The organism is Klebsiella sp. ME-303, from assembly GCF_007910085.1.
Lineage (GTDB): Bacteria > Pseudomonadota > Gammaproteobacteria > Enterobacterales > Enterobacteriaceae > Klebsiella > Klebsiella michiganensis.
In genome coordinates this window covers 196,880-254,550 of record NZ_VOJB01000104.1, presented here as the reverse complement: position 1 = coordinate 254,550, position 57,671 = coordinate 196,880, and the positions used below count along the sequence as shown (strand labels likewise).

The window sequence follows — 57,671 nt, the reverse complement described above, 5'->3', positions numbered from 1 at the left end:
GGTAAGTCTGCAGGTACGTCAGCTGGAACAATTTCTCCAAACCAGACTGCTTGAGCGAACAGGACGAGGCATCAAAGCGACGGCGGCCGGCATCGCCCTGCTGGCGCACAGCGAGCGGATTGAACTGGCGGTGGGCGCGGCAGTGCAATCGGTTAGCGAATTCAATCGAGAAATCAGCGGCTCGATAACGTTGGGTACCGGGGCGACCGCCTGTATCCACCTGTTACCGCCGCTGCTGCAGAAGCTGCATCAGGATCACCCTCTGCTGACGGTGAGGGTCACGGTTGGCAATACCCTGGAAGTGGTTCGGGCTATCGAGGAGAACCGGCTTGATCTGGGCCTTTGTACGCTTCCGGCGAACGGACGCAGCCTGGCGGTGACGCCGGTTTTAGATGAAGAGTTTGTCGGTATTTTTAGCGATGCTCAGGACGACCTGCCCTCGCCGCTGACGCCAGAGGTTCTGCAATCATTGCCGCTAATTGCTTTTGAAGCGGGGAGCGGAACCCGGGATCTGATTGACGGCTGGTTTCGCCATAATGGACTGATGGTCGTGCCAGTCATGCAGTTAGGCAGCATTGAGGCGATTAAGCGGATGGTGCGAGCGGGACTGGGATACAGCATCGTGCCGCGTATGGCGGTAGAGGATCCGCAGGATCGCGTCGGCCTGAACGTGCAATCGTTGACTCCGCGCCTGTATCGGCAGTTAGGCATCGTCATGCGGCAGGATAAAATCATCAGCAAAGGCATCGCTGAAGTGCTGCGTTTGCTCTCTCAGGCCGGTTGCTGAACAGCGTACCGCGCTTATTTTTGTACCGGCGTTTTTAGCGGATCTGAAGGTTCAACGGTGATAGTGGATTGCTGCGATTGCTTTTTGTCCTGATGATGGTACCAGGCACCGATGGAGGAGTAGACAAAGCGTCCAAAGAAGAAGATAAAGCTGATAAGCAGTACGATACGGGTCATGCGACGGTTAAATCGATGTCGTTTACGCATACTGGGTGCCTGACTCACAAAAGGTTCCTTAAAGTATACCCAAAGGATGGGCGATGTGCGTATTAAGGCACAGTAACGCGGAAGGGTCAATTGATGAGGATGTAAAAATCCCAGGGGTAAAACATTAATTAATGTTATATAAGATAATCCTCGTATTTACATGCTTTCTGCTTATCGCAAATTGATGTTAAAAAAAAGACATTATTAATATTAGCGACGTGATTTTTTGATTTATATCAATCGTCTATTCTCACCGACAACTAAAATCACCAGCCAGTTCCGCGTTGTTATTCCTTGCGCGATTATGACGGTTGGTTGGATGCCTGCCTGAATATACCCTGCAGGATTTAGGGTTATCCGTAGAGCATCTATGAACATTATTAAACTTTACAGAAGATATCGGGATAAATGGTGGTCGCTGCCGCTCATCTTACCCATCCTTTTACTCCCCCTGGCAAGATGGGCGAACACCGTTGCTGTACTGAATGGTAATGAAGTTTATCTTTACTATTTACCTCTGGCGTTAGTGCTGAGCCTGATGCTGTTTTTCGGCTGGGCTGCTTTACCGGGGATCGTTGTCGGTTTGCTGCTTTCCATTACGCGCGGCATGGCGCTGGAAGATTCCATCGGCGTGATTTTCCACTTTCTTATTCCGACCGTCCTTTGCTGGGGCGGGTATCGCGTTTTTGTCCCGCGAAGGCAGCAAATCTCGCATGGCAATGTGCGACTGATGCCTCAACGATTGTTCTGGCAAATGTTGCTGCCATCGCTGATCTTTCTTATCCTTTCCCAGCTCGCCGAGTATTTGGGGATCCATCCTCGCGCGACCGGGTTGATTGGGGTCAACCCCTTAAGTTTGCGTTCGCTTATCACCTTTCAGGCCCTGATGGCCGGATGCCTGACCGGCGTGCCGCTATGCTACTTTCTGATTCGAATTATCCGCAACCCGCTCTATATTCGGGGTTTTGTTTCTCAGATTCGCCTGCAGATCGATCCGAAAATAAAGCCCTTAGAGTTTATTTTATGGGCGGTAGTGCTGTTAATTTTATTAGTTTTGCTATTAATGCCGCTAAGTAGTACGAGCACTATTTTTAGTACAAATTATACCTTGTCCTTGCTTATGCCGGTGATGCTGTGGGGGGCGATGCGTTTTGGCTATCGCTTCATTTCATTGGTCTGGTCCCCTATATTAATTGTTATTATCCACTTTCATTATCAATATCTCCCGCATTCACCGATTTACAGTAATCAGCTGGCTATTATCTCCTCAAGCTATCTGGTGTTTTCATTTATTATCGCCTATATGGCGATGCTGGCGACGCAGCAGAGAATTTTTTATGCGCGTATGCGGCGGATGGCCTTCATTGATCCGGTTGTACGCTTGCCCAATATCCGCGCGCTGAGCCGGGCGTTAAATAAATCCTCCTGGTCAGTACTGTGCTTCTTACGCATTCCCGAGCTGGAAATATTGGGCCGCCATTACGGCGTTCTGTTGCGCATTCAGTACAAGCAGCTGCTGGCCGAGTCGCTTGGCGATCTATTGCAGCCCGGGGAGGATATCTATCAGATGGCCGGGCACGAGCTGGTTATCCATCTGCACAGTGAAGACCATCAGCAGCGAGTCCCCCTGCTGTTTGACCATCTCAAAAAGTTTCGCTTTGTCTGGAACGGTATGCCGCTGCAGCCGCCCGTGGGATTCAGCTATTGCAACGTTCGCTCTCCGGTGATGCATCTGCATTTACTGCTTGGAGAACTCAGCGGCGCGGCTGACCTTTCCCTGGCGACCGGAAGTCCTGAAAATTTACAGCGTCGCGGCGCCATTAATACGCAGCAGGAGCTGAAAGACAAAGTCATGATAATGAATCAGCTGGTGAAGGCGCTGGAGCACGATCGCTTCGTTCTGATGGCACAACCGATCGTCGGCATCCGGGGGGATAGCTATCATGAAGTTCTGCTGAGAATGCTGAACGACAACGATGAAATCATCATGCCGGATGTCTTTTTACCAGTGGCGCACGAGTTTGGACTGTCGGCGCGTATCGATAGCTGGGTCCTCGAACATACGTTGATCTTTATGGACAAGCGGCGCAAAAAGCTTCCTGGAATGCGCCTGGCGATAAATATCTCGCCGTTTTCAGTGAGTAACAGTTATTTTCATCAGCAGGTAAAAACGCTGCTGGAGCATTATGACATTGAACCCTGGCAGATTATTTTTGAGCTGACGGAGAACCATTCACTGACCAATCCCGAGCAGGCGCGGAAAACCCTGGCGCAGCTTCAGGACCTGGGCTGTCGGGTAGCGATTGATGACTTTGGCACCGGCTATGCCAGCTACGCGCGGCTGAAAACGATGAATGCGGATCTGCTGAAAATCGACGGTAGTTTTATTCGTAATCTGGTGACCAGCAGTCTGGACTATCAGGCCGTTGCCTCTATTTGCCTTCTGGCGAGGATGAAAAATATGCAGGTGGTGGCCGAATATGTCGAAACGCCCGAGATTCGGCAGGCTGTGGTTTCGCTGGGGATTGATTATATGCAGGGCTATGATATCGGCAAACCGGCCCCGCTTGAGGCGCTGGTTGAGGATTGATAAGCGAATGGGCCGGACGTCCGGCCCATATGCGCGAAACTAGCTTGCCGCGTCAGGCTTCTCTTCTTCGCTGATTTTCAGCCACCAGTCAGGTACCCCTTCCCAGTATTCCTGCTCTTTTTCCAGATCGAGCAGCACCAGCGCATTCTGGCTAAACCAGTCGTGCGGGAAGGTCAGCGTCCAGTGGTTTGCCTCGGTTTTCAGCGTAAGGCTCGGCGGCGTTGTCGTTGCCTGACGCTGGTTATTCAGCAGCACGCCAAGGCGCAGCAGCTGAATTAACGGCAGAAACTGCTTCTTCTTAAACAGCGTGAAACGCGGTAAATCATCCAGCTTAATCGCTTTACGGTGATAGCGAACTAAGGTGGCCATCAGCATCTGCTGTTCCTGATTAAAGCCCGGCAGATCGCTGTTTTGCAGGATATAAGCCGAATGACGGTGCATGCCGCTGTGGTTAATATTCAAGCCGACTTCATGCAGCATGGTCGCCCATTTCAGCAGCGCCGCCAGATGGGGGTTCGCGAGCTTGGGATTCTGCTCCTGCCATTGCTCATAAATATGCGTGGTGGTCTCCAGCACCCGACGCGCCTGCTCGCGGTCGATATTGTACTGGTTCGCCAGGCTCTGCGCGGTGCGGCTACGGATATCCTGGTGACGGAAACGTCCTTCCATCTCGTACAGTACGCCTTCGCGCAGCGCGCCGTCGGACAAGCGCAGCTCTTTAATCGCCAGCGCGTCAAACACCCCGCACAGGATAGCCAGACCGGGCGCAAAAACGGCTTTCCGATCTTCAGACAGCCCGGGCAGGCTTAGCGAGTCGAAGTTTTTATACTTCAGCAGCTCTTCGACCAGCATCTCGAGGCGCTCGGGAGTGATGAACCCGTCTTTCTCGCCCATGGCCACCAGCACTTCGTGAGCGGCTTTAATGGTGCCCGATGCGCCCAGGGCGACGTTCCACCCCTGGATGCGGAACTGCCAGGCCAGAGTTTCCAGCTTCTGCACGGCGGAAAGACGCGCGCGCTGGAAATTCTCTTTGTTGATGACGCCGCCAGCAAAGTAGGCCTGAGAGAAGCTCACGCAGCCCATACGGCGGCTTTCCACCAGACGAGGCTCGAAATCCTCGCCGATAACCAGCTCGGTAGAGCCGCCGCCGATATCGATGACCAGCTTACGGCCTCGCTCCGGCTGCGTGTGCTCCACGCCCATAAAAATCAGACGCGCTTCTTCGTTGCCGGGAATGATTTCGATCGGGTAGGGGATGACCTGCTCCGCGCGCTTGAGGAACTCTGCGGCGTTTGTCGCCTGGCGCAGCGTGTGCGTGCCGACGATACAGACGCTTGATGGGTCAAAACCCTGCAGGCGCTCGGCGAACAGCGACAGGCAGTTCAGCCCGCGCGCAATAGCCTCTTCGCTCAGTACAGAGTTTTCATCCAGGCCGTCGGCCAGATGTACGCGCTGCTTCAGGCGACCGATGATCTGCATTGCCCCGTCAACGACACGGGCGATCACCATATGAAAACTGTTCGAACCGAGGTCGACCGCAGCGAACTCCTGCGGCCGAGGGGCATTTTCGTTTATTGGCATAGGTTAATCGGGCTGTTCAAGTGATTTGAGGTAGTCGTATATCGCCATCTGTGCGCGCACTTTGCGGCGATTGCCGCGCGGCACGTAGCGATTACTCAGTTCTTTATCAAGATAGCGTGCTTTCACCGTATCGTTGAAGAGGAGATCGAAAATATCCAGCACCCGCTGTTTCAGGCGCGGATCCAGCAGCGGCGCGGCCACTTCGATACGATAGTCAATATTGCGCGTCATCCAGTCCGCGGACGATAGCCAAACCTGCTTATCGCCGCCGTTTTCAAAGCAATAAACGCGGTCATGCTCAAGGAAACGGTCAACAATGCTGGTCACGCGAATATTTTCGCTGATTCCTTCCAGACCGGGGATCAGCGAGCACATACCGCGAATAAGCAAATTAACCGGCACGCCGGAGCTGGAAGCGGCGTAGAGACGGTCTACCAGCCCCTTATCGACCAGGTTGTTCAGCTTCAGCATGATGCCCGACGGCTGGCCATTTTGCGCGTTGGCGATTTCACGATCGATCATCTCATAAAGCAGGCGACGCGAGTTTTGCGGCGACACCAGCAGATAATCGAAGCTGACCGGGCGGTAGGGGTTTTCGATAAAGTTAAATACCCGGCGGACTTCATTGGTGATGCGCGCATCGGCGGTCAGCAGCGAGTAGTCGGTGTAAAGACGCGCGGTTTTTTCGTTGAAGTTGCCGGTGCCGATATGCGCATAGCGCACGACTTCATCGCCCTCTTTGCGCGAAACCAGGAACAGCTTGGCGTGGATCTTGAGGCCCGGCGCGGAGAAGATAACGTGCACGCCGGCTTCGGTCAGGCGTTTAGCCCAATGAATATTGGCTTCTTCATCGAAACGCGCCTGCAGCTCCACGACCACCGTCACTTTCTTACCGTTGTGGGCGGCGTGAATCATCGAGTCGATAATCCGTGAATCTTTCGCGACGCGGTAGATGTTGATTTTGATAGCCAGCACGCTTGGGTCGAAAGAGGCCTGGCGCAGCAGCTCAAGGACGTGTTCAAACGTATGGTACGGGTAGTAAAGCAGCACGTCGCGTTCGCGGATTGCGTCAAAGCCGTTGCGGAATTTATCAAACCACAGATGACGCAGACGCGGCATCGGTTTGTTAACCAGATTGGCTTTGCCGACGTTCGGGAAGCCGATAAAGTCTTTAAAGTTGTGGTAACGACCGCCCGGCAGCATTGAATCGTAGTTGGAGATGGAGAGCTTATCGCGCAGCATTTCGACCATCGCGTCGGGCATATCGCGCTGATAAACGAAGCGCACCGGCTCGGCGGTCAGGCGCTGTTTCAGGCTGGAGGACATCAGCTCCATCAGGCTCGATTCCATCTCGTGCACCAGATCGTATTCGGCGTCACGGGTCATTTTCATCGAGTAGGCGTTCAGCGCGTCGTAATCAAAAAAGCCCTTGAAGATATCATCCAGGCAGTAGCGCAGGATGTTATCTAACAGAATCATCGGCTTGCGGCGGCGAGGCGCTTCCGGCGGCAGGTTCACAAAACGCGGCACCTTGTCTGACGGAATTTCAAGCAGCGCGTAATTGATGGTATCCCCGCGAATAATCTCGACGGCCAGGTAGGTGTAATCATCCTTCAGGAACTGCACCAGATCCGTTTCGCGGTTAATCAGGATTGGCGTGATGTGCTGACGAAGATACAGCTTGAAGTAGTTACGCAGCCAGGACTGCTGGTTGACGGAGAGCTGGCGTTCGTTGATCAGGAAAATCTGGTTACGCGCCATTTCCAGCAGCAGCTCGTTGTATAAGCCGTCAAACTCCTGATCGGCCTTGAGCACGCGGGCCTGAATTTTGCCCAGCAGATGGCGAGAGTGTGCGGTACTGCCTTGTTCTTCGCTGATGATGATGCGGCGCTTCAGCTCGGCAAAGCGCACTTTATAAAATTCATCGAGGTTATTGGAGTAAATCCCTAAAAAGCGCATGCGCTCGATCAGCGGGTTGCTTTTGTCCGCCGCTTCCTGAAGTACGCGCTCGTTAAAGGATAACCAGCTGAGTTCTTTTTCGATGTATAGCTTTTCCTGGCCCATTACAGCTCACACTCCGGTAGATGTATGTTGCTATTTCATTATGGCGAGCTTTGCCACTGAATGTCCAATTATGTCAAAGAAGTATGACTGTTTTCTTTCAGTATATAGCGAAGAAAAACAGACGATTTTCGCGACTTACGTTATGTTCAAGGCAAGGTGAGATTCAGGAGCAAAACCATGTGGGAGACGCGAGCGTTAGAACTGAATAATCAGGATATATGGAACTGGTCATCGGTATGCAATCTGGTCAGGTATGCCTCTCAGCATGGCTTTAATGCTATCGTGGTGGGGCAGGCAGATCTCTTCGGTAAGCTGGTGTCCCCGAAGGGATATACGCCTTTCCACTATAACGATAGCGTTTCCAGCCAGCAGAGAGCGCGCTGTATCTACCTTAATCGTCTCGCCATGTATTGCCGCGAGCAGGGGCTGCGATTTTATTTACAGGCAAAAGAGCTGGATTTCCCAACGGAATTGCTGTTGTCGCATAAGTATCTACTGGATAACCAGCAAGGGATCCTTTTTGATGTGGATTTCTGGAGCCGCTGGCTGACAGACAAAATTCGCGGCGTTTGTCAGGGAATTCCAGCTTTAACAGGGCTAATTATTGCGCTTTCCAGCACCGATGGTTTATTGCCGATTACGCGCCCTAAATGGGATATAAACGCCAGGGATGAGCCTGAAAATACCCGGCAACCGTCGCAAAGCTTTGTGCTCTATCGCCGTTGTTTTCAAGCGCTCAGCCAGGTGGTTACCGCACAAAATAAACATCTGGTTTTGCGGGTTTTCCCTGCAAGTAATGATGATCTTGGTACCGTTCTCGATGCTATCGAGCCGCTTCCGCCAACCGTTTCGGTATCGATCAAGTTAACGCCAGAACGTTTCTGGCCAGCATTTCCAAATAATCCCGCACTGCTTCAGGTCACTATGCGAGACGTCTGGGTTGATATTGATTTAGCAGGCGAAGAGGTGGGCTGGGGCGTTATGCCTTTCTTGCGCATTGATGAGTTAAAAGGCCGACTGCTGTGGTGCCAAAGCGCGAATCCCAGAATCACCGGTGCGATATGCAAAACCAGTTGGGAGAGCGTTGATAACCACTGGATACCGGAAACGTTAAGCGAATGCAATCTGTTTGCCTGTAGCCAGCTGTTAGGTCATGGTGCGGGAAAGACCCAGGAGCAGCTGTTGGATCTCTGGCTGGCTGAGCGTTACGGCTGGTGCCCCGATGTTACAGTCACCCGCCGTTTTCAGCAGCTACTTGAGCAGGCAACGGAGGTGCTTTACCAGGCGATTTATGTTCGCGATCACGTTTTTCACCGCCATAGTCAGCTACCGGAAAGCTACGGTCAGGCAGTATGGAGTTTGTACAGCCAGCTGGCGCGTAATCACTGGCTGCCGGGGTCGGCCAAGGATATCCACTTCACGCGTGACGATCCGCAAATATCGATGGAAAACCTCACGCGAATTGCGCAAGAGAAGGATGAGGTAGCGGCAGATGCCCTGAAGCTATGCGCGCAGGCGCTGGAGTTTGCCGAGAATGCCGCGTTTCCCACGGCGCTCTATCGGCTCTGGCAGAATGAATGGCGGGGGCTCGCACTCTACTGTCAGCTGTTCACGCATGCACAGAAAGCTTTTTTTACGCTGCATTTTGCTCGTGAGGTGGAGAATAGCTGGAGTATGAGAGAAATCTGCCATATCAACGTGCAGGCGTTGTATCAGGGGGCATCCGAAATGGAGATGCTTTGCCAGCAGATGAACGAAGCATCGCCTGGGTTTTATATCATGTTCGATGCGGGTCGGGTTCGTAGCCTGGCTGATAGCCTGAGTAGCGAACTATCGGCACTCAGGCATTAGGTATTAACGCGTGCGGTATAAAGCCTCGACCAGGCTGAGTATCGCCAGCGCCTGGCCATATGGCATTGCAGTTAGGGGGATTCGTCGGTAATGGTCAAGGTCGTGTCCCATTGCCGTGCCAAATGAAACCTGGGTTAATTCTCCCTCCGGCGAGATATGCTCAATAATGCCTGCGATTGCTCGTTCGGCAACGGGTAGATAGCTGTCGTCGAGGTAGCCGAGACGTATCGCTTTCAGGATACCGGCTGCAAATCCCCCTGTTGCTGAGGCTTCAGCGTAGCTTGTTGCATCATCTAATAGCGTCGGCCATAGCCCGTTTTCACATTGACAGCGGGCGAGGGCGGATACCTGGCCCTGCAGGATGTTACAGAGCTGGCGATAGAAGGCGTCATGCTCATCAAGATTGAGCATTTCCAGTAGTTCAGGAATCGCCAGTGTTATCCAGCTATTGCCACGAGCCCATCGGGCACCGGCAAAATGATGCCTGCCGTCGAAATTCCAGCCGTGAAACCATAAACCACTTTTTCTATCCGTAAGGTAGTGAATGTGCTGTAGAAATTGAAATTTTGCTTCTTCTACCCAGTAAGGTTTTTGCAATAAAAGCCCAATCCTGGCCAGAGGCAGGACCGCCATCATCAAGGTGTCATCCCAGATTTGCTGATAATGCGCGTTTTCGTAGGTGACATGCTGCATGCAGCCTTCATCAGTGCGCGGAATCTGACGATAAAGCGCATCTCCCCACACTTCCAGATACGCGCGCCATTCGTGACGCGCGTCCTGCTGGTAGCGACTGGCAAGCGTCAAAAAAGGGATCGCGGTATTAATATTCTTCTCCGGCGTTCCTTCGGCGAAACGGGCGCTGAACCAGTCGTCAATAATCTGCCTGGCGCGAGATGAGCCGGTAAGTTCATGGTAGCGGTAGAGACCAAACAAGCCGATACCATGTGTCCATTCCCATCCAGCCCAGCCTTTTGTATCAATCACGCGCCCGTCAGGCAGGCGCTGCAGGAATTGACCATTGTCATCCTGAATTGCGGTGAGGCTATCGATCAGTTTTTCGATAAGACGGATGATTTCAGGATGGCTTATTTTCTGCGACATAGAGATTCCCTTGCGTTGTCGTTTCAGCTGTATGCTGCCAGTGGGTATTCATATGCGGATGCCCGGTAAGTAACTCTACGGTTTGTCGTACCTGCGTTGATGCATCTTCGGGTTTACCGCCAGACCGCAGACGCTCTAGCTCGAAGGTAAGCGTCTTATGACACTCCTGGCTTAGACGAAAGCGAAACGCGCCGTACATCGCCAGCAGAGTGAGTAAACCCGGTCCGATAAGGAATACCCACCAGATGCCGTTTAGCGCGGCGGCATCTTGCGACTCTGCACCTTTGGTAAAGCCAAACGCCTCCAGCGCCAGTCCAACAATAAACAGGGCCAGCGCCTGGGAAAATTTGCGCGTTAGCATCATGACGCCCGCGTAAATGCCTTCACGTCTGACGCCGGTATAAGCTTCATCCACATCAGGTAAAAAGTTGTAGACGTTCCATGGGATAAGATAGGTTCCGCCGCGTGCGATGCCCATCACGATGGCCCCGCCGAATAAGAATCCTGATAAATGGCTAATGGAGGCGGAAAGCTGGCTGAACCACAGTAGAGCGCACATAATCAGTGCAATTGCCAGTTTGTAGGCGTTGCCGTTGCCGATGCGAATACAAAGCCAGGTAAAGAAAGGGATGGCAAAAAATTGAAATAGCGTCATCAGGCTCATTGCCTGGGAAGCTAAGGATGCGCCGACCTGAAGTACATATGTAAGATAGTGCATAAACAGCGAGCCGAAAATATCCAGGGCGACGGCTCCGCCAACGTACATCATGATGTGAATGCGAAAAGTACGTAAACGGAAAGTTGAAGCCATTTCTCGATACAGCGAAATAATTGTTTTCCCCATCCCGCGCTGAGTCGAAGGCGGCGGGAGATTCTCCCGTTCCCAGGTTCCCCGCCAAACGAAGATCCACGGTAGGGCGAAGAGTACGGAAAAGACCAGGCCGATATATAAAAATGCCTGCGATTTATCGGCGACGTGCGCCAAAATTTGTCCTGGGATAAGTGCAGATAAAAACGCTGTCGCCTGGGCAAATAGCATCCGCGCGCCAGACATTTTTGAACGCAGATCGTAACGCGAGGTCATCTCCGCAGGCAGCGTATCGTAGGGCACCATCAAGAGGGTAAAAACGGTGCTGAATAACAAATAAGTACCAAGATACCAGGCATAGCCAAAACCGCTTACCCACATCAGGGCAAAGCAAAAGGAGAGCGGCGCGCCGATAATAAAGAATATTCGGCGTCGCCCCCAGCGCGTGCGAATATTGTCGGTGATATAACCCATGATCGGGTCGGTGATGCCATCCCAAATTTTGGCGATCGCAAAAATGGATGCTGCGGCGGCGGGAGAAAGGCCCGCCACTTCAATATAAAAATAAAGCAGCCAAAGCCCGGTGATCGTCATTGCCCCGCTGCCGAAGATATCGCCCATCCCCCAGCAGAGAATATTGCGTGTTTTTACTTCCCGTGGTGCCGTTACTGTCCTCGTCATTTTTCCTGTCTCTTCTGTCAGTAAAGAGGAAGTAGCACAGTAAAAGAGGTGAAAATTTTGCGGAATCGTCATTAAGGCGCTTTTGTTAAGAACTGAGAGCGGGGCGGAGAAAGCGGATTAAATGAAATAAATAGCGTGATATGGCCGGCAGTATTAGGACGGGCGAAAAAATGAAATGTGATAGCCATCGCTATTTCTGCGGAAGGAGCGAGAAGAAATGTGTCCGAAATCACAGATGAACTGCGGGAAAAAAGGACGTTGTGAGAACGGCGACAGATTACTTATGTCGATGCTGTTTTGCCCTACGGCGATCGATAATGACTGTGTTCAGATAGCATTCCCATTTCATCTCAGGAAATCCTATGAACATTTTTCTTTCAAACTGGCGCCCGCACGCAGATGGTATTACTCGCGACACTGAGATTTTTCAAAAAGCGCTGGATACCTTATCGCAAGCGGGCGGCGGTACGCTGGTGGTGGAAAGTGGAAAATATTACCTTGGCGGGTTACGCATGGGGTCAAACACCTGCCTGTGGTTGTCACCCGGTGCAGAACTCATCGTCAGCGATAATTATGCTGATTTCACCCAGGCGGTGGCCTTAAGCCGCGCAGAGTGCTCAGACCGGGCTTTCCTCTATGCCCTGGATGCCGAAAATATCTCGATTTGTGGGGGCGGTACTATTTACGGTAATGCCGATGGTTGGTTCTCCTCATCGGTTGATGATATGGGCTATCGCACGCCCGCCGAACAGCGGCCGCGCATGATTCTTCTGGAAAATTGCCAGCGGGTCAGGCTGGAAAATATCTGTATACACCATGCGCCGATGTGGACAATTCATCTTGTTTCATGTTCACAGGTGGTGATTGATGGCATTACCGTCGATAACGATCTGACAATGGCAAATACTGATGCGCTGGATATCGATAGCTGTCAGCAGGTACACGTTGCTAATAGTTTTTTTAGTGCGGCGGACGATGCAATTTGTCTGAAAACCACCGATAAACCGGCGGCTATCCAACGTCCTTTACGTCAGGTGACGATCGTCAATTGTACCCTGCGCTCAAAAAGCTGCGCTTTTAAAATCGGCACGGAAACCTGGCAAGATATTGAAGATATTGTGGTCAGCAACTGCACTATCTATGATTCGAATCGCGGTATCGGCCTGATTTCACGAGATGGCGGCCGGCTACGAAGAATGCTCTTTACCAGCATGACTTTTGAGTGTGTGGCGGCGCCAGCCTGTCACTGGGGGGAGGCGGACCCGATTTTCCTCTCCGCGCGTCGCAGGAATCCGCAGATCGAGCCCGGTGAGATTACGCAAATCCAGTTTCGTGGGCTTTGCGGAGAATGTGAAGGCGCCATCAATATGCACAGTGAAACCCCTTCCATGATCAACCGAATACGACTCGAGAGTATTCAGCTTACCCAGCGACTGCATTGCCACGGTTGGCAGGGGAATTATGATATTCGTCCGCCGTGTAATCCTCTTTCGCCAACAGGAATGGGTGTCGATAACGCCTGGTGCCTCAACCCAGAAACGGGAAAGGCCTGGGGAGTCGAACCCTATCCCGGAGGGCTACCCGTCCTGTTTGCGCAGGGGGTTTCCGATTTAGTCATCAGAGAACTTGATTGGCAGCGTCCAGTTCCCCTACCGGCAGGCTGGAATACGCAAGCGCTGTGTCTGGAAAAATGCGAGCGGTCATCCGTGCGGGAAACCTGAGCTAATGAAAAACGCCTCCAGCGGACGCCAGAGGCGGGAAAGTTTACTCTTCTGCCGCATATCCCTGCGGTGGAAGAGGAACATCATCAAGCCAGGCTTCGTTTCCTTCCGCGCGCAGGCGGCCATCGACAAACCAGCTGATAGCCAGGGGATAGATATCGTGTTCCTGCGCCTGTACGCGGGCGGTAATGTCGTCCTCGGTATCTTCAGCGAAAACCGGTACCTTTGCCTGCAGAACCACCGGACCTCCGTCCAGCTCATCGGTCACAAAATGCACCGACGTCCCGTGCTCCTCATCGCCATTTTCCAGCGCCTGACGATGGGTGTGCAGCCCCGGATATTTTGGCAGCAGGGAAGGGTGGATATTCAGCATGCGCCCCTGGTAGTGGGCGACAAAAGCCGGGCTAAGAATACGCATGTAGCCGGCGAGAACCACCAGATCCGGCGCGTAAGCATCGATCTCGTGCATCAGCTCGCGGTCGAAAGCTTCCCGGTTGGCAAACTGGCTGGCGGCGAGCGCGTGAGCCGGAATATTGGCCGCGCGCGCGCGCTCAAGGCCGAACGCGTCGGCCTTGTTGCTGAAGACTGCACGCAGGGTGCCGTTGATTTTTTTCCGGGCGCAGGCGTCAATAATCGCCTGCAGGTTGCTACCGTTACCGGAAATCAGCACCACGATGTTTTTCATTCAATGACCACACGCTGTTCGGAATCAGAGGCTTTGATATACCCTATTTTCCACGCGCTTTCACCTTTGTCGTTCAGGAAGGCAATGGCTTTATCCGCCGCTTCCGCCGGCAGCGCGATGACCATGCCGACGCCGCAGTTAAAGGTGCGATACATTTCGTGGCTGCTAACGTTACCCGCGGTTTGCAGCCAGTTGAACACGTCCGGCCACTGCCAGGAGGATTCATCAATGACCGCCTGGGTGTTGTCCGGCAGCACGCGCGGGATGTTTTCCCAGAAGCCGCCGCCGGTCAGGTGGGCGATGGCGTGCACGTCAACGTTGGCGATCAGGTCGAGTACGGATTTCACATAAATGCGGGTCGGCGCCAGCAGATGGTCGGCCAGCGGCTTACCGTTGAGATCGGTGGTTTGCGTGTCAACGCCGCTGACTTCGATAATTTTGCGCACCAGAGAGTAGCCGTTAGAGTGCGGGCCGCTGGAAGCCAGCGCCACCAGCACGTCGCCATCGGCCACTTTGCTGCCGTCGATAATTTCTGATTTTTCTACCACCCCAACGCAGAAACCGGCCACGTCATAATCTTCGCCGTGGTACATGCCCGGCATTTCCGCCGTCTCGCCGCCCACCAGCGCGCAGCCTGACTGCAGACAACCTTCGGCAATGCCGCTGATTACGCTCGACGCAGTATCGACATCCAGTTTGCCGGTCGCGTAGTAATCAAGGAAGAACAGCGGCTCTGCGCCCTGAACCACGAGGTCGTTTACGCACATAGCGACCAGGTCGATACCGATAGTGTCGTGACGCTTGAGGTCCATCGCCAGACGCAGCTTGGTGCCGACGCCGTCGGTGCCGGAGACCAGAACCGGTTCGCGATACTTCTGCGGCAGCGCGCACAGCGCGCCGAATCCGCCCAGTCCACCCATCACTTCCGGGCGGCGGGTTTTCTTCACCACGCCCTTAATACGGTCGACGAGAGCGTTGCCTGCATCAATATCCACGCCGGCATCTTTATAGCTGAGAGAGGTTTTATCGGTCACTGCGAAGTCTCCACGCGTTTGCGGTAGCAATAAAAAACGGCGCAATTCTAACAGGGATAGCAAACGTTTGCGAGCCTGCTTTGCAGCCGATGTAAAACGGCCGTTAAGTGCGCAAATTTGATACTGTTCACGAAAATGAAACCGGGTACATTCTTCTGCTTGCCAGCGTTGTCGGGAATAATCATCATGCCAGTGAAACCGGTTTCTTTTCTGATTTCTGGAGAGATAAACCGCGAATGTGATGGATTCTGGAGGAAAGCTGAGGATGAACATTGCCGCATTTGATATCGGTGGCACGGCGTTAAAAATGGGGGTAATGACGCGCGAAGGCACGCTGCTGGAGAAAGGAAAGCAGAACATCGTCGACAGCGACGGCGACCAGATCCTGCAGGCGATGCTGGCGTGGATCGCCGCTCACCCGGCGTGTGAAGGGGTGGCAATCAGCGCGCCCGGCTACGTTAACCCGCACACCGGCTTTATCGAAATGGGCGGCGCCATCCGTAAATTCGATAACTTCGCCATCAAGCGCTGGCTTGAGCAGCAGGTGCGGCTGCCCGTGGCCATTGAGAATGATGCTAACTGCGTGCTGCTGGCCGAGCGCTGGCGGGGTAAAGCCGCCGACATGAGCAACTTTCTGGTCCTGACCATCGGCACCGGCATCGGCGGGGCGATTTTTTGTAATAATCAGCTGGTCCACGGCGCGCGCTTCCGCGCCGGCGAGTTCGGCTATATGCAAACCGCGCGTCCGGGCACCCGCGATGTGCGGCGCTATTCGATGAACGAAAACTGCACGCTGCGCGTGCTGCGCCATCGCTACGCTGAACATATCGGCAAGGCGCTGGATGACGTCACTGGCGAAGAGATTTTTGACCGCTACGATGCGGGCGACGCCACCTGTCGACGTCTGGTCGCTGAATTCTTTAACGGCCTGGGTACCGGGCTTTACAACCTCGTCAACTTATTCGACCCGCAAACGATTTTGATCGGCGGCGGGATTGTGGAACGACCGGGCTTTCTGGCGCTGCTGCGCGAACATCTGGCCTGGTTTGGCATTGCGGAATATATCGACACCGTCAGCCACGGCAACGATGCCGGGCTGGTAGGCGCGGTTTACCATTTCAATCAGCAATACCGGTCGCAGAGCGGCGACTGCGCATAGGGAGAGAACATGTCCGGATTTAAAGAAGGTTTTCTGTGGGGCGGCGCGGTGGCGGCGCATCAGCTGGAAGGCGGCTGGAAAGAGGGCGGTAAAGGGGTGAGCGTCGCCGACGTGATGACCGCAGGCGCGCACGGCGTACCGCGCGAAATCACCGATGGCGTGCTGCCGGGGAAAAACTACCCCAACCACGAAGCGATCGATTTTTATCATCGCTATAAAGACGACATTCGCCTGTTTGCCGAAATGGGCTTCAAATGCTTCCGCACCTCCATTGCCTGGACGCGCATCTTTCCGCTGGGCGATGAGCAAGAACCTAACGAGGCCGGGCTGCAGTTTTACGACGACCTGTTCGATGAGTGCCTGAAGCACGGTATTGAGCCGGTGATTACGCTCTCCCACTTCGAAATGCCGTACCATCTGGTGACGGAGTACGGCGGCTGGCGTAACCGTAAACTGATTGATTTCTTCGTCCGCTTTGCCCGGGTGGTATTTACCCGCTACCAGCACAAAGTGAAGTACTGGATGACCTTCAATGAGATCAATAACCAGGCCAACTTCCACGAAGATTTTGCGCCGTTCACCAACTCCGGACTGAAATATCTGCCGGGGGAGGACCGCGAGCCGGTCATGTTTCAGGCGGCGCACTATGAGCTGGTCGCCAGCGCGCTGGCGGTTAAAGCCGCCCGCGAAATTAACCCGTCATTGCAGATTGGCTGCATGATCGCCATGTGTCCGATTTACCCGCTGAGCTGCGCGCCCAACGACATGATGATGGCGATGAACGCCATGCATCGCCGCTACTGGTTTACCGACGTTCACGTGCGCGGCCGCTATCCGCAGCACCTGCTGAACTACTTCGAGCGTCGCGGTTTTGCGCTGGACATCACCGAAGAAGACCGCGTGGCGCTGACTCAGGGCTGCGTCGACTATATCGGCTTTAGCTACTATATGTCGTTCGCCACGAAAGCAACGGATGATAATCCGCAGCTGGATTACGATGAAAGCAAGAGCCTGGTTTCCAACCCGTACGTGCAGAAGTCAGACTGGGGCTGGCAGATTGATCCGGTCGGGCTGCGCTACTCCCTGAACTGGTTCTGGGACCATTACCAGCTGCCGCTGTTTATTGTGGAGAACGGCTTTGGCGCCATCGACGTGCGCGAAGCGGACGGCTCGGTGGATGACCAGTATCGTATTGACTACCTTTCCGCCCATATCGCCGAAATGAAAAAAGCGGTTGTTGAGGATGGCGTCGACCTGATGGGCTATACCCCGTGGGGCTGTATCGACCTGGTTTCCGCGGGAACCGGTGAGATGAAAAAACGCTACGGCTTTATCTACGTGGATAAAGATAATGAGGGCAACGGCACGCTGGCGCGTAGCCGTAAGAAATCTTTTGCCTGGTATCAGCAGGTTATCGGCAGCAACGGCGAAAAGCTATAAACGGCCGTAAAGCCCCATTCAGCCCCGCCTTCGCGGGGTTTTTTTATTTTGTCTTATACTGGCTCAGGCAGCGTAAAGCATTTTGGTTGATCCCGGTCAAACATATCGGCTATGGCGTAAAAGGAAAAAGGCGGTATAATCCGGCGATTTTTTTTGTGGCTGCCCCTCAGAGGAGAAAGAGAATGAAGATCGTGGAAGTGAAACACCCACTCGTCAAACACAAGCTGGGCCTGATGCGTGAGCACGACATCAGCACCAAACGCTTCCGTGAACTCGCCTCAGAAGTTGGCAGCTTACTGACTTATGAAGCTACTTCCGATCTGGCGACCGAAAAAGTCACCATCGAAGGCTGGAACGGCCCGGTAGAAATTGAGCAGATCAAAGGCAAGAAAATTACCGTAGTGCCGATTCTGCGCGCGGGTCTGGGGATGATGGAAGGCGTGCTTGAGCACGTGCCGAGCGCGCGTATCAGCGTGGTGGGCATCTATCGTAACGAAGAGACCCTTGAGCCGGTGCCTTACTTCCAGAAGCTGGTATCCAACATCGACGAACGCATGGCGCTGGTGGTTGACCCGATGCTGGCGACCGGCGGCTCCATGATCGCCACCATCGACCTGCTGAAAAAAGCGGGCTGCTCCAGCATTAAGGTGCTGGTTCTGGTGGCGGCGCCGGAAGGCATCGCCGCGCTGGAGAAAGCGCATCCGGACGTTGAGCTGTACACCGCGTCCATCGACCAGGGCCTGAACGAGCACGGATACATTATTCCGGGGCTCGGCGACGCCGGCGATAAGATTTTTGGTACGAAATAAATGATGAAGTAGAAAAAGCCGACTTTGAGAGTCGGCTTTTTTTTGAATAAAACACACCAACAGCAATCAACAAACGACTCTCAGAGGAAAATGCCATGACGCGCCGTGCTATCGGGGTGAGTGAAAGACCGCCGCTTTTACAGACAATCCCGCTTAGTTTGCAACATCTGTTCGCCATGTTTGGCGCAACGGTACTGGTGCCCGTTCTGTTCCATATCAACCCGGCCACGGTACTGCTGTTTAACGGCATCGGAACGCTGTTATATCTTTTCATCTGCAAAGGCAAAATTCCGGCTTATCTTGGATCGAGCTTTGCGTTTATCTCCCCGGTGCTGCTTCTGCTGCCGCTGGGCTACGAAGTCGCTCTCGGCGGCTTTATCATGTGCGGCGTGCTGTTTTGTATCGTCTCCTTTATTGTCAAAAAAGCCGGAACCGGCTGGCTGGACGTGATGTTCCCACCGGCGGCGATGGGCGCGATTGTCGCGGTTATCGGCCTGGAGCTGGCGGGCGTGGCGGCGAATATGGCCGGTCTGCTGCCCGCTGACGGGCAATCGCCGGACAGCAAAACCATTATTATTTCGATGGTGACGCTGGCGGTGACGGTTTTCGGTTCGGTGCTGTTCCGCGGTTTCCTGGCGATTATCCCGATTTTAATCGGCGTCCTGGTCGGCTACGCGCTCTCCTTCGTGATGGGCGTCGTCGATACCACGCCCATCGCCGAGGCCCACTGGTTCGCGCTGCCGACCTTCTACACCCCGCGCTTTGAATGGTTTGCGATTTTCACCATTCTCCCCGCCGCGCTGGTGGTGATCGCCGAGCACGTTGGACATCTGGTAGTCACGGCCAATATCGTCAAAAAAGATCTGATCCGCGATCCGGGCCTGCATCGTTCAATGTTTGCCAACGGCCTGTCTACGGTGATCTCCGGCTTCTTTGGCTCCACGCCAAACACCACCTACGGCGAGAACATTGGCGTGATGGCGATCACCCGCGTCTACAGTACCTGGGTTATCGGCGGCGCGGCGATCATCGCGATTCTGCTCTCCTGCGTCGGCAAGCTGGCGGCGGCGATCCAGATTATCCCGCTGCCGGTAATGGGCGGCGTCTCACTGCTGCTGTACGGGGTTATCGGCGCTTCGGGTATTCGCGTGCTGATCGAATCTAAAGTCGATTACAACAAGGCGCAGAACCTGATTCTGACCTCCGTTATCCTGATCATCGGCGTCAGCGGGGCAAAAGTGCATATCGGCGCCGCCGAGCTGAAAGGCATGGCGCTGGCGACCATCGTTGGCGTCGGGCTGAGCCTGATCTTCAAACTGATTAGCGTGCTGCGTCCGGAAGAGGTGGTTCTCGACGCTGCGGATAGCGAAGAAGCAAAACATTGATCCTTATACCGGGCGGCGATCCTGCCCGGTTCTCTCCTTGCGTATTTCTGTGCTAAACTCTCCGCGTTTTTCTGCAAGCCTATGTTGAGGTCCATCTGAACGCACCGGCACAGCTCTCTTTGCCACTGTATCTTCCCGATGATGAAACTTTCGCGAGTTTCTGGCCGGGCGATAACCCTTCTCTTCTTGCCGCCCTTCAGAACGTGCTGCGGCAGGAACATAGCGGATACATCTACATCTGGTCACGCGAAGGGGCGGGGCGCAGCCATCTCCTGCACGCGGCCTGCGCGGAGCTCTCCCAGCGCGGCGATGCGGTGGGCTACGTACCTCTGGATAAACGGACGTGGTTTGTTCCTGAAGTGCTGGACGGGATGGAGCACCTGTCGCTGGTTTGTATCGATAATATTGAGTGCGTAGCGGGCGATGAACTGTGGGAAATGGCGATTTTCGACCTCTACAACCGCATTCTCGAGTCCGGTAAAACCCGGCTGTTGATTACCGGCGACCGACCGCCGCGCCAGCTCAAGCTTGGCCTGCCGGATCTGGCTTCGCGTCTTGACTGGGGGCAAATCTACAAGCTGCAGCCGCTGTCGGATGAAGACAAGCTCCAGGCGCTTCAGCTTCGCGCCAGACTGCGCGGTTTCGAAATGCCGGAAGACGTCTGTCGGTTCCTGCTTAAGCGGCTGGATCGCGAAATGCGTTCGCTGTTTATGACGCTCGATCAGCTCGATCGCGCTTCCATTACCGCCCAGCGCAAGCTGACCATTCCTTTCGTGAAAGAGATCCTCAAGCTTTAGCGGGCCGCGGCCTGAGGATCAACAACTTAGTTAACGATTTCCAGAACCTGCTCCGGCGGGCGACCGATACGGGCCTCGCCGTGGCTAACGACGATAGGCCGTTCAATCAGCTTTGGATTATCAACCATCGCCTGGATCAGCGCATCTTCGCTAAGCTGCGGGTTTGCGAGATCGAGGGATTTATAGAGATCTTCTTTCTGGCGCATTAAGTCGCGCGCGCTGGCCATCCCCAGCATCTTCAGCAGCTGGCGCAGCGTGGCGGCATCCGGCGGCGTCTCCAGATAGAGCACCACTTCGGGGTCGATGCCGTTAGCCTTCAGCAGGCTCAGCGTGTCGCGACTCTTGGAGCAGCGCGGGTTGTGATAGATTTTGACCGTATCGGACATGAGGTCTCCTTACATTTTCTGGTACGGTTTGAAGCGTTCCTGCAGCTGACGCAGCTGATCGATACGCGCATCGTAGCGGGCCTGCTGCAGGCTGCCTAATTTTACCTGTGAGCTGGCGCTGCTGAGCAGGGTAATGGCCTGATCGAGTCGGCCAACCAGCGCCATGCCTTCCGCTCGGGCTGCCAGCTCCTGATCGCGATTTCCCAGTTTAGCTTCCGCTTGCGCCAGCAAATCCCAACCATTGACGTCATCTTTATTATTGAAGGTATAGCGGTTAAGGATCGTCGCCGCTTCCCCCGGCTGCCCGCCTTCCAGCAGGGCGTTGGCGAGGTTGAGCTGCAGCACCGGATTAGTACGCAGCTCGCGGGCGCCCTTCAGGCGATTAATCGCGTCTGTGGCTCTCTTTTGCCCGAGATCGATATCGGTCGCCAGGTCAAGGTACCAGGCGTTCTGCGGTTCGGCGCTCAGCAGCGGCTGCAGCGTTTTGCGCGCCAGATCGTAATTGTTATTGCCCATGGCCAGCAGCGCGCGGCCGTACTGGGCGGCGTGCTGCTCGCGAATATTGCCTTTTTCCCAGCTGCTCAGCAGGTCGTTGCCCAGCTTATTGTCGCCGGAGGTGTACATGCCCAGCGTTCTGGCCTTCGCCAGGTAGAAGTCAGCGGAGGACTGCACCACAACCGGGCGCATCTGGTTCGCACGGTTGCGGGCGTCGGCGAGACGGCTTTCCGGTAAGGGGTGGGTCAGCAGCATTTCCGGCGGCCGGGTGGAGTAGCGCGACTCGTCGAGCAGCTTACCCATAAACGCCGGCATTGCCTGCGGGTCGAACCCGGAGCGCTGAAGGACCTGAATGCCAATGCGGTCGGCCTCTTCTTCATTTTGACGGGTAAAGCTGATCAGCCCCTGCTGGCTGCCCGCCAGGGTGCCGGTCAGCGCGGCCATCCCGGCCTGCGGGCTGGCCATCGCCAGCAGAATCGACCCCAGCGCGCCGACCCAGGTCAGCGGAGCGTTACGCTTTTGGTCTTCCATCGCGCGGGCGAGATGGCGCTGGGTGACGTGAGAAATTTCGTGCGCCATTACCGACGCCAGCTCGCTTTCATTATCCGAGTAGCGGAACAGGGCCGAGTGCAGTACGACGTTACCGCCGAAGAAAGCAAAGGCGTTTATTTGATCGTTATTAATCAGATAAAAGTGGAACGGGGTGCGAACGGAATTGGCGTGCGACACCAGGCGCATGCCTAAACCGTTAATATACTGCACCAGCAGCGGATCGTTGATTAACGGCGCGCTGCCGCGCAGCTGGCGCACGTAGTAATCTCCCATCTGCATTTCCTGGCCGATGGAGAGCGTGCTTCCTGCAGAGGTGCCCATGTCCGGCAGCGTGTCTGCGGTATCGGCAAAAGCAGGTAATATTGAACCCAGCGTCAGCGACGCTATGACGGTCGCCACCAGCGTTTTCTTCAACTGCCTGAACATAACCTCTGTCCTGTAATGTAGGTGTGCCAGTTTGACCGATTGTGCGGCGTAATGTTCCCTGACCGCAAGCAGGTCCAGCGAGTTTAGCCGTCGTTCGCGGCGTTGCAAATATGATATTCATCCGGCCAGTAATGTTTGTGGTTTTACCCATAAAAAGCGAAGTCTTTTTTGTGACATTTCGATACAATTCCTGAGATTGTTACAGTTCCGCTCTTCAGGGAAGGGTTTTATGCTCCAGATGTTAATGCAGTGGTACCGTCGTCGGTTCAGCGACCCGGAGGCGATAGCGCTGCTGGTCATTTTGCTGGCTGGGTTCGGCATTATGTTTTTCTTCAGCGGCCTGCTGGCACCTTTGTTAGTGTCGATTGTTCTGGCCTATCTGCTGGAGTGGCCCACCGTCAGACTGGAGCGTATCGGGTTTTCACGTACCTGGGCCACCTCGGTCGTTCTGATTCTGTTCGTCGGCATTCTGCTGCTGATGGCGTTTGTGGTGATGCCGGTTGCCTGGCAGCAGGGCATTTATCTGATTCGCGATATGCCCGGGATGCTGAATAAACTTTCCGATTTCGCCGCCACGGTGCCGCGCCGTTATCCGGCCCTCATGGATGCCGGCATTATCGACGCGATGGCGGAGAATATGCGCAGCCGGATGTTAACCGTCGGCGACTCGGTGGTGAAATATTCGCTGGCCTCCCTGGTCGGGCTGCTGACCCTGGCGGTCTATCTGGTGCTGGTGCCGCTGATGGTTTTCTTTCTGCTGAAAGATAAAGAGCAGATGCTTAACGCCGTACGCCGGGTGCTGCCGCGCAACCGCGGCCTGGCCGGGCAGGTATGGAAAGAGATGAACCAGCAAATTACCAACTATATTCGCGGTAAGGTGCTGGAGATGATCGTCGTCGGCGTGGCGACGTGGATTGGCTTTATCCTTTTTGGCCTCAACTATTCGCTGCTGCTGGCGGTGCTGGTGGGGTTCTCGGTATTAATCCCCTATATCGGCGCGTTTGTGGTCACCATTCCGGTGGTGGGCGTGGCGCTGTTCCAGTTTGGCGCGGGAACCGAGTTCTGGAGCCTGTTTGCGGTGTACCTGATTATTCAGGCGCTGGATGGCAACCTGCTGGTGCCGGTACTCTTCTCGGAAGCCGTTAACCTGCATCCGCTGGTGATTATTCTGTCGGTGGTGATTTTTGGCGGTCTGTGGGGATTCTGGGGCGTGTTCTTCGCTATCCCGCTGGCGACGCTCATCAAAGCGGTGGTGCACGCCTGGCCGGATGGCCTGATAGTGGAAGACGAGCATTAGCGCGAAGCCGCAAGGAATGCCCTAAAAAAAGACGCCGGGTGGTTGAGAACGACCCGGCGTCTTGCGTTTATCTTAGCGTCAGGCGTTTTCTTTCAGCCAGTTCAGCACCACGTCGTGGTGATTGCTGGTTTTGAAATCATCAAACACATGTTCGATTTTGCCGTTGGCGTCGATGAGGAAGCTAATACGATGGATACCGTCGTAGGTTTTCCCCATAAAGGTTTTTTCACCCCAGATACCAAACTGCTCGCATACCTGATGATCTTCATCAGACAGCAGAGTGAAGTTCAGCAGCTCTTTTTCGGCGAAACGGGAGAGTTTTTCTGGTTTATCCGTACTGATACCCAGTACTTCAACGCCTGCTTTTTTCAGGTCGTCCATATTATCGCGTAAACCGCACGCCTGTACGGTGCAGCCCGGGGTCATGGCTTTCGGATAAAAATAAACCAGAACACGCTGTCCCTGGAAGTCGGTCAAATTTACTTCCTCGCCGTCCTGGTCCGGTAAGCTAAATTTCGGTGCAATATCACCGGCTTTCAGTGGGTTCATCACTCAAACTCCATCCTGTTCATCATGCTGTGAATAATTAACAATGTTAATACTGCCTTGTGCATTCAGTTCTGTACATAGGGCTTTGAACGCTTGTTCGATATTTGATGCATTTTGCGTAGTCGGGCTGTGGGCGGTGATTTGAATAAAAAGCTGTGCTGACTCGTCGTTCGCTCCGGGCTGAGTGCGGGAAACCAGCTCGGCAATGTTCATTTTCCACGTATCGCACAGCGCCGTAAACCGCTCAATGATATGCGGCGAATCCGGCACCTCAACCTGTACCCAGACGGTGTTCTGCATCGCCTGAGGTGGTCTCGCGGTTGTACGCTTCATCACGATAAGCAGATCCAGCTCGGCGCCTTTCAGCGGCAGAGTGGATTCAATCAGGTTAATTGCATTCCACGAGCCGGAAAGCAGCATGATAAACGTAAACTCATCGCCAAGCATGGCCAGCCGACTGTCTTCAATATTACAGCCGCAGCTGCTGACGTGACGAGTGATCGTATTCACGATGCCTGGGCGGTCAGCACCCAACGCGGTAATAACCAGATAGTGTTGTAATGAGGCTGTCAAACCTGTTCTTCCTTTAAAAAGGTGAGGTAACGTTAGGAAAGCATAAAAAAAACCGGCATACAACATCCCTGATGGCATCGGGTCTCTTGCTTTTATTACGACTCCAAACGTAACATTGAGAATCTTGTCCCACTTATGCTCTGAGGATGGCCCATGTTTACGGGAAGTATTGTAGCGCTTGTCACGCCAATGGATGAAAACGGCAACGTCTGCCGGTCAAGCCTGAAAAAACTGATTGATTATCATGTCGCCAGCGGAACCTCGGCGATCGTTTCGGTAGGGACTACCGGAGAGTCCGCAACATTGAGCCATGAAGAGCATGGTGATGTGGTGATGCAGACGCTGGAGCTGGCCGACGGGCGTATCCCGGTCATTGCCGGTACCGGTGCAAATGCAACCGCAGAGGCGATTAGCCTGACCAAGCGATTTAACGATAGCGGCGTGGTTGGCTGCCTGACGGTAACGCCGTATTACAACCGTCCGACCCAGGAAGGGCTGTTCCAACACTTTAAAGCTATCGCAGAACATACTGACCTGCCGCAAATCCTGTATAATGTGCCGTCCCGTACCGGTTGCGATATGCTGCCTGAAACCGTTGGTCGTCTGGCGGAAATTAAAAATATTATCGGTATTAAGGAAGCGACGGGGAACTTAAGCCGCGTTCATCAGATCAAAGAGCTGGTTTCAGATGACTTTATTCTGCTGAGCGGCGATGATGCGACCGGAATGGACTTTATGCAGCTTGGCGGTCATGGCGTGATTTCCGTAACGACAAACGTTGCGGCGCGCGAAATGGCCGAGATGTGCCGACTGGCGCTAGCAGGTCAATTTGCCGAAGCTCGTGCGATTAACCAGCGTCTGATGCCATTGCATACCAAATTATTTGTCGAACCCAACCCTATCCCGGTCAAATGGGCCTGTAAGGCGTTGGGTCTTGTGGCGACCGATACGCTACGCCTGCCGATGACCCCGATTACCGAAAACGGTATTAAGGTTGTGACCGCAGCGCTGAAGCATGCCGGTTTGCTGTAAAGTTTAGGGAGATTTGATGGCTTACTCAGTACAGAAGTCGCGCCTGGCGAAGGTTGCGGGTGTTTCGCTGGTTCTACTCCTCGCGGCCTGTAGTTCTGACTCGCGCTACAAGCGTCAGGTGAGCGGCGACGAGGCCTATTTGCAGGCTACGCCGCTTAGTGAACTTCACGCGCCAGCAGGGATGATCCTGCCGATTCAGGTGGGTGATTATAATATTCCGGTTGCGACCAGCACCGGTAACACTGGCAAAGCCCTGGACATTCGTCCGCCGGCCCAGCCACTGGCGCTGGTCAGCGGCGCGCGTACGCAGTTTAACGGTGATACCGCGACGCTGATGGTGGAAAACGGGCGCAGCGGTTCGCTGTGGGCGCAGGTGGCAAGCATCGTGCAGTCGAAAAACTACACTATCGCGAAACGCGACGATGCCAGCCAGACGCTGAATACCGACTGGGTCGAATGGAATCGCCTCGATGAAGACCAGCAGTATCGTGGTCGCTATCAAATCTCAGTTAAGCAGCAGGGCTATCAGCAGGCGGTGATCGTGAAGCTGGTGAATCTGGAGCAGGCGGGTAAACCTGTTGCCGATCCGGCTTCGCTGCAGCGCTACAGTACCGCCATGCTGAACGTCATCTCCGAAGGTCTGGATCTGAACGCCACCAGCGCGCAGAACGCCGCGCAGAAAAACGCCGGGGCGACCTTCGACGTGCAGAGCGGCGCTGATGATACCGGCCTGCCGATGCTGATCGTTCGCGCGCCGTTTAACCTGGTGTGGCAACGCCTGCCGGGCGCGCTGGAAAAAGTGGGCATGAAGGTCACCGATAGCTCTCGTTCTCAGGGCAGCTTCTCCGTCACCTACAAACCGCTTTCCGACAGCGGCTGGACCGATCTGGGCGCCCGCGACCCGCAGCTGGTTTCCGGCGATTATAAACTGCAGGTCGGGGACCTCGATAACCGCAGCAGTCTGCAGTTCATCGACCCGAAAGGCCATACGCTGACGCAGTCGCAAAATGATGCCCTGGTTGCCGTATTCCAGGCTGCATTAAGTAAGTAATTAACAGGGCTGGAGCAATCCGGCCCTTTTTAATGTATAGTGACGCAAACGTGTGCGTCGGCAGAAAAGCACAAATTTTTATCGTTAATCATCACTGGAGTGACAAAGATGCAAAAGCAAGCTGAGTTGTATCGTGGTAAAGCGAAGACGGTATACAGCACCGAAAACCCGGATCTGTTGATACTCGAATTCCGTAACGATACGTCAGCAGGGGACGGCGCTCGCATTGAGCAGTTCGATCGTAAAGGCATGGTGAACAACAAGTTCAACCATTTCATTATGAGCAAGCTGGCGGAAGCGGGTATCCCGACCCAGATGGAAGCGCTGTTGTCCGATACCGAGTGTCTGGTTAAAAAGCTGGATATGGTGCCGGTGGAGTGCGTGGTACGTAACCGCGCTGCCGGTTCGCTGGTGAAACGCTTAGGGATTGAAGAGGGCATCGAGCTCAACCCACCGCTGTTCGACCTGTTCCTGAAAAACGACGCCATGCACGACCCGATGGTCAACGAATCCTACTGCGAAACCTTTGGCTGGGTGAGCAAAGAGAACCTGGCGCGTATGCAGGAGCTGACCTACAAAGCTAACGATGTGCTGAAAAAGCTGTTTGACGATGCGGGCCTGATCCTGGTGGACTTCAAGCTGGAGTTCGGTCTGTTCAAAGGCGAAGTGGTGCTGGGGGATGAATTCTCTCCGGACGGCAGCCGTCTGTGGGATAAAAAAACCATGGATAAAATGGACAAAGACCGCTTCCGCCAGAGCCTTGGCGGCCTGATTGAAGCCTACGAAGAAGTCGCTCATCGCCTGGGCGTGAAGCTCGACTAATCCCCCGACGCCAGAAGAAGTTTTCTTCTTCTGGCGCTCTTCTTGCTGTTTCCTGTGGTAATCCTCCGCTGAACCGCCTACGATCTTATTCATTGGTTAATATGATGAATTGAGGTGCTTATGCGCTGGCAAGGACGTCGCGAGAGCGACAATGTGGAAGATCGTCGTGGTCAATCTGGTTCACCGATGGGCGGAGGAGGCGGTTTTCGTCTCCCCAGCGGTAAAGGCGGCATTGTACTGCTGATTATTGTTCTGGTGGCGGGCTATTACGGCGTGGATTTAACCGGCATGCTGACCGGCGAGCCGGTATCTCAACAGCAAACCACCCAACGCTCCATTAGCCCGCAGGATGAAGAGGCCGCGAAATTCACGAAGGTGATTCTGGCGGACACGGAAGATACCTGGGACGCTATTTTTAAAGATATGGGCCGTCAGTATCCGCAGCCCAAACTGGTGATGTACCGCGGCGCGACGCGGACCGCCTGCGGCACCGGTCAATCGGTCATGGGGCCTTTTTACTGCCCTGCGGACAGCACGGTGTATATCGACCTGTCATTCTACGATGAGATGAGAAACAAGCTTGGCGCCGGCGGCGATTTCGCGCAGGGCTACGTTATCGCCCACGAGGTTGGCCATCACGTACAAAAGCTGTTGGGTATTGAATCGAAAGTGCGCCAGCTGCAGCAAAACGCTTCGCAGGCGGAAGCGAACCGTCTGTCGGTAAAAATGGAGCTACAGGCGGACTGCTTTGCCGGCGTCTGGGGCTACAACATGCAGAAGCAAGACTACATGGAGACCGGCGATCTGCAGGAAGCGCTGAATGCCGCAGAGGCGATTGGCGACGATCGCCTGCAGCAGCAGAGCCAGGGGCGCGTCGTGCCGGACAGCTTTACCCACGGAACGTCGCAGCAGCGCTATACCTGGTTTAAACGCGGTTTCGATAGCGGCGACCCGGCGCAGTGCAACACCTTCGGCAACGCGCTGTAATGCTCTGTTGTCATGGATGAACTGCGTCACCTGACGGCGCAGATGGCGCGCGAAGGCGTTCGTCGTCTGCTGGTTCTCAGCGGCGACGATGCCTGGACCCTGCGTCAGGCGCAAAGAGTCCGTACCGCGCTGGCGGGCGACGGGCTGTGGGTCGGCCCGCGTCCGATGCCCGAGCCGTACGTCTCGTCTGCTGCCCTGAAATCGCTGCTGGGCCGCGAATTCCAGCACGCCTTTTTCGATGCCCGCGAGGGTTTTGATGTGGCGGCCTTTGCCGCATTAGCCGGTACGCTGCGCGCCGGAAGCTGGCTGGTATTGCTCACCCCCGACTTTGCGCAATGGCCGGCCCGTCCTGATGCGGATTCTCTGCGCTGGAGCGACGCTCCCGACCCCATCCCTACGCCGAATTTTGTTTATCGTTTTTGCCAACAGATTAGTGCGGATAACGCGTCCATTCTCTGGCGGCAGGGCAATGAACTTGCGGCGCCCGCGTTACCCGTGCGCCCGCCATGGCATCCCGCCGACGGACATCCGCAGGCGGAGCAGGCTGCCGTGCTTGCCGAACTGGCCCGGTTCCCTCCCGGTATTGCGGCGCTAACCGCCGAGCGCGGGCGAGGCAAGTCCGCGCTCGCGGGAATGCTTATTCGCCATCTGGGGGGAGATGCCATCGTCACGGCACCGGCGCGGGGAGCAGCGGAGGTGATGGCGACATTCGCCGGGGAGGCTTTCCGCTTTATGGCCCCCGACGCACTGCTGGCTTCCGGCTGCACCGCCGGATGGCTGATTGTCGATGAGGCCGCGGCCATCCCCGGGCCGCTGCTGCGCCAGCTGGTCTCCCGCTTCCCGAGGACGCTGTTGACCACTACCGTTCAGGGGTACGAGGGGACGGGACGCGGCTTTTTGCTTAAGTTTTGCGCCAGTTTTGCGCACTTACGGCAGTTTAGCCTGACGACGCCCATCCGTTGGGCAAGCGGCTGCCCGCTGGAGGCGGCGATTGCGCGGCTGCTGCTGTTCAACGACGAGACCTTTCAGCACGCGCCAGGCGGCGATATCGTGCTGGAAAGCGTCAGCCAGGAGAGCTGGCGGCGACAGCCTGCGTTACCGGAAGCGATGTATCAGCTGCTCTCCGGGGCCCACTATCGCACGTCGCCGCTGGACCTCCGGCGCATGATGGATGCGCCGGGGCAGCATTTTACCTGCGCCCGCGGCGGGGAGCGCATCGCCGGATCGCTATGGCTGGTGGAGGAGGGCGGTCTTGAGCCGCCGCTTAGCCAGGCGGTGTGGGCCGGCTATCGTCGTCCGCGCGGCAATCTGGTGGCGCAGTCGCTGGCGGCGCACGGCGGTAGCCCACTGGCGGCTACGTTAGCGGGGCTGCGCATCAGCCGTATTGCCGTGCATCCGGCTCGCCAGCGCGAAGGGCTGGGGCAGCGGCTGGTGGTCCGGGCGGCGTCGCAGGCTGCGGACCGGGATTATCTCTCGGTGAGTTTTGGCTACACGCCTGAGCTGTGGCGCTTCTGGCAACGCTGCGGTTTTACGCTGGTGCGGCTGGGCACGCATCGGGAAGCCAGCAGCGGCTGTTACACCGCGATGGCGCTCTATCCTCTCAGCGAAGCGGGCCATCGCCTGGCACGCGAAGAAGCCCAACGGCTGCAGCGCGACGAATTCTGGCTGCGCGAGTGGCGAGATGAACCTGTGCCGCTGACGGCGCTGAAAGCGACTATTCTTACTGAAGAAGACTGGCTGGAGGTGGCGGGTTTTGCTTTTGCCCATCGTCCGCTGCTGACCTCGGCGGGTAGCCTCAATCGCCTGCTTATATTGGTGGAGCTGCCGCTTCCGGCGCTGCGGGCCCGCCTGCAGCAGCAGGATGAGGCCGCGCTTTGCCAAACGTTAGGTTTATCCGGACGGAAAGCGCTGCTGGCCAGGCTGCGCGAAGAAGCGGCGCAGGCGCTGCTCAGCCTGGATGAAAACCGCGCCAACGACCTGCGCCGGCAGGTTCAAATGCTGCAATTTTTTTAACTAACTCCTTCAGTTAAATGGCATGGTCATATTTCGCCTGCGGCGTAAACTTCCTTGCAGACATTAAGGAGACAGCCATGAAACACGATCATTTTATTGTTCAAAGCCCCGCGACACCTGCACAGCAACTGCTGCTGCTGTTTCATGGCGTCGGCGATAACCCGGTGGCCATGGGGCAAATCGGTAGCTGGTTTGCGCCGCTGTTTCCCGATGCGCTGATTGTCAGTATCGGCGGCGCTGAGCCGTGCGGTCCGCCTCCGGGACGCCAGTGGTTTTCCGTGCAGGGCGTTAGCGAAGAAAACCGCCAGCAGCGAGTGGATGCCATCATGCCGACCTTTATCGAAACGGTGCGCTACTGGCAACAGCAGAGCGGCGTCAGCCCGCAGGCGACGGCGCTGATCGGCTTCTCACAGGGGGCGATTATGTCGCTGGAGAGCATTAAAGCCGAGCCGGGTCTGGCATCGCGGGTGATCGCCTTTAACGGCCGCTATGCGACGCTGCCGGAGACCGCGACGACCGCGACCACTGTTCACCTGATCCACGGCGGTGAAGATCGGGTGATCGATCTGGCGTGGGCGGTGGCGGGGCAGGAGGCGCTGCAGCAGGCCGGCGGTGACGTGACGCTGGATATTGTTGAAGATCTGGGGCACGCGATTGACGATCGCAGTATGCAGTTTGCCCTCGATCATCTGCGCTTTACCGTACCGAAGCACTATTTCGACGAAGCCCTCAGCGGCAGCACGCCGAAAGACAGCGATATTATTGAACTGCTGTGATAATAAACCCGGAGGCGGCGCGATGCGCCTGTCCGGGCTACCGGACCTGCAGACGGGCTGGAAACCCGTAGCCCGGGCAAGGCGCGTTAAGCGCCGCCCCCGGGATAAAGAGCGCAGAGTGGGATAATTTCCCGGAGGCGATGCTGCGCATCAGTCCGGGCTACCGGACCTGCAACGAGCTGTAAACCCGTAGCCCGGGCAAGGCGCGTTAAGCGCCGCCCCCGGGAAAAGAGCGCAGAGTGGGATAATTTCCCGGAGGCGATGCTGCGCATCTGTCCGGGCTACCGGCCGGCAGACGGGCTGTAAACCCGTAGCCCGGGCAAGGCGCGTTAAGCGCCGCCCCCGGGAAAAGAGCGCAGAGTGGGGTAATTTTCCGGAGCCGATGCTGCGCATCTGTTCGGGCTACCGGACCTGCAGACGAGCTGGAAACCCGTAGCCCGGGCAAGGCGCGTTAAGCGCCGCTCCCGGGAAAAGAGCGCAGAGTGGGGTAATTTCCCGGAGGCGATGCTGCGCATCTGTCCGAGTACCGGACCTGCAGACGAGCAGGAAACCCGTAGCCCGGGCAAGGCGCGTTAAGCGCCGCCCCCGGGATAAAGAGCGCAGAGTGGGGTAATTCCCCGGAGGCGATGCTGCGCATCAGTCCAGGCTACCGGCCGGCAGACGGGCTGTAAACCCGTAGCCCGGGCAAGGCGCGTTAAGCGCCGCCCCCGGGAAAAGAGCGCAGAGTGGGATAATTTCCCGGAGCCGATGCTGCGCATCTGTCCGGGCTACCGGACTTGCAACGAGCTGGAAACCCGTAGCCCGGGCAAGGCGCGTTAAGCGCCGCCCCCGGGAAAAGAGCGCAGAGTGGGATATTTTCCCGGAGGCGATGCTGCGTATCTGTCAGGGCTACTTGACCCGCGTCGAACTCGCCGGGCGATTGCTTTATGGCAATCCGCGGTAAGATGTTACTTCTTCTTCGACGGGTCGTTCTTCGGCCAGTCGTCATCGTCGTCCCACTTGTCGTTGAAGTCGCGATGCGGGGGCAGATCCGGTTTATTGTTGAGAAATTTTTTGTGGTCAACGCGGGTCAGATCTTTAATCACGTTGATCATCACGCCCACCAAAAATACCAACACCAGAACCCACCAGTATTTCGTTAGCCAATCCATGCGCTTACCTCTTCTCTATTGATGCCGTCAGGCGACCAGCTGTTCCATGATGCGTTGGTACATCCGCGCCAGCAGCTGGAGGTCGGCGGCATTCACACACTCGTTTATTTTATGAATGGTGGCGTTCACTGGCCCCAGTTCAACCACCTGCGCGCCCATACGCGCGATAAAGCGCCCGTCGGAGGTGCCGCCGTTGGTCAGCAGCTGCGGTTTTATTTCATTATAGTGCTCAATGGCGTTAACCACCGCATCAACCAGCTTACCGCGGCTGGTCAGGAACGGCTGGCCTGAGAGCCACCAGTCGACGCTGTAGCGCAGCGCGTACTTCTCCAGCAGCGCCACGACGCGCGCTTTAATCATTTCGTCGGTCAGCTCGGTGCTAAAGCGGAAGTTGAACTGGACGAACATATCGCCGGGAATCACGTTGTTGCTGCCGGTGCCGGCCTGCACGTTAGCGATTTGCATACTGGTCGGCGGAAAGAACTCGTTGCCCTTATCCCATTCGATATTCACCAGCTCCGCCAGCATCGGCGCGGCGCGGTGCACCGGGTTATCGGCGAGATGCGGGTAGGCCACGTGCCCCTGCACGCCGTGAATGGTCAGGTTGCAGGTCAGCGAGCCGCGACGGCCGTTTTTCACCACATCGCCGACGACTTCGGTGCTGGACGGTTCGCCGACCAGGCAATAATCCAGGCGCTCGTTGCGCGCCATCAGCGCTTCAACAACCTTAACGGTGCCGTTTTTGGCGCTGGCTTCTTCATCAGAAGTGATCAGGAAGGCCAGACGACCTTTATGATTCGGATACTGAGCGACAAAACGTTCGGCGGCGACGACCATTGCCGCGAGCGAGCCTTTCATATCCGCGGCGCCGCGGCCAAACAGCATGCCGTCGCGAATGGTGGGTTCAAAGGGGGGATTAATCCAGCGATCGGCGTCCCCCGACGGGACGACATCGGTATGGCCGGCAAACGCCAGCGTTTCCCCGCGCCCGCGCCAGGCCCAGAAGTTTTGGGTATCCCCGAAATCCATCGGTTCAACGGTAAAGCCAATCGCACGCAGGCGTTCAATCATTAACGCCTGGCATCCCGCATCATCGGGGCTGAGGGAAGGGCGGCGAATAAGCTGCTGAGCCAGCTCAATGACCGGGCAAGACATAGACTACACCTCGTTAAACTGCTGATAACTTGATTCACTGAAACCCAGCAGCATAGGCTGACCGGGCGCGCAGAGCAATGGGCGTTTAATGATTGCCGGCATTTCCAGCATCAGTTTTGCCGCAGCGTCGGCGTTATTGATACCGGCGCGGACCGTTTCATCCAGCTTGCGCCACGTCGTCCCCCGGGTGTTAAGCAGGGCTTCCCAGCCGAGTTCAGCGATAAAGGTATCTAATAAAGTGCGATCCAGACCATCGACACGATAATCATGAAAGCGATATTCTATCTGCTGCGTCTCCAGCCAGCGGCGAGCCTTTTTTATGGTGTCGCAGTTTTTTATCCCGTACATGGTAAGCATGATTAAACCTTTTCCGTTGAATTAAACGATTGGCTAAGAATGTTCCGAATATATAAGCCCTGAATAAATAATACGTGAAATGCTTTAATAAATATCGTTTTTTCCCGTCGGGATATATTCATCGTTACATTTTGGCTGTTTTTTAAACGCTCCCTGACGGTGTTTCCTGGCCTCAAGGCGGATCCCGGTGATTCAGGCTGATGAACAAATGTTGCTAAATGTTGCTGTTGGTCACATTAAAATGCGCAAAATCGGCTCATAGTACTTACGAATGAAAGAGAACGTTCCGCAGGGGGTAATGAAAGTTATCAGTACGATAGCGCAAACAGGCTTTTAACCATCAATGAATTTGCATAAAATCACCCATAATAATAAGAGAGGCTATTATGATTGAACACGAACTGGGGAACTGGAAAGACTTTATCGAAGGCATGCTTCGTAAATAGTTTTCCGCAATAAAAGCATGGCGATTTCACAGGCAGAATAATAATGCAGTTGAAGCGACCACATGAAAAAGGCGACCTGTCCGGTCGCCTTTTCTGTTATTTGGCCCTGGCGAAAATATCGTCAGGGCGCGTCCCGATTATTGCGGCCGTTCCTTGAGCGGGAAGCGGCGACGTACCAGCACAAAGAACAGCGGCACGAAGAAGATAGCCAGCACCGTAGCGGAAATCATCCCGCCCATCACCCCGGTGCCGACGGCATGCTGGCTGCCGGAGCCCGCCCCTGTGCTGGTGGCCATCGGCAGTACGCCGAAGATAAACGCCAGTGAGGTCATCAGGATCGGCCGCAGACGCTGGCGGCAGGCGGAGAGCGTGGCGGTAAGCAGATCTTCGCCTTTCTGATTCAGCTCATTGGCAAATTCGACAATAAGAATGGCGTTCTTCGCCGACAGGCCGATAACCGTCAGCAGGCCTACCTGGAAATAGACATCGTTTTCCAGGCCGCGCATCCAGGTGGCCAGCAGCGCGCCGATAACCCCCAGCGGCACCACCAGCATCACCGAGAACGGCACCGACCAGCTTTCATACAGCGCCGCCAGGCACAGGAACACCACCAGCAGCGAAATGGCGTACAGCGCCGGCGCCTGCGCCCCGGAGAGCCGCTCCTGATAAGACATCGCCGTCCATTCGAGACCAAAGCCGTTCGGCAGCTGCTGGGCCAGCTCTTCCATAATCGTCATGGCGCTACCGGTACTGACGCCCGGCGCGGCTTCACCGACGATCTCTACCGCCGAGTAGCCGTTGTAGCGCTCCAGACGCGGCGAGCCGGTCTCCCAGCGCGAGGTCGCGAAGGCGGAGAAGGGCACCATCGTACCGCTGCTGTTGCGCACGTACCACAGGTTGATATCGTCCGGCAGCATGCGATACGGCGCGGCCGCCTGAACGTAGACCTTCTTCACGCGGCCGCGATCCATAAAGTCGTTGACGTAGCTTGACCCCCACGCGGTCTGCAGGGTGTCGTTGATATCGTCGATAGAGACGCCCAGCGCCTGCGCTTTACGCTGATCGATGTCCACCTGAAGCTGCGGGCTATCGTCGAGGCCGTTGTGGCGGACGCGGGTGAGCTGGTTATTTTTGCCGGCCAGCTCCAGCAGGGTATCGCGGGCGGCCATCAGCGCTTCGTGTCCGTTGCCCGCGTGATCCTCCAGCTCCATATCAAAACCGGCGGAGCTGCCCAGACCGCTGATGGCCGGCGGACTGCTGGCAAAGACGCGCGCTTCTTTAATTTTGTTAAACGCTTTGGTTGCGCGTTCAATGATGGCGAAAGATGAACCGGTTGTGGGATCGCGTTCGTCCCAGTCCTTCAGGCGTACGAACATACGCGCCACGTTCTGGCCGTTGCCGCCGGGGCCGGAGCCGATGGTCGCGAATACCGATTCGACGTTTTGCTTCTCATTGTTCAGGAAGTAGTCTTCCGCCTGCTGCACCACCTTCAGGGTTTGCTGCTGGGTTGAGCCGCTCGGCAACTGCACCGAAGTGGTAAACATGCCGCGGTCTTCCAGCGGCAGGAATGACGTGGGCAGATGCAGAAACAGAAAGACCATCCCGCCCAGCAGCAGGACGTAGATCATTATCCAGCGCAGCGAACGATGAAGAATTTTACCGACCGCGGTTTCGTAGCGGCTGGCGTTGCGGTTAAACGTGCGGTTAAACCAGCCAAAAAAGCCCCGCTGCCCGTGGGTTTCGCCTTTATGAACGGGTTTAAGCAATGTGGCGCACAGCGCCGGGGTGAGGATCATCGCCACCAGCACCGACAGCACCATCGCCGAGACGATGGTAATCGAGAACTGGCGGTAGATCGCGCCGGTGGTGCCGCCGAAGAAGGCCATCGGCACAAATACCGCCGATAGCACCATGGCGATACCGACCAGCGCGCCCTGAATCTGCCCCATTGATTTTCGCGTCGCTTCACGCGGCGAGAGGCCCTCCTCGCTCATGATACGCTCGACGTTCTCTACCACCACGATGGCATCGTCCACCAGCAGGCCTATCGCCAGCACCACCGCGAACATGGTTAAGGTGTTGATGCTGTAGCCGCAGGCGTAAAGGACGGCAAAGGTTCCCATCAGCACCACCGGAACGGCGATGGTCGGGATCAGCGTGGCGCGGAAGTTCTGCAGGAACAGATACATCACGAGAAAGACCAGCGCGATGGCTTCAAGCAGCGTTTTCACGACGTCGGTAATCGACGCCTTAACGAATGAGGTGGTTTCGTAAGCGACTTTATATTCCAGGCCGTGCGGGAAATATTGCGACAGCTCGTTCAGACGGCTGATGACGCGTTCAGCGGTCGCCATTTCGTTTGCGCCAGAGGCCAGCTTAACCCCCAGCCCGGACGCCGCCTGGCGGTTGTAGCGGCTGAGGTAATCGTATTTTTCCGCCCCCATCTCGACGGTGGCGACGTCGCCAAGGGTGACTTCCGAACCGTCCTGATTAACCCGCAGGGTAATATCACGGAACTGTTCCGGCGTTTGTAACAGCGATTGTGAATTAATCGTCGCGTTGAGCGCCTGTTTATCCACCGACGGCGTGCCGCCCAGCTGGCCGACGGCGATCTGCGCGTTTTGCGAAGAGATGGCATCAGTGACGTCTTTCGCCGTCATCTGAAAGCTGTTGAGTTTGGCCGGATCGAGCCAGATGCGCATCGAATACTGCGAACCATAGGCGTCAATATCTCCGACGCCGTTGACCCGGCTGAGCGGGTCCTGAATATTACTGGCGACGTAGTCGGCGATATCCTGTTTATCCATACTGCCGTCGGTAGAGACGAAGGCGATCGTCAGGATATTGGTATCCCCGGTTTTACGCACCGTTACGCCCTGGTTCTGGACGGCCTGCGGCAGTTTGCGCATCGCCGACTGTAGCTGGTTCTGCACCTGCTGGACCGCTTCATCCGGATCGGTCCCGGCGGTAAAGCTCAGCGTCACGGTGGCCTGGCCGGTGCCGCTGCTCTGGGATGACATATACATCAGGTTATCGAGGCCGGTCATATTTTGCTCGATAACCTGGGTGACCGTATTTTCCAGCGTCTGTGCCGAAGCGCCCGGATAGTTCGCTGTGATCCGTACGTTAGGCGGGGCAAGGTCGGGATATTGCTCAACGGGAAGCGACAAAATTGCGAGCGTACCGGTCAGGCATAAAAGTATTGCCAGTACCCACGCAAAAATGGGGCGATCGATAAAAAAATTCGCCATCAGAATTAGGACCTCATTTTGCACATTTTTTTGTTATTGCACAGCCTGTGACACTCTAGCGGCAAGCCCTCAGGCAATCGTGGAGAAAATAAGGAGATAGTGTAATTTATCGTGTGCCTTTTATGGCAGCGTAAAGAACTCTCTTTCTTCCTCTACCTGCTCCTTCCTTTCGGCGCGCCGCCGCGGTGGCGCATACGTAGCGCATTATTACTTAGCTAAATAAAACGTGATTTCATTTAAGTCAAAAAAATTGATCCACCTCGGGTTATTACCAAAAAATCGGCAACCTGTGCAAATGCACATTGTTCCGGCACCGTTTTGTCGGGTAATAGATAAGCATGCGAATTGAGGGGTTATTCACCACGAAGACTGAAGGATGTCATGAACCACTTTATTTTAAGCGATAGTCATAAGTGCATCGGATGCAAGGCTTGTGAAGTTGCCTGCGTCATGGCGCACAACGATGAGCAGCATGTTTTGACCCCGCAGCGTTTTTTGCCGCGCATTACGGTTATCAAAAACGAGCAAAAACGTAACGCCGTAACCTGCCACCATTGTGAAGGGGCGCCGTGCGCCCGCAGTTGTCCCAATGGCGCCATCAGCCAGCTTAACGACAGCGTCCAGGTTAATCAGGAGAAATGCATCGGCTGTAAATCCTGTATGGTTGCCTGCCCGTTTGGCGTGATGCAAATCGTCCTGACGCCGGTACAGGAGGAGAGGGTCAAAGCGACGGCGCATAAATGCGATTTGTGCAGCGGTCGCGAAGAGGGGCCCGCCTGCGTACAAAACTGCCCGGCCGAAGCGCTGGTACTGGCAACGGACAGCACGCTGGTGAATCTGGCGAAACAGCGGCGTCAGCGCGCGGCGCGTCTTGGCCACCCCGGCGCGGCGATGGCGCCTTGCTCCGCGGGCAAAGTCGCGCAGATGGCCGCGACGCCGCCGCGCGGCGAGCCCGACAAGCTATCCGCCGAGGCGCGTAAGGCCAATTTTAGCGAAATCTATCTGCCGTTCAGCGCCGGGCAGGCCAACCGCGAGGCGGAGCGCTGCCTGACGTGCGGCGAGCACAGCATTTGTGAATGGACCTGTCCGCTGCATAACCACATTCCGCAATGGATTGAACGCGTGAAAAAGGGGGATATTTCCGCCGCCGTGGAGCTTTCTCACCAGACCAACTGCCTGCCGGAAATTACCGGCCGCGTCTGCCCGCAGGATCGCCTGTGCGAAGGGGCCTGCACGCTGCGCGATGAGCACGGTTCGGTGACTATCGGCAACATTGAACGCTATATCTCCGACCAGGCGCTGGCCAACGGCTGGCGGCCGGATCTTTCTCAGGTCGTTGAAAGCGGCAAGCGGGTGGCGATTATCGGCGCGGGTCCTGCCGGGCTCGCCTGCGCCGACCGTCTGGTGCGTAACGGCGTGAGTCCGGTGGTCTTTGACCGTCACCCGGAAATTGGCGGTCTGCTGACCTTTGGTATTCCGGCCTTTAAGCTGGATAAATCTCTGCTTGCCCGGCGGCGGGAAATCTTTACCCAGATGGGCGTGCGCTTTGAGCTGAACTGCGAGATAGGCAAAGATATCCCGCTGACGACGCTGCTTGATGACTATGACGCGGTATTTATTGGCGCCGGAACCTATCGCTCGATGAAAGCGGATCTGCCGAATGAAGACGCGCCCGGCGTATATGACGCGCTGCCGTTCCTGATAGCCAACACCAAACAGGTGATGGGGCTGCTTGAGCTGCCGGAAGAGCCTTACGTCAACACCGAAGGGCTGAACGTCGTGGTGCTCGGCGGCGGCGATACGGCGATGGACTGCGTGCGTACCGCGCTGCGCCACGGCGCGAAGCAGGTTACCTGCGCCTATCGTCGCGATGAAGCCAATATGCCTGGTTCGAAGAAAGAGGTGAAAAACGCGCGCGAAGAGGGGGCGCAGTTTGAATTTAACGTCCAGCCGGTCACCCTGGAGCTGAACGAAAAGGGACACGTCAACGGCGTACGCTTTCTGCGTACCCGGCTGGGCGCGCCGGACGCTCAGGGGCGCCGCAGCCCGTCGCCAATCCCCGGAAGCGAGTTTGTCATGCCCGCCGACGCGGTGATCATGGCCTTTGGTTTCCATCCGCACGGTATGCCGTGGCTGGAATCGGTGGGCGTTAAGCTCGATAGCCGGGGTCGAATCAAGGCCAATGTGGAAAGCCGCTACCGCTACCAGACCACCCATCGCAAAGTGTTTGCCGGCGGCGATGCGGTGCGTGGCGCCGATCTGGTGGTGACCGCCATGGCGGAAGGCCGCCACGCGGCGCAGGGGATAATGGACTTCCTCGAGGTTAAATCGATTCCGCTTCACTGACGACAAAGCGGGCTTCACAGCGTAGTATGGAATCGTCATTTCACGCTGTGGGGCTCGTATGTCACTCAATATCAACATTATCAAAGATAAAATCCTCTCCGAAAACTGGTTCCTTTTGCGCAACATGACCTATGAACTGACGCGCAGCGACGGCAGCGTGGTTCGCCATAGACGCGAAGTCTACGATCGCGGCAACGGCGCTACCATCTTGCTGTATAACCGCCATAAGCAGACCGTCGTGCTGGTTCGCCAGTTTCGCATCGCGACCTGGGTAAACGGCAACGAAGACGGGATGCTGATTGAAACCTGCGCCGGGCTGCTGGACAGCGATGAGCCGGAGGAGTGCGTGCGCAAAGAAGCTATTGAAGAGACCGGTTTCGAAGTCGGTGAAGTGCGCAAACTGTTTGAACTGTTTATGTCGCCCGGCGGCGTCACCGAGCTTATCTATTTCTTTATTGCCGAATATAACGATACTCAGCGGGCCAACGATGGCGGCGGCGTTGATGATGAAGATATTGAGGTGCTGGAGCTCCCTTATCATCGGGCGCTGGAGATGATGGCGAACGGGGAGATCCGCGATGGCAAAGCGGTGATCCTGCTGCAATATTTGCAAACCTCCGGGCTGATGAACGGGGATCTCTGATAAATCCGATTGAGTAAAACCTCGCCGCTGGTGAACATAGCCGCTGTGTATGGCGTTTTCTCCGGGGTTGTGCCGCTCATGTTGCATCGGGTTATTTTGTTTCTGCTTTTCGGTTTACTGCCGACGTCGCTGGTGCGGGCGGCGCCGGCACAACAGCTCTTCAATGACTGGCAGGTAACCTGCAACAATCAGAACTTCTGCGTGGCCCGCAACGTCGGGCTGCATCACGGCCTGGTCATGACCCTCACCCGCAGCGCCGGGGCGGCCACCAACGCCAGCCTGCGCATTGAACTCGGCGGCGTGGGCAATCCGGTCGCGGCGCTGGCGCCGATTGCGCCGCGCCTTCGCCTCGATGGTAAACCCCTGTCTCTGGGCGATAAACATTGGCAGATCGCCGACAAACTGCTTGAAACCGACGATAGCGTCACCATTGATGCCTTTCTGCAGCAGGTGCAGGCAGCAAAGGCGATAACCCTCGAAAATGGCCTGCAGGCCATCTCTTTACAGGGGCTGAAAGCCGCCCTGCTGTTTATCGATAGCCGGCAGAAGCGCGTGGGGAGCGAAACCGCGTGGGTAGGGAAGGGGGAAGAGCCGCCGCTCAGCGTTCCGCCCGCCCCGGCGCTGCGCTCGGTGGCGAGAATCGACGTGGCGGAGTCCCCCCTCAGCCGCGATGAACTTAACGATCTCATGGATTATGGCAACGAGCGCATGAACAGCAGCGCCTGTTCGCTGGATCCGTTTCGCCGCGAGGTGCGGGTTGCCGCGCTGACCGACGATAGGGTGCTGCTGATGACCAGCTGCGAAGCGGGCGCCTACAACACCATTTGGCTGGCCTGGCTGGTGTCGCGCCAGCGGCCGTATATTGCTCATCCGGTACGGCTCACTCTGCCTTTCCAGCCCCCCGGCGACGGGCCGCGCGATGTCGAACTGGTAAACGCCCGCTACGACGATCGACGCCAGGAACTGGTGACGCTGGATAAAGGGCGCGCGCCCGGCGACTGCGGGACGCAAACGCGCTGGCGCTATGACGGCCAGCGGTTTAGCCTGGTACGCTACGCGCGGCAGCCGCAGTGCGATAATTGGCAGGGGCCAGACGCCTGGCCCACGCTATGGGTTACCCGTTCAGTACCTCGTCCCCTACGGTAACGATATGCTCAACGGTAAAGCCGAAGTAAGGGAAGAGCTTATCCGCGGGGGCCGATTCACCGTAGCCGGTCATGCCGACGATTTTGCCTTTTAGCCCCACATACTTATACCAGTAGTCGGCGATGCCGGCCTCAACCGCGACGCGGGCGCTGACGTCCGACGGCAGGACCGATTCCCGGTAGGCTTCCTCCTGGGCATCAAACACGTCGGTCGATGGCAGGGAAACCACGCGCACGTTCACCCCTTTGGCCAGCAGCTTCTCCGCCGCCAGCACGGTGATCTCGACTTCCGAACCGGTAGCTATCAGGATCAGGTCCGGCTTGCCGCCAGCGTCCTTCAGCACGTAGCCGCCGCGGGCGATATTCTGTACCTGCTCCGGCGTGCGCGCCATTTGCGCCAGATTTTGCCTTGAGAGGATCAGCGCCGTCGGCCCGCTGTGACGTTCGACCGCCAGCTTCCACGCCACCGCGGCCTCCACCTGATCGCACGGTCGCCAGGTGCTGAAGTTTGGCGTCAGGCGCAGGCTGGCCAGCTGTTCTACCGCCTGGTGCGTCGGACCATCTTCGCCGAGACCGATGGAGTCGTGGGTATAGACCATGATTTGCCGCGCTTTCATCAGCGCCGCCATACGCGCCGCGTTGCGGGCATATTCGACGAACATCAGGAAGGTGGCGGTATAGGGGACAAACCCGCCGTGATGCGCGATGCCGTTGGCGATGGCCGTCATCCCGAACTCGCGTACGCCGTAGTGGATATAGTTACCCGCCGGATCCTCTTTCAGCGAAGTCGATCCTTTCCAGATGGTCAGGTTGCTGGGCGCGAGGTCAGCGGAGCCGCCCAGCAGTTCCGGCAGATGCGGGCCGTAGGCATCGAGGGCATTTTGCGAAGCCTTGCGGGTGGCGATTTTCGCCGGGTTAGCCTGCAGATCGGCAATATACTTCCGCGTCGTTTCATCCCACGACTCAGGCAGTCCGCCGCTCATGCGCCGCGTAAACTCCGCCGCCAGCTGCGGATGGGCCTGCTGATAGGCGGCAAACTTCTCCTCCCAGCTTTTCTGCGCCTTTTGTCCCTTTTCACGCGCGTCCCAGGCCCGGTAGATCTCTTTCGGGATCTCAAACGCCGGGTGATGCCAGCCCAGCTGCTGGCGCGCCAGCGCCACTTCCTGTTCTCCCAGCGCGGCGCCGTGGGCCTCTTCTTTCCCGGCTTTATTCGGCGAACCAAAGCCTATCACCGTACGGCAGATAATCAGCGAGGGTTTGTCCTTCACGCTCTGGGCTTCCAGAATCGCTTTCTTCACGGCTTCGGGGTCGTGGCCGTCAATTTCATGCACCACATGCCAGTGATAGGCCTCAAAGCGTTTTGCCGTGTCATCGGTAAACCAGCCTTTGGTTTCGCCATCAATGGAAATGCCGTTGTGGTCGTAGAAGCCGATCAGCTTGCCTAGTCCTAACGTCCCCGCCAGAGAGCACACTTCGTGAGAAATCCCCTCCATCAGGCAGCCATCGCCCATAAACACGTAGGTGAAGTGATCGACGATCTCATGGTCTGGCTGATTAAACTGGGCCGCCAGCGTGCGCTCGGCGATAGCCAGGCCCACGGCATTTGCCAGTCCTTGCCCCAGCGGACCGGTGGTGGTTTCCACTCCCGGCGTATAGCCAATCTCCGGGTGGCCCGGGGTTTTTGAATGCAGCTGACGGAAGTTTTTTATCTCTTCGATGGGCAGGTCATAGCCCGTCAGATGCAGCAGGCTGTAGAGCAGCATCGACGCGTGGCCGTTGGAGAGAATAAAGCGGTCGCGATCGTACCATTGCGGGTTTTCAGGATTGTGCTTGAGGAAATCGTTCCATAGCACCTCGGCGATATCGGCCATACCCATTGGCGCGCCGGGGTGGCCGGAGTTGGCTTTCTGGACTGCATCCATACTCAGGGCGCGGATGGCGTTGGCTAGTTCTCTACGGGACATAATGTGCTCCTGAAACAATAGGTTACATGAGTTTTTATTGGATTAGGATAGAGAGGGTGATGAGTTGCATAACTAAAAAGCATAGCAGACGGGGCTATCCTTGCTTCTGAAACTAAGTTACATAAACAATATAAATCGATAACAAATATAACTTTGTTATGGCGAGAGTTTGGCGGTGTTCAAAGTTTACGAAGCCGTCAGGCGAGATACTAGGTGGCCCTTTAGGGTGAACACCAGGTACGCGATAACGTTTCACCCCCTACGATCGATACGTGAAAGGAACGATAAAATGGATGAGCAGTTAAAACAAAGCGCCCTTGATTTCCACGAATTCCCGGTCCCCGGAAAAATCCAGGTCTCCCCGACAAAACCGCTGGCTACCCAACGCGATCTGGCCCTGGCCTACTCGCCGGGCGTCGCCGCGCCCTGTCTGGAAATCGAGAAGGATCCGCTGGCAGCCTATAAATATACCGCGCGCGGCAACCTTGTGGCGGTGGTCTCCAACGGCACGGCCGTTCTGGGGCTGGGCAATATCGGCGCGCTGGCCGGTAAGCCGGTGATGGAAGGCAAAGGCGTTCTGTTTAAAAAATTCGCCGGTATCGATGTGTTCGATATTGAAGTCGATGAACTGGACCCGGACAAATTTATCAACGTCGTCGCGGCGCTGGAGCCGACCTTCGGCGGTATCAACCTTGAAGATATCAAAGCGCCGGAGTGCTTCTACATCGAGCAAAAGCTGCGCGAGCGCATGAATATTCCGGTTTTCCATGACGATCAGCACGGGACAGCGATTATCAGTACCGCGGCGATTCTTAACGGTCTGCGGGTGGTGGAGAAAAACATCTCCGACGTGCGGATGGTGGTCTCCGGCGCGGGCGCGGCGGCGATTGCCTGTATGAACCTGCTGGTGGCGCTGGGGATGCAGAAACACAACATCGTGGTCTGCGACTCGAAAGGCGTTATCTATAAGGGCCGCGAGCCAAATATGGCGGAGACGAAAGCGGCCTATGCGGTTGAAGACAGCGGCAAACGCACGCTGGATGACGTGATTGACGGGGCGGACATTTTCCTCGGCTGCTCGGGCCCGAAAGTGCTGACTCAGGAGATGGTGAAGAAAATGGCCCGCGCGCCGATGATTCTGGCGCTGGCTAACCCGGAGCCGGAGATTCTGCCGCCGCTGGCGAAAGAGGTGCGCTCCGACGCCATTATTTGTACCGGCCGCTCCGACTATCCGAACCAGGTGAACAACGTGCTGTGCTTCCCGTTCATCTTCCGCGGCGCGCTGGACGTCGGCGCAACGGCGATTAACGAAGAGATGAAGCTGGCGGCGGTGCACGCGATTGCCGAGCTGGCGCACGCTGAACAGAGCGAAGTGGTGGCCTCCGCCTACGGCGATCAGGATCTGAGCTTCGGCGCGGAATATATCATTCCGAAGCCGTTCGACCCGCGGCTGATCGTCAAGATTGCTCCGGCAGTAGCGAAAGCGGCGATGGACTCCGGCGTCGCGACCCGCCCGATCGCCGATTTTGATGCGTACATCGAGAAGCTCAGCGAGTTCGTCTACAAAACGAACCTGTTTATGAAGCCGATTTTCTCGCAGGCGCGCAAAGAGCCGAAGCGGGTGGTACTGGCGGAAGGCGAAGATACCCGCGTACTGCACGCGACTCAGGAGCTGGTCTCCCTTGGGCTGGCGAAACCGATTCTGATCGGTCGTCCCGGCGTCATTGAGATGCGCATCCAGAAGCTGGGACTGCAGATCAAAGCCGGGGTTGATTTTGAGATCGTCAATAACGAATCCGATCCGCGCTTCAAAGAGTACTGGAATGAATATTACACCCTGATGAAGCGCCGCGGGATCACCCAGGAGCAGGCGCAGCGGGCGGTGATCAGCAACACTACGGTCATTGGCGCGATCATGGTGCAGCGCGGCGAAGCCGATGCGATGATCTGCGGCACCATCGGTGACTATCACGAGCACTACAGCGTCATTCAGCCGCTGTTTGGCTACCGCGAAGGGGTTCATGCGGCCGGGGCGATGAACGCGCTGCTGCTGCCGAGCGGCAACACCTTTATCGCCGACACCTACGTCAACCACGATCCCTCGCCGGAGCAAATTGCCGAGATCACCCTGATGGCGGCAGAAACCGTTCGTCGATTCGGGATTGAACCGCGGGTGGCGCTGCTGTCGCACTCGAACTTTGGTTCCTCGGACTGCCCGTCCGCCAGCAAAATGCGTCAGGCGCTGGAGCTGGTGAAGGCGCAGGCGCCGGAGCTGATGATCGATGGCGAAATGCACGGCGATGCCGCGCTGGTGGAAAGCATTCGTAATGAGCGGATGCCGGACAGCCCGCTGAAAGGTTCGGCCAATATTCTGGTGATGCCGAATATGGAAGCGGCGCGTATTAGTTACAACTTACTTCGCGTCTCCAGCTCTGAAGGCGTCACCGTCGGACCGGTGCTGATGGGCGTCGCAAAGCCGGTGCATATCCTGACGCCAATTGCTTCGGTACGGCGTATCGTGAATATGGTCGCGCTGGCGGTTGTTGAAGCGCAAACTCAGCCGCTGTAATGTTCATTTAATTATTTCAGGCGCGGGAATTCTCCCGCGCTTTTTTATTTCTGTTTATAAGTGATCTATCTCACCTTTCAAATCAACTTGCCGAATTTTGTTATTTACTCCAGCGGAAACTTGTCACGATAAGCGCAAGTTTTAGCGGAGCGGTGAGCCATGGATAAAGAACGCATCATTCAGGAATTTGTACCCGGCAAGCAGGTGACGCTGGCGCATCTGATTGCACATCCTGGGGCAGAACTGGCGAAAAAGATCGGCGTTCCCGAATCCGGCGCTATCGGCATTATGACCTTAACCCCTGGAGAAACCGCCATGATCGCCGGTGATTTAGCGATGAAGGCCGCCGATGTGCATATCGGTTTTCTCGACCGGTTTAGCGGCGCGCTGGTGATTTATGGCTCGGTCGGCGCGGTAGAAGAGGCGCTGCTGCAGACGGTGAGCGGGCTTGGCCGATTATTAAATTACACCCTCTGCGAGTTAACCAAAAGCTAATTAGAGGCGGCAATGAAACGTATTGCATTTGTCGGTACGGTGGGTGCGGGAAAAACAACGCTATTTAATGCGTTGCAGGGGAATTATTCCCTCGCGAGAAAAACGCAGGCCGTGGAATTTAACGAGAAAGGCGATATTGACACCCCGGGGGAATATTTCAGTCATCCGCGCTGGTACCACGCATTAATTACCACGCTGCAGGATGTCGATACGTTGATTTATGTCCACGCGGCAAATGATACCGAAAGTCGCTTACCCGCCGGGCTACTGGATATTGGCGCGAATAAACGACATATCGCCGCGATCAGCAAAACGGATATGCCGGACGCCGACGTCGCCGCGGTGCGGCAACTGCTGTACGGGATGGGGTTTCAGGAGCCGATTTTCGAACTCAACGCTCACGACCCGCAAAGCGTAGAGCATTTGGTGAATTACCTGAGTGAGCTCAGCCAAAAGGAGGAAGGGGCAGGTGAAGAAACTTATCACAGCTAACGATATTCGTGCGGCCCACGCGCGAGGCGAAGAGGAAATATCGGTTGTGCTGCGCGCCAGCATCATCACCCCGGAAGCCCGCGAAGTCGCGGAGCTGCTGGGCGTCGCCATCCAGGAGTGCGATGAATCCGCGCCAGAGCCGGCAGTCCCGGCGGCAGAGGAAAAAACCGAAAGCCAGCGCATTCGCGAAACCATTATCGCGCAGCTGCCGGAAGGGCAGTTTACCGAAAGCCTGGTGGCGCAGCTGATGGAAAAAGTGATGAAGGAGAAGCAGTCGCTGGGGATGGACGCGATGCAGCCCAGCTTTAAGGCGGTCACCGGTAAAGGCGGCGTAAAGGTCATTGACGGCAGCAGCGTGAAATTCGGCCGCTTCGACGGCGCCGAACCGCACCGCGTCGGCTTAACGGATTTGGTCACCGAGCAGGACGGCAGCAGCATGGCCGCCGGGTTTATGCAGTGGGAAAACGCCTTCTTCCCCTGGACGCTGAACTATGACGAGGTCGACATGGTGCTGGAGGGCGAACTCCACGTGCGCCATGAAGGTGAAACCATGGTGGCCAAAGCCGGGGACGTGATGTTTATCCCGAAAGGTTCGAGCATTGAATTCGGCACGCCGTCGACCGTGCGCTTCCTGTACGTCGCCTGGCCTGCGAACTGGCAATCGCTATGAAAGATTTTATTACCGAAGCCTGGCTCAGAGCGAACCATACGCTCAGCGAAGGAGCAGAAATTCATCTGCCCGCCGACGCCCGTCTGACGCCTTCGGCCCGGGAGCTGCTGGAAAGCCGCCGTCTGCGCATTAAGTTTCTCGACGAGCAGGGCAGCCTGTTTGTCGATGACGACGCGCAGCAGCCGCAGCCGGTACACGGTTTAACCAGCAGCGGTACTCATCCCCAGGCCTGCTGCGAACTGTGCCGCCAGCCGGTAGACAAAAAACCGGACACCCTGACCCATCTGACGGCGGAGAAAATGGTCGCCAAAAGCGATCCGCGGCTGGGCTTTCGCGCCGCCCTCGACGCCACCATCGCCCTGGCGGTATGGCTGCAAATCGAACTGGCGGAGCCCTGGCAGCCCTGGCTGGCGGATATCCGCTCGCGCCTGGGCAATATTATGCGCGCCGACGCCGTGGGTGAACCGCTGGCGGCGCAGTCTATCGTCGGGCTGAACGAGGATGAACTGCATCGCCTTTCCCACCAGCCGCTGCGCTATCTCGACCACGATCATCTGGTGCCGGAAGCCTGCCACGGCCGCGATGCCGCGCTGCTCAATCTGCTGCGCAGCAAAATACGCGAAACGGAAACGGTCGCCGCGCAGGTCTTTATTACCCGCAGTTTTGAGGTCTTACGTCCGGACATTCTGCAGGCGCTCAACCGCCTCTCCAGCACCGTCTACGTGATGATGATTTTAAGCGTGGCGAAACATCCGCTAACCGTCAGTCAGATCCAACAGCGTCTGGGAGGGGATCAATGATTATTCAACGCGCCCGTCAACTGGCTTTGCGTTCGCCCGCCCGGGTGGTGTTTGCGGACGCGCTGGATATCCGCGTCCTCAAAGCGGCGCACTACCTCCAGCAGCAGGGGCTGGCAAAGCCGATTTTGATCGCCAGCCCCTTTGCCCTGCGCCAGTTCGCCCTCAGCCACCGCCTGCCGATGGACGGTATGCAGATCGTCGACCCGCACAGCAACCGGCAAATGCGCGAAGCGTTTGCCCGGAGCTGGCTTGCCCGCGCCGGAGAAAAAACGCCGCCGGACGCGGAGGAAAAACTCAACGACCCGCTGATGTTCGCCGCCGCCATGGTCAGCGCCGGGAAGGCCGACGTGTGTATTGCCGGCAATCTCTCCTCGACGGCGAACGTGCTGCGCGCCGGATTACGCATTATTGGCCTTCAGCCTGGCTGCAAAACGCTGTCGTCGATCTTTCTGATGCTGCCGCAGTACGTCGGACCGGCGCTGGGATTTGCCGACTGTAGCGTGGTGCCGCAGCCGACGGCGGCGCAGCTGGCGGATATCGCCATCGCCAGCGCGGAGACATGGCAGGCCATTACCGGCGAGGAGCCGCGGGTGGCGATGCTGTCGTTTTCCAGCAGCGGCAGCGCCCGTCATCCCAACGTCGCCAACGTACAGCAGGCCACAGAGATCGTACGTCAGCGCGCTCCACAGCTGATGGTGGATGGCGAACTGCAGTTTGACGCCGCCTTCGTGCCGGAGGTCGCCGCGCAAAAAGCGCCCGCCAGTCCGCTGCAGGGGCGGGCCAACGTGATGGTTTTTCCGTCGCTGGAAGCCGGCAACATCGGCTACAAAATCGCCCAGCGCCTGGGCGGCTATCGTGCGGTCGGGCCGCTGATTCAGGGGCTGGCCGCACCGCTCCACGACCTCTCCCGAGGCTGTAGCGTGCAGGAAATTATCGAACTGGCGTTAGTGGCAGCCGTGCCGCGCCGGAGTGACGTAAGCGGCGAGTGCCGCTTACCCACGCAGGTTGAATGAACGGTCCCGTTCTGGACCCCCTTAAGTAAGAGGAAAACACAATGGAAGCATTAGGAATGATTGAAACCCGGGGCCTGGTTGCGCTGATTGAGGCCTCTGATGCGATGGTGAAAGCCGCGCGCGTGAAGCTGGTTGGCGTGAAGCAGATTGGCGGCGGTCTGGTGACCGCGATGGTGCGCGGCGACGTGGCGGCCTGCAAAGCCGCTACCGATGCCGGCGCCGCTGCGGCGCAGCGCATCGGCGAGCTGGTATCGGTGCACGTGATTCCGCGTCCGCACGGCGATCTGGAGGAGGTGTTCCCCATCAGTTTTAAAGGCGACAGCAACATCTGATGGTCGGGCCGGATAAGACGCGCCAGCGTTGCCCTCCGGCATTAACGCGCGCCATTGCCTGATGGCGCTGCGCTTATCCGGCCCACGACTTACCACGCAATTCAGGGAGGCGGTATGAAACTGGCAGTCGTCACGGGACAGATTGTCTGCACCGTCCGCCATCAGGGGCTGGCGCACGACAAGCTGCTGATGGTGGAGATGATTGATGCCGCGGGCAAGCCCGACGGGCAGTGCGCCGTCGCCATCGACAGCATCGGCGCGGGGCCCGGTGAATGGGTGCTGCTGGTGAGCGGAAGCTCGGCGCGACAGGCACACCGCAGCGAGGCGTCTCCTGTCGATTTGTGCGTCATCGGTATCGTCGATGAAGCGGTGGCCGGCGGTCAGGTGATTTTCCATAAATAGGACTGAACATCATGAATCAACAGGATATTGAACAGGTGGTGAAAGCGGTACTGCTGAAAATGACGGCCAGCAGCCAGCCGGACGACGCCGTTCATGAGATGGGCGTCTTTGCCTCCCTGGATGACGCCGTCGCGGCGGCAAAGGTGGCCCAGCAGGGGCTGAAAAGCGTGGCGATGCGCCAGCTGGCGATTCACGCCATCCGTGAGGCGGGCGAAAAACACGCCAGAGAATTAGCGGAGCTTGCCGTCAGCGAAACCGGCATGGGTCGCGTTGAAGATAAATTTGCCAAAAACGTGGCCCAGGCGCGCGGCACGCCGGGCGTGGAGTGCCTCTCTCCGCAGGTGCTCACCGGCGATAACGGCCTGACGCTGATTGAAAACGCGCCCTGGGGCGTGGTGGCCTCGGTCACCCCCTCCACCAACCCGGCGGCGACGGTAATTAATAACGCCATCAGCCTGATTGCCGCGGGCAATAGCGTGGTGTTCGCCCCGCATCCGGCGGCGAAAAGGGTTTCCCAGCGGGCGATTATGCTGCTCAACCAGGCGGTGATTGCCGCGGGCGGTCCGGCCAATCTGCTGGTCACCGTGGCGAACCCGGACATCGAAACGGCCCAGCGGCTGTTTAAGTACCCCGGTATTGGCCTGCTGGTGGTCACCGGCGGTGAAGCGGTGGTGGAGTCCGCGCGCAAGCATACCAATAAACGTCTGATTGCCGCCGGCGCCGGTAACCCGCCGGTAGTGGTCGACGAAACGGCAGACCTGGCGCGCGCCGCGCGGTCCATCGTCAAAGGCGCCTCGTTTGATAACAACATCATCTGCGCCGACGAAAAGGTGCTGATTGTGGTCGATAGCGTCGCCGACGAGCTGATGCGCCTGATGGAAGGCCAGCAGGCGGTGAAGCTCAGCGCGGCCCAGGCCGAGCAGCTTCAGCCGGTGCTGCTGAAGAATATCGATGAGCGCGGCAAAGGTACGGTCAGCCGTGACTGGGTGGGCCGAGACGCGAGCAAGATTGCCGCCGCCATCGGCCTGAACGTGCCGCCGCAGACGCGCCTGCTGTTCGTGGAAACCCCGGCCAGCCATCCATTTGCCGTGACGGAACTGATGATGCCGGTGCTCCCTGTCGTACGGGTGGCCAGCGTCGATGACGCTATCGTGCTGGCGGTGCAGCTGGAGGGCGGCTGCCACCATACGGCGGCGATGCACTCGCGCAATATCGACAACATGAATCAGATGGCGAACGCCATTGATACCAGCATTTTCGTTAAAAACGGGCCGTGCATCGCCGGGCTCGGGCTGGGCGGAGAGGGCTGGACCACCATGACCATCACTACGCCAACCGGGGAGGGGGTGACCAGCGCGCGCACCTTCGTTCGCCTGCGGCGCTGCGTGCTGGTGGATGCCTTCCGAATTGTATAAGGGATGACTCATGGCACACGACGAACAACGTTGGCTCACCCCCAGACTGCAAAAAGCGGCCGCCCTGTGTAATCAGACGCCTGCCGCCAGTGAATCACCGCTGTGGCTGGGCGTGGATTTAGGCACCTGCGACGTGGTGTCGATGGTTGTCGACAGCGAAGGGCAGCCGGTGGCGGTGTGTCTGGACTGGGCTGACGTCGTGCGTGACGGCATCGTCTGGGATTTCTTCGGCGCCGTCACCATCGTGCGCCGCCATCTCGATACGCTCGAACAGCAGCTTGGCTGTCGCTTCAGCCACGCGGCGACCTCGTTTCCGCCGGGCACCGACCCGCGTATTTCGATCAACGTACTCGAATCTGCCGGGCTGGAAGTTAGCCACGTGCTGGATGAACCGACCGCGGTGGCGGATCTGCTACAGCTCGACAACGCGGGCGTGGTGGATATCGGCGGCGGCACCACCGGGATCGCTATCGTCAAACGGGGCGAGGTGACGTACTCCGCCGATGAAGCGACCGGCGGTCACCATATCTCCCTGACCCTTGCCGGTAACCGCCGCATGCCGCTGGAAGAGGCGGAGCAGTACAAGCGCAGCAACGCCCAGGAGATCTGGCCGGTGGTGAAGCCGGTATACGAAAAAATGGCCGAGATTGTTGCTCACCATATCGAAGGCCAGGGCATTGCTGATTTATGGCTGGCGGGCGGCTCCTGTATGCAGCCGGGCGTGGACGCGCTGTTTCGCAAGCGCTTCCCGGAATTACGGGTGCATTTACCGCAGCACAGCCTGTTTATGACCCCGCTGGCGATAGCCAGCAGCGGGAGAGAGAAAGCGGAGGGAATCTATGCAAGCTGAACTGCAGACGGCGCTCTTTCAGGCATTCGATACCCTGAATCTGCAGCGGGTGAAAACCTTCAGCGTGCCGCCGGTGACGCTGTGCGGCCTCGGCGCGCTGAGCGCCTGCGGCCAGGAAGCGCAAGCGCGAGGCGTAAGCCATCTGCTGGTGATGGTCGACAGTTTCCTGCATCAGGCGGGAATGACCGCCGGGCTTGCGCGCAGCCTGGCGATGAAGGGGGTGGCGATGACCGTCTGGCCCTGTCCGCCGGGAGAGCCGTGCATTACCGACGTCTGCGCGGCGGTGGCGCAGCTGCGCGAATCGAAGTGCGACGGCGTGGTGGCCTTTGGCGGCGGTTCGGTGCTTGACGCGGCGAAAGCGGTCGCGCTGTTGGTCACCAACCCGGAGCAGACGCTCAGCGCGATGACGGAAAGCAGCGTACTGCGCCCGCGTCTGCCGCTCATTGCGGTGCCGACCACCGCCGGAACCGGCTCGGAAACCACCAACGTGACGGTGATTATCGATGCGGTCAGCGGGCGCAAGCAGGTGCTGGCCCACGCCTCGCTCATGCCGGACGTGGCGATTCTCGACGCCGCCCTGACCGAAGACGTTCCGCCGCCGGTGACGGCGATGACCGGGATTGACGCGCTGACCCACGCCGTTGAGGCGTACAGCGCGCTCAACGCGACGCCCTTCACCGATAGCCTGGCGCTTGGCGCGATAGCGATGATCGGCCAGGCGCTGCCGAAGGCCGTGGGCTACGGCCACGACCTCGCCGCCCGCGAAAGCATGCTGCTGGCTTCGTGTATGGCGGGAATGGCCTTTTCCAGCGCGGGTCTTGGCTTGTGTCATGCGATGGCGCATCAGCCCGGCGCGGCGCTGCATATTCCACACGGGCAGGCCAACGCCATGCTGCTGCCGACGGTAATGCGGTTTAACCGCATGGTATTCCGCGAGCGTTTCAGCCAGATCGGCCGGGCGCTGACCGCTAAAAAAACCGACGACCACGAGGCTATTGCCGCCGTTGAGGCGCTGATCGCCGAAGTCGGCCTGAGCAAACGACTCTCTGACGCCGGGGCGAAGCCCGAACATTTCAGCGCATGGGCGCAGGCGGCGCAGGAGGACATTTGTCTGCGCACCAATCCACGCACCGCCACCCGGGAGCAGATTATCGATCTGTACGCGGCGGCGCGCTGATGCGGCCATTTTCCCGGAGGCGTGTGGCTGTCCCGGCTCGCGCTGCGCTTAGCCGGGCTACAGGATCGCAGCCGTCTGCTATTCCGTAGCCCGGGTAAGGCGTTCACGCCGCGACCCGGGAAAGCCCCCGGAGCGCGGTTAATGCCCCGGCGTTCACAGTATCTACAAATCATAAATGACAGGGAGTAAAGGCTATGGGAATTAACGAAATCATCATGTACATCATGATGTTCTTTATGCTGATTGCCGCCGTGGACAGGATCCTGTCGCAGTTTGGCGGCTCGGCGCGCTTTCTCGGCAAGTTTGGCAAAAGCATCGAAGGATCCGGCGGCCAGTTCGAAGAGGGGTTTATGGCGATGGGCGCGCTGGGCCTGGCGATGGTCGGGATGACCGCGCTGGCGCCGGCACTGGCGCACCTGCTCGGGCCGGTGATAATTCCGCTGTATGAAATGCTCGGCGCCAACCCGTCGATGTTCGCCGGAACGCTGCTGGCCTGCGATATGGGCGGCTTCTTCCTCGCCAAAGAGCTGGCGGGCGGCGACGTGGCGGCGTGGCTCTATTCCGGCCTGATCCTCGGGGCGATGATGGGGCCGACGCTGGTGTTCTCCATTCCGGTCGCGCTCGGCATCATCGAGCCCTCCGACCGCCGCTACCTGGCGCTGGGCGTGCTGGCCGGGATCGTCACGATTCCGATCGGCTGCATCGCCGGCGGCCTGGTGGCCATGTACTCCGGCGTGGAGATTAACGGACAGCCGGTGGAGTTCACCTTCGCGCTGATCCTGATGAATATGATCCCGGTGCTTATCGTCGCGGTGCTGGTGGCGCTGGGGCTGAAGTTTATTCCGGAAAAAATGATCAACGGCTTCCAGATTTTCGCCAAATTTCTGGTGGCGCTGATCACCATCGGCCTGGCGGCGGCGGTCATCAAGTTCCTGCTCGGCTGGGATCTGATCCCGGGGCTCGACCCGATCTTTATGGCTCCCGGCGACCAGCCCGGCGAGGTGATGCGCGCCATTGAAGTCATTGGCTCGATCTCCTGCGTGCTGCTCGGCGCTTATCCGATGGTGCTGTTGCTGACCCGCTGGTTTGAAAAGCCGCTGATGCGCGTCGGTAATCTGCTGAAAATCAACAATATGGCTGCCGGCGGTATGGTGGCGACGCTGGCCAACAACATCCCGATGTTCGGCATGATGAAGCAGATGGATACCCGCGGCAAAGTCATCAACTGCGCGTTCTCCGTCTCCGCCGCTTTCGCGCTGGGGGATCACTTAGGCTTCGCCGCCGCCAACATGAACGCCATGATCTTCCCGATGATCGTCGGCAAGCTGATCGGCGGCGTCACCGCCATTGGCGTAGCGATGCTGCTGGTGCCGAAAGATGAAAGCGCGCCGGCGGCGGCGAAAACCGAAGCGGAGGCGCAATCGTGAAAACTCGCCAGCTGCTGAGCGTCGGTATCGATATTGGCACCACCACCACTCAGGTGATCTTCTCCCGCCTTGAGCTGGTTAACCGTGCGGCGGTGTCGCAGGTGCCGCGCTACGAATTCATCAAACGCGAAATTAGCTGGCAAAGCCCGGTCTTCTTTACCCCGGTTGATAAGCAGGGCGGTCTGAAGGAGGCCGAACTCAAGGCGCTGATTCTGGCGCAGTACCAGGCCGCCGGGGTTGCCCCCGAATCGGTGGACTCCGGGGCGATCATTATCACCGGCGAAAGCGCGAAAACCCGTAACGCCCGCCCGGCGGTGATGGCGCTCTCGCAGTCGCTCGGCGACTTTGTGGTGGCTAGCGCCGGGCCGCATCTGGAATCGGTGATTGCCGGTCACGGCGCCGGGGCGCAAACCCTTTCTGAACAGCGGATGTGCCGGGTGCTGAACATTGATATCGGCGGTGGTACTTCAAACTACGCGCTGTTTGAAGCGGGAAAAATCAGCGCCACCGCCTGCCTGAACGTTGGCGGGCGCCTGCTGGAGACCGACGGCCAGGGGCGGGTGGTTTATGCCCATCAGCCGGGACAAATGATCGTCGATGAGGTTTTTAGCGCAGGCGCCGATGCGCGCGCGTTGAGTGCTTCGCAGTTAGCGCAGGTAGCGCGGCGGATGGCGGAGCTGATCGTCGAAGTTATCGACGGCACGCTCTCTCCGCTGGCGCAACGGCTGATGCAAACCGGCCTGCTGCCCGCAGGCGCGGTACCCGAGGTGATAACCCTTTCCGGCGGAGTGGGCGAGTGCTACCGCAACCAGCCCGCGGATCCGTTCTGTTTTTCTGATATTGGGCCACTGTTGGCCACGGCGCTGCATGAGCATCCGCGGCTGCGGGAGATGAACGTGCAGTTCCCGGCGCAAACCGTACGCGCCACGGTGATTGGCGCCGGCGCGCACACGCTCTCGCTTTCCGGCAGCACCATCTGGCTGGAGGGGGTTCAGCTCCCGCTGCGCAATCTGCCGGTGGCGATCCCGCTTGATGAAGCCGATCTGCTGAGCGCCTGGCAGCAGGCGCTGATGCAGCTCGATCTGGATCCGGGATCGGATGCTTACGTGCTGGCGCTTCCTGCTTCGTTGCCGGTGCGCTACGCCGCCCTGCTGGTGGTGATTGACGCGCTGCTGGCTTTTGTCGCGCGCTTTCCCAACCCGCATCCCCTGCTGGTGGTGGCCGAGCAGGACTTTGGCAAAGCGCTGGGCATGCTGCTGCGCCCGCAGCTGCAACAACTCCCGCTGGCGGTCATCGATGAGGTGAGCGTACGGGCGGGGGACTATATCGACATTGGTACGCCTCTTTTTGGCGGATCGGTTGTGCCGGTGACGGTGAAATCACTCGCATTTCCTTCCTGAGGGAACGACTTATGAAACTAAAGACCACATTGTTCGGCAATGTTTATCAGTTTAAGGATGTTAAAGAGGTGCTGGCGAAAGCCAACGAACTGCGTTCGGGGGATGTGCTGGCGGGCGTGGCAGCGGAGAGTTCGCAGCAGCGCGTGGCCGCCAAGCAGGTGCTTTCCGATATGACGGTGGCCGATATCCGTAATAACCCGGTGATCCCGTATGAGGAGGACTGCGTTACGCGCCTGATCCAGGATGACGTGAACGAAACCGCCTATCAGCGGATTAAACACTGGACCATCAGCGACCTGCGGGAATACGTGCTCAACGACGAGGTCACCAGCGACGATATCGCCTTTGTCCGCAAAGGGCTGACCTCCGAGGTGGTGGCTGCGGTGGCCAAGATCTGCTCCAACGCCGATCTGATCTACGGCGGTAAAAAAATGCCGGTGATCAAAAAAGCCAATACCACCATCGGTCTGCCGGGGACCTTTAGCTGCCGCCTGCAGCCGAACGATACCCGCG

Annotated in this window: 49 protein-coding genes and 1 pseudogene (1 of these 50 cut by a window edge); 34 read left to right on the top strand and 16 right to left on the bottom strand. The window is 57.2% G+C overall.

Features of this window, described 5'->3' with window-relative positions:
• On the top strand, positions 1 to 787 hold the 3' portion of the coding sequence (locus tag FQK12_RS26995) for a LysR family transcriptional regulator (RefSeq protein ID WP_014230353.1). 101 nt of this gene lie to the left of the window's left edge; the window shows 787 of its 888 coding nt (coding positions 102–888); its start codon lies off the left edge, out of view; it ends in the stop codon at positions 785 to 787.
• Between the two features lie 14 nt (positions 788 to 801).
• Here the strand turns inward: FQK12_RS26995 and FQK12_RS26990 are convergent, their stop codons facing one another.
• Entirely contained in the window at positions 802 to 993 is a 192-nt protein-coding gene (locus FQK12_RS26990) for a YfgG family protein (protein WP_009654356.1), read from the bottom strand.
• Between the two features lie 370 nt (positions 994 to 1,363).
• On the opposite strand from FQK12_RS26990, the gene FQK12_RS26985 reads away from it, so the two are divergent.
• A complete protein-coding gene (locus FQK12_RS26985) occupies positions 1,364 to 3,583 on the top strand; it encodes an EAL domain-containing protein (RefSeq protein ID WP_014230351.1) in 2,220 nt (739 codons plus the stop codon).
• 39 nt (positions 3,584 to 3,622) lie between these two features.
• Here FQK12_RS26985 and ppx read toward each other — a convergent pair whose 3' ends face one another.
• Entirely contained in the window at positions 3,623 to 5,164 is a 1,542-nt protein-coding gene (ppx, locus tag FQK12_RS26980; RefSeq protein WP_004853121.1) for an exopolyphosphatase, read from the bottom strand.
• Positions 5,165 to 5,167: 3 nt separating this feature from the next.
• Positions 5,168 to 7,228, bottom strand: coding sequence for a polyphosphate kinase 1 (gene ppk1, locus FQK12_RS26975; protein ID WP_004123499.1), 2,061 nt, complete (start codon positions 7,226 to 7,228; stop codon positions 5,168 to 5,170).
• A gap of 177 nt (positions 7,229 to 7,405) precedes the next feature.
• Here ppk1 and FQK12_RS26970 point away from each other — a divergent pair, with 177 nt between their 5' ends.
• Positions 7,406 to 9,079: a hypothetical protein gene (locus tag FQK12_RS26970; protein ID WP_014230350.1), complete on the top strand. Its 1,674-nt coding sequence runs from the start codon at positions 7,406 to 7,408 to the stop codon at positions 9,077 to 9,079.
• A 3-nt stretch (positions 9,080 to 9,082) separates the two neighbouring features.
• Here the strand turns inward: FQK12_RS26970 and FQK12_RS26965 are convergent, their stop codons facing one another.
• Complete coding sequence (locus tag FQK12_RS26965; RefSeq protein WP_004853118.1) at positions 9,083 to 10,180, bottom strand: glycoside hydrolase family 105 protein; 1,098 nt, start codon at positions 10,178 to 10,180, stop codon at positions 9,083 to 9,085.
• Positions 10,155 to 11,609 carry an MFS transporter gene (locus FQK12_RS26960; RefSeq protein WP_014230349.1) on the bottom strand — a complete coding sequence of 485 codons (1,455 nt, stop codon included), beginning with the start codon at positions 11,607 to 11,609 and terminating at the stop codon, positions 10,155 to 10,157. The genes FQK12_RS26965 and FQK12_RS26960 overlap by 26 nt, the downstream gene beginning before the upstream one ends.
• A 422-nt stretch (positions 11,610 to 12,031) precedes the next feature.
• Here FQK12_RS26960 and FQK12_RS26955 point away from each other — a divergent pair, with 422 nt between their 5' ends.
• Positions 12,032 to 13,390: a glycoside hydrolase family 28 protein gene (locus FQK12_RS26955; protein ID WP_014230348.1), complete on the top strand. Its 1,359-nt coding sequence runs from the start codon at positions 12,032 to 12,034 to the stop codon at positions 13,388 to 13,390.
• Positions 13,391 to 13,433: 43 nt separating this feature from the next.
• Here the strand turns inward: FQK12_RS26955 and purN are convergent, their stop codons facing one another.
• Positions 13,434 to 14,075 carry a phosphoribosylglycinamide formyltransferase gene (gene purN, locus FQK12_RS26950; RefSeq protein WP_014230347.1) on the bottom strand — a complete coding sequence of 214 codons (642 nt, stop codon included), beginning with the start codon at positions 14,073 to 14,075 and terminating at the stop codon, positions 13,434 to 13,436.
• Positions 14,072 to 15,109, bottom strand: coding sequence for a phosphoribosylformylglycinamidine cyclo-ligase (gene purM, locus FQK12_RS26945; protein WP_014230346.1), 1,038 nt, complete (start codon positions 15,107 to 15,109; stop codon positions 14,072 to 14,074). Before purM ends, purN begins: the two co-directional genes overlap by 4 nt.
• Before the next feature lie 265 nt (positions 15,110 to 15,374).
• On the opposite strand from purM, the gene bglK reads away from it, so the two are divergent.
• From bglK to FQK12_RS26920, 5 genes are all read left to right on the top strand, one after another.
• Entirely contained in the window at positions 15,375 to 16,268 is an 894-nt protein-coding gene (bglK, locus tag FQK12_RS26940) for a beta-glucoside kinase BglK (protein ID WP_014230345.1), read from the top strand.
• Positions 16,269 to 16,277: 9 nt separating this feature from the next.
• Positions 16,278 to 17,708: a 6-phospho-beta-glucosidase gene (locus tag FQK12_RS26935; protein ID WP_014230344.1), complete on the top strand. Its 1,431-nt coding sequence runs from the start codon at positions 16,278 to 16,280 to the stop codon at positions 17,706 to 17,708.
• Between the two features lie 182 nt (positions 17,709 to 17,890).
• Positions 17,891 to 18,517 carry a uracil phosphoribosyltransferase gene (upp, locus tag FQK12_RS26930; protein ID WP_004123492.1) on the top strand — a complete coding sequence of 209 codons (627 nt, stop codon included), beginning with the start codon at positions 17,891 to 17,893 and terminating at the stop codon, positions 18,515 to 18,517.
• A gap of 95 nt (positions 18,518 to 18,612) precedes the next feature.
• A complete protein-coding gene (uraA, locus tag FQK12_RS26925) occupies positions 18,613 to 19,902 on the top strand; it encodes a uracil permease (RefSeq protein WP_004853099.1) in 1,290 nt (429 codons plus the stop codon).
• A 95-nt stretch (positions 19,903 to 19,997) separates the two neighbouring features.
• Positions 19,998 to 20,699, top strand: coding sequence for a DnaA inactivator Hda (locus tag FQK12_RS26920; RefSeq protein WP_211800913.1), 702 nt, complete (start codon positions 19,998 to 20,000; stop codon positions 20,697 to 20,699).
• A 26-nt stretch (positions 20,700 to 20,725) separates the two neighbouring features.
• Here FQK12_RS26920 and arsC read toward each other — a convergent pair whose 3' ends face one another.
• Together arsC and bepA are read right to left on the bottom strand one after the other, a co-directional pair.
• Positions 20,726 to 21,085 carry an arsenate reductase (glutaredoxin) gene (arsC, locus tag FQK12_RS26915; protein ID WP_004853095.1) on the bottom strand — a complete coding sequence of 120 codons (360 nt, stop codon included), beginning with the start codon at positions 21,083 to 21,085 and terminating at the stop codon, positions 20,726 to 20,728.
• Between the two features lie 9 nt (positions 21,086 to 21,094).
• Complete coding sequence (bepA, locus tag FQK12_RS26910; protein ID WP_004853093.1) at positions 21,095 to 22,558, bottom strand: beta-barrel assembly-enhancing protease; 1,464 nt, start codon at positions 22,556 to 22,558, stop codon at positions 21,095 to 21,097.
• A 229-nt stretch (positions 22,559 to 22,787) separates the two neighbouring features.
• Here bepA and FQK12_RS26905 point away from each other — a divergent pair, with 229 nt between their 5' ends.
• A complete protein-coding gene (locus FQK12_RS26905) occupies positions 22,788 to 23,855 on the top strand; it encodes an AI-2E family transporter (RefSeq protein ID WP_004123481.1) in 1,068 nt (355 codons plus the stop codon).
• A 78-nt stretch (positions 23,856 to 23,933) separates the two neighbouring features.
• On the opposite strand, the gene bcp is transcribed toward FQK12_RS26905, so the two are convergent.
• Positions 23,934 to 24,404, bottom strand: coding sequence for a thioredoxin-dependent thiol peroxidase (bcp, locus tag FQK12_RS26900; protein ID WP_004104423.1), 471 nt, complete (start codon positions 24,402 to 24,404; stop codon positions 23,934 to 23,936).
• Positions 24,405 to 24,407: 3 nt separating this feature from the next.
• Entirely contained in the window at positions 24,408 to 24,977 is a 570-nt protein-coding gene (locus tag FQK12_RS26895) for a glycine cleavage system transcriptional repressor (protein WP_004123480.1), read from the bottom strand.
• A 153-nt stretch (positions 24,978 to 25,130) separates the two neighbouring features.
• On the opposite strand from FQK12_RS26895, the gene dapA reads away from it, so the two are divergent.
• The 6 genes from dapA (at position 25,131) to ypfH (ending at position 31,658) form a co-directional block, all read left to right on the top strand.
• Positions 25,131 to 26,009: a 4-hydroxy-tetrahydrodipicolinate synthase gene (gene dapA, locus FQK12_RS26890; RefSeq protein ID WP_004853086.1), complete on the top strand. Its 879-nt coding sequence runs from the start codon at positions 25,131 to 25,133 to the stop codon at positions 26,007 to 26,009.
• A gap of 16 nt (positions 26,010 to 26,025) precedes the next feature.
• Positions 26,026 to 27,060, top strand: a complete 1,035-nt coding sequence (gene bamC, locus FQK12_RS26885; protein ID WP_004853085.1) for an outer membrane protein assembly factor BamC — start codon at positions 26,026 to 26,028, stop codon at positions 27,058 to 27,060.
• A gap of 108 nt (positions 27,061 to 27,168) precedes the next feature.
• Complete coding sequence (purC, locus tag FQK12_RS26880; protein ID WP_004104417.1) at positions 27,169 to 27,882, top strand: phosphoribosylaminoimidazolesuccinocarboxamide synthase; 714 nt, start codon at positions 27,169 to 27,171, stop codon at positions 27,880 to 27,882.
• A 120-nt stretch (positions 27,883 to 28,002) separates the two neighbouring features.
• Positions 28,003 to 28,869 carry a neutral zinc metallopeptidase gene (locus FQK12_RS26875; RefSeq protein ID WP_032720525.1) on the top strand — a complete coding sequence of 289 codons (867 nt, stop codon included), beginning with the start codon at positions 28,003 to 28,005 and terminating at the stop codon, positions 28,867 to 28,869.
• A 12-nt stretch (positions 28,870 to 28,881) separates the two neighbouring features.
• Entirely contained in the window at positions 28,882 to 30,882 is a 2,001-nt protein-coding gene (locus FQK12_RS26870) for a tRNA(Met) cytidine acetyltransferase TmcA (protein WP_014230342.1), read from the top strand.
• Between the two features lie 77 nt (positions 30,883 to 30,959).
• Complete coding sequence (gene ypfH, locus FQK12_RS26865; RefSeq protein WP_004853078.1) at positions 30,960 to 31,658, top strand: esterase; 699 nt, start codon at positions 30,960 to 30,962, stop codon at positions 31,656 to 31,658.
• 947 nt (positions 31,659 to 32,605) lie between these two features.
• Here ypfH and FQK12_RS26855 read toward each other — a convergent pair.
• Genes FQK12_RS26855 through FQK12_RS26845 form a run of 3 tightly spaced genes read right to left on the bottom strand, consistent with a single transcriptional unit; the run spans position 32,606 to position 34,321 of the window.
• A complete protein-coding gene (locus FQK12_RS26855; RefSeq protein WP_004123464.1) occupies positions 32,606 to 32,809 on the bottom strand; it encodes a YpfN family protein in 204 nt (67 codons plus the stop codon).
• A gap of 27 nt (positions 32,810 to 32,836) precedes the next feature.
• On the bottom strand, positions 32,837 to 33,964 hold the full coding sequence (dapE, locus tag FQK12_RS26850) for a succinyl-diaminopimelate desuccinylase (protein ID WP_014230341.1): 1,128 nt from the start codon (positions 33,962 to 33,964) through the stop codon (positions 32,837 to 32,839).
• Positions 33,965 to 33,967: 3 nt separating this feature from the next.
• A complete protein-coding gene (locus tag FQK12_RS26845) occupies positions 33,968 to 34,321 on the bottom strand; it encodes an ArsC family reductase (RefSeq protein ID WP_004853073.1) in 354 nt (117 codons plus the stop codon).
• A gap of 386 nt (positions 34,322 to 34,707) precedes the next feature.
• Here FQK12_RS26845 and ypfM point away from each other — a divergent pair, with 386 nt between their 5' ends.
• Positions 34,708 to 34,767 (top strand): protein YpfM, encoded by a 60-nt coding sequence (ypfM, locus tag FQK12_RS26840; RefSeq protein WP_100181659.1) that lies wholly within the window; start codon positions 34,708 to 34,710, stop codon positions 34,765 to 34,767.
• A gap of 137 nt (positions 34,768 to 34,904) precedes the next feature.
• Here the strand turns inward: ypfM and acrD are convergent, their stop codons facing one another.
• A complete protein-coding gene (gene acrD / locus FQK12_RS26835; RefSeq protein WP_014230340.1) occupies positions 34,905 to 38,018 on the bottom strand; it encodes a multidrug efflux RND transporter permease AcrD in 3,114 nt (1,037 codons plus the stop codon).
• A 381-nt stretch (positions 38,019 to 38,399) separates the two neighbouring features.
• Here acrD and aegA point away from each other — a divergent pair, with 381 nt between their 5' ends.
• The 3 genes and pseudogenes from aegA to FQK12_RS26820 all read left to right on the top strand — a co-directional run bounded on the left by aegA (position 38,400) and on the right by FQK12_RS26820 (position 42,153).
• The gene (gene aegA / locus FQK12_RS26830) at positions 38,400 to 40,364 is read left to right on the top strand and encodes a formate-dependent uric acid utilization protein AegA (protein ID WP_014230339.1); all 1,965 of its coding nucleotides are present in this window, start codon (positions 38,400 to 38,402) and stop codon (positions 40,362 to 40,364) included.
• A gap of 58 nt (positions 40,365 to 40,422) precedes the next feature.
• Positions 40,423 to 41,020, top strand: a pseudogene (gene nudK, locus FQK12_RS26825) (GDP-mannose pyrophosphatase NudK).
• A gap of 65 nt (positions 41,021 to 41,085) precedes the next feature.
• Positions 41,086 to 42,153 carry a DUF1176 domain-containing protein gene (locus tag FQK12_RS26820; RefSeq protein WP_038423407.1) on the top strand — a complete coding sequence of 356 codons (1,068 nt, stop codon included), beginning with the start codon at positions 41,086 to 41,088 and terminating at the stop codon, positions 42,151 to 42,153.
• Here the strand turns inward: FQK12_RS26820 and tkt are convergent.
• The gene (tkt, locus tag FQK12_RS26815; RefSeq protein ID WP_014230336.1) at positions 42,122 to 44,116 is read right to left on the bottom strand and encodes a transketolase; all 1,995 of its coding nucleotides are present in this window, start codon (positions 44,114 to 44,116) and stop codon (positions 42,122 to 42,124) included. The two genes, FQK12_RS26820 and tkt, sit on opposite strands and share 32 nt — an antisense overlap.
• Positions 44,117 to 44,405: 289 nt before the next feature.
• On the opposite strand from tkt, the gene maeB reads away from it, so the two are divergent.
• The 14 genes from maeB to eutB all read left to right on the top strand — a co-directional run.
• A complete protein-coding gene (maeB, locus tag FQK12_RS26810) occupies positions 44,406 to 46,685 on the top strand; it encodes an NADP-dependent oxaloacetate-decarboxylating malate dehydrogenase (RefSeq protein ID WP_004853066.1) in 2,280 nt (759 codons plus the stop codon).
• A 159-nt stretch (positions 46,686 to 46,844) separates the two neighbouring features.
• Positions 46,845 to 47,180, top strand: a complete 336-nt coding sequence (gene eutS, locus FQK12_RS26805; RefSeq protein ID WP_004123425.1) for an ethanolamine utilization microcompartment protein EutS — start codon at positions 46,845 to 46,847, stop codon at positions 47,178 to 47,180.
• 12 nt (positions 47,181 to 47,192) lie between these two features.
• Positions 47,193 to 47,672 (top strand): ethanolamine utilization acetate kinase EutP, encoded by a 480-nt coding sequence (eutP, locus tag FQK12_RS26800; RefSeq protein WP_009654912.1) that lies wholly within the window; start codon positions 47,193 to 47,195, stop codon positions 47,670 to 47,672.
• A complete protein-coding gene (gene eutQ, locus FQK12_RS26795) occupies positions 47,650 to 48,342 on the top strand; it encodes an ethanolamine utilization acetate kinase EutQ (RefSeq protein WP_014230335.1) in 693 nt (230 codons plus the stop codon). Before eutP ends, eutQ begins: the two co-directional genes overlap by 23 nt.
• The gene (gene eutT / locus FQK12_RS26790) at positions 48,339 to 49,142 is read left to right on the top strand and encodes an ethanolamine utilization cob(I)yrinic acid a,c-diamide adenosyltransferase EutT (protein ID WP_014230334.1); all 804 of its coding nucleotides are present in this window, start codon (positions 48,339 to 48,341) and stop codon (positions 49,140 to 49,142) included. The genes eutQ and eutT overlap by 4 nt, the downstream gene beginning before the upstream one ends.
• Positions 49,139 to 50,155, top strand: coding sequence for a phosphate acetyltransferase (gene pta / locus FQK12_RS26785; protein WP_014230333.1), 1,017 nt, complete (start codon positions 49,139 to 49,141; stop codon positions 50,153 to 50,155). Before eutT ends, pta begins: the two co-directional genes overlap by 4 nt.
• A gap of 41 nt (positions 50,156 to 50,196) precedes the next feature.
• On the top strand, positions 50,197 to 50,487 hold the full coding sequence (gene eutM, locus FQK12_RS26780) for an ethanolamine utilization microcompartment protein EutM (RefSeq protein ID WP_000387720.1): 291 nt from the start codon (positions 50,197 to 50,199) through the stop codon (positions 50,485 to 50,487).
• A gap of 114 nt (positions 50,488 to 50,601) precedes the next feature.
• Positions 50,602 to 50,889, top strand: a complete 288-nt coding sequence (gene eutN / locus FQK12_RS26775) for an ethanolamine utilization microcompartment protein EutN (RefSeq protein WP_004853058.1) — start codon at positions 50,602 to 50,604, stop codon at positions 50,887 to 50,889.
• 11 nt (positions 50,890 to 50,900) lie between these two features.
• Entirely contained in the window at positions 50,901 to 52,304 is a 1,404-nt protein-coding gene (locus FQK12_RS26770) for an aldehyde dehydrogenase family protein (RefSeq protein ID WP_014230332.1), read from the top strand.
• Positions 52,305 to 52,314: 10 nt separating this feature from the next.
• Entirely contained in the window at positions 52,315 to 53,154 is an 840-nt protein-coding gene (gene eutJ / locus FQK12_RS26765) for an ethanolamine utilization protein EutJ (protein WP_004853053.1), read from the top strand.
• Positions 53,144 to 54,331, top strand: coding sequence for an ethanolamine utilization ethanol dehydrogenase EutG (gene eutG, locus FQK12_RS26760; protein ID WP_014230331.1), 1,188 nt, complete (start codon positions 53,144 to 53,146; stop codon positions 54,329 to 54,331). The genes eutJ and eutG overlap by 11 nt, the downstream gene beginning before the upstream one ends.
• A 194-nt stretch (positions 54,332 to 54,525) precedes the next feature.
• Positions 54,526 to 55,758: an ethanolamine utilization protein EutH gene (gene eutH, locus FQK12_RS26755; RefSeq protein ID WP_014230330.1), complete on the top strand. Its 1,233-nt coding sequence runs from the start codon at positions 54,526 to 54,528 to the stop codon at positions 55,756 to 55,758.
• Positions 55,755 to 57,158 (top strand): ethanolamine ammonia-lyase reactivating factor EutA, encoded by a 1,404-nt coding sequence (eutA, locus tag FQK12_RS26750; RefSeq protein WP_014230329.1) that lies wholly within the window; start codon positions 55,755 to 55,757, stop codon positions 57,156 to 57,158. The genes eutH and eutA overlap by 4 nt, the downstream gene beginning before the upstream one ends.
• Positions 57,159 to 57,169: 11 nt before the next feature.
• The coding region (gene eutB, locus FQK12_RS26745) for an ethanolamine ammonia-lyase subunit EutB (protein WP_186711221.1) at positions 57,170 to 57,671 on the top strand (502 nt) is incomplete at its 3' end.

Excerpts from the sequence above, each read along its gene's own strand:
- FQK12_RS26990 (WP_009654356.1), bottom strand. The coding sequence starts at position 993 with ATGCGTAAACGACATCGATTTAACCGTCGCATGACCCGTATCGTACTG.
- FQK12_RS26985 (WP_014230351.1), top strand. The coding sequence starts at position 1,364 with ATGAACATTATTAAACTTTACAGAAGATATCGGGATAAATGGTGGTCG.
- ppx (WP_004853121.1), bottom strand. The coding sequence starts at position 5,164 with ATGCCAATAAACGAAAATGCCCCTCGGCCGCAGGAGTTCGCTGCGGTC.
- ppk1 (WP_004123499.1), bottom strand. The coding sequence starts at position 7,228 with ATGGGCCAGGAAAAGCTATACATCGAAAAAGAACTCAGCTGGTTATCC.
- FQK12_RS26970 (WP_014230350.1), top strand. The coding sequence starts at position 7,406 with ATGTGGGAGACGCGAGCGTTAGAACTGAATAATCAGGATATATGGAAC.
- FQK12_RS26965 (WP_004853118.1), bottom strand. The coding sequence starts at position 10,180 with ATGTCGCAGAAAATAAGCCATCCTGAAATCATCCGTCTTATCGAAAAA.
- FQK12_RS26960 (WP_014230349.1), bottom strand. The coding sequence starts at position 11,609 with ATGGGCGATATCTTCGGCAGCGGGGCAATGACGATCACCGGGCTTTGG.
- FQK12_RS26955 (WP_014230348.1), top strand. The coding sequence starts at position 12,032 with ATGAACATTTTTCTTTCAAACTGGCGCCCGCACGCAGATGGTATTACT.
- purN (WP_014230347.1), bottom strand. The coding sequence starts at position 14,075 with ATGAAAAACATCGTGGTGCTGATTTCCGGTAACGGTAGCAACCTGCAG.
- bglK (WP_014230345.1), top strand. The coding sequence starts at position 15,375 with ATGAACATTGCCGCATTTGATATCGGTGGCACGGCGTTAAAAATGGGG.
- FQK12_RS26935 (WP_014230344.1), top strand. The coding sequence starts at position 16,278 with ATGTCCGGATTTAAAGAAGGTTTTCTGTGGGGCGGCGCGGTGGCGGCG.
- upp (WP_004123492.1), top strand. The coding sequence starts at position 17,891 with ATGAAGATCGTGGAAGTGAAACACCCACTCGTCAAACACAAGCTGGGC.
- uraA (WP_004853099.1), top strand. The coding sequence starts at position 18,613 with ATGACGCGCCGTGCTATCGGGGTGAGTGAAAGACCGCCGCTTTTACAG.
- arsC (WP_004853095.1), bottom strand. The coding sequence starts at position 21,085 with ATGTCCGATACGGTCAAAATCTATCACAACCCGCGCTGCTCCAAGAGT.
- bepA (WP_004853093.1), bottom strand. The coding sequence starts at position 22,558 with ATGTTCAGGCAGTTGAAGAAAACGCTGGTGGCGACCGTCATAGCGTCG.
- FQK12_RS26905 (WP_004123481.1), top strand. The coding sequence starts at position 22,788 with ATGCTCCAGATGTTAATGCAGTGGTACCGTCGTCGGTTCAGCGACCCG.
- bcp (WP_004104423.1), bottom strand. The coding sequence starts at position 24,404 with ATGAACCCACTGAAAGCCGGTGATATTGCACCGAAATTTAGCTTACCG.
- dapA (WP_004853086.1), top strand. The coding sequence starts at position 25,131 with ATGTTTACGGGAAGTATTGTAGCGCTTGTCACGCCAATGGATGAAAAC.
- bamC (WP_004853085.1), top strand. The coding sequence starts at position 26,026 with ATGGCTTACTCAGTACAGAAGTCGCGCCTGGCGAAGGTTGCGGGTGTT.
- purC (WP_004104417.1), top strand. The coding sequence starts at position 27,169 with ATGCAAAAGCAAGCTGAGTTGTATCGTGGTAAAGCGAAGACGGTATAC.
- FQK12_RS26875 (WP_032720525.1), top strand. The coding sequence starts at position 28,003 with ATGCGCTGGCAAGGACGTCGCGAGAGCGACAATGTGGAAGATCGTCGT.
- FQK12_RS26870 (WP_014230342.1), top strand. The coding sequence starts at position 28,882 with ATGGATGAACTGCGTCACCTGACGGCGCAGATGGCGCGCGAAGGCGTT.
- ypfH (WP_004853078.1), top strand. The coding sequence starts at position 30,960 with ATGAAACACGATCATTTTATTGTTCAAAGCCCCGCGACACCTGCACAG.
- FQK12_RS26855 (WP_004123464.1), bottom strand. The coding sequence starts at position 32,809 with ATGGATTGGCTAACGAAATACTGGTGGGTTCTGGTGTTGGTATTTTTG.
- dapE (WP_014230341.1), bottom strand. The coding sequence starts at position 33,964 with ATGTCTTGCCCGGTCATTGAGCTGGCTCAGCAGCTTATTCGCCGCCCT.
- FQK12_RS26845 (WP_004853073.1), bottom strand. The coding sequence starts at position 34,321 with ATGCTTACCATGTACGGGATAAAAAACTGCGACACCATAAAAAAGGCT.
- acrD (WP_014230340.1), bottom strand. The coding sequence starts at position 38,018 with ATGGCGAATTTTTTTATCGATCGCCCCATTTTTGCGTGGGTACTGGCA.
- aegA (WP_014230339.1), top strand. The coding sequence starts at position 38,400 with ATGAACCACTTTATTTTAAGCGATAGTCATAAGTGCATCGGATGCAAG.
- FQK12_RS26820 (WP_038423407.1), top strand. The coding sequence starts at position 41,086 with ATGTTGCATCGGGTTATTTTGTTTCTGCTTTTCGGTTTACTGCCGACG.
- tkt (WP_014230336.1), bottom strand. The coding sequence starts at position 44,116 with ATGTCCCGTAGAGAACTAGCCAACGCCATCCGCGCCCTGAGTATGGAT.
- maeB (WP_004853066.1), top strand. The coding sequence starts at position 44,406 with ATGGATGAGCAGTTAAAACAAAGCGCCCTTGATTTCCACGAATTCCCG.
- eutS (WP_004123425.1), top strand. The coding sequence starts at position 46,845 with ATGGATAAAGAACGCATCATTCAGGAATTTGTACCCGGCAAGCAGGTG.
- eutP (WP_009654912.1), top strand. The coding sequence starts at position 47,193 with ATGAAACGTATTGCATTTGTCGGTACGGTGGGTGCGGGAAAAACAACG.
- eutT (WP_014230334.1), top strand. The coding sequence starts at position 48,339 with ATGAAAGATTTTATTACCGAAGCCTGGCTCAGAGCGAACCATACGCTC.
- pta (WP_014230333.1), top strand. The coding sequence starts at position 49,139 with ATGATTATTCAACGCGCCCGTCAACTGGCTTTGCGTTCGCCCGCCCGG.
- eutM (WP_000387720.1), top strand. The coding sequence starts at position 50,197 with ATGGAAGCATTAGGAATGATTGAAACCCGGGGCCTGGTTGCGCTGATT.
- eutN (WP_004853058.1), top strand. The coding sequence starts at position 50,602 with ATGAAACTGGCAGTCGTCACGGGACAGATTGTCTGCACCGTCCGCCAT.
- FQK12_RS26770 (WP_014230332.1), top strand. The coding sequence starts at position 50,901 with ATGAATCAACAGGATATTGAACAGGTGGTGAAAGCGGTACTGCTGAAA.
- eutJ (WP_004853053.1), top strand. The coding sequence starts at position 52,315 with ATGGCACACGACGAACAACGTTGGCTCACCCCCAGACTGCAAAAAGCG.
- eutG (WP_014230331.1), top strand. The coding sequence starts at position 53,144 with ATGCAAGCTGAACTGCAGACGGCGCTCTTTCAGGCATTCGATACCCTG.
- eutH (WP_014230330.1), top strand. The coding sequence starts at position 54,526 with ATGGGAATTAACGAAATCATCATGTACATCATGATGTTCTTTATGCTG.